Origin of the sequence: Microcoleus sp. FACHB-672 (genome assembly GCF_014695725.1) — a bacterium.
GTDB lineage: Bacteria > Cyanobacteriota > Cyanobacteriia > Cyanobacteriales > Oscillatoriaceae > FACHB-68.
Map to the genome: position 1 here is coordinate 57,672 of NZ_JACJOU010000031.1, position 57,671 is coordinate 115,342.

A 57,671-nucleotide genomic window follows, 5' to 3' on the forward strand; every position below is an offset into this window, starting at 1 on the left:
TCAATACCAGTGCCGGCAACGGTAGCATCCTCTTCAATAACACGGTAAATGGTGCAAATCCAGGCATTCAATCCCTGACTCTAGCAGCCGGCACCGGAAATATTACTTTCAATAATTCAGTCGGCAATATTAATCGCTTAAATGCTCTAACTATTAGTAGCGCGAATAATGTCCTAACACAGGCAATTACTGCCAACAGCATTACTCAAACTTCCGGCACCGGCACCACCACATTCAATGGAGTGTTAAATAATAACTCTGCCGCCGATATTAATCTGACAGGCACCAACTTTACCATTAACAGTCCTGTGACGACTGCTAATGGTAGCGGATTGAGCATTAACAATAGTGGCACATTGAATATTACCGACAATGCACCCCTGAACTTGGATGGAGCATTCAATCAAACCGGCACAGGCGGGGTTTCCATCGCAGGCAATATTACGACAACCAATGACGATATCAGATTTACCGGCCCAATCAACTTAACAGGCGATCTCTCCCTTAACACGGGTGCCGGTAATGGTGATATTACCTTCAACAACACAGTCAACGGTAATCAAAACCTGACTTTAGCAGCCGGCACTGGTAACATCTTCTTTAACAATTCACTAGGAGAAACAGCCTCATTAAATAGTCTAAATATCAATAGTGCTAGCAATATTTTTCTGAGCAGTAACGTCAGAACATTAGGCGATATCTTGTTTAACGCCCCCGTGACTCTTCAGAATAGTCTCACTATTGACAGCAGTGCCGGCAACGGGAATATTTTGTTCAATAATACTGTAAATGCCACGACTGCTGGGATTCAACACCTAACTTTAGCAGCCGGCAACGGAAATATTACTTTCAATAATTCAGTCGGTAATATTAATCGCTTAGGCGATTTAACCGTCAATAACGCCGGCAATGTCCTAACACAGGCAATTACTGCGGATAGCATTACTCAATCTTCAGGCATCGGCAGCACCACATTCAATGGAGCATTAGATACGAGTAGTGCCGCTGGCATTAACCTAACAGGTAACAACTTTACCATTAACAGTCCTGTGACGACTGCTAATAGTGGTGGATTGAGCATTAATAATAGTGGCACACTCAATATTGCCGGCAATGCACCCCTGAACTTGGATGGCGCATTCAATCAAACCGGCACAGGCGGGGTTTCCATCGCAGATAATATTAATACAACCAATGACGATATCAGATTTACTGGACCCGTCACATTAGATGGAAACGTAACATTTAATCTGGGAACAGCGACAATTGCCTTCGGTTCTAGCTTAGCAGCCGGCAGTAACCCGCTGACTTTAACAGCCGGTGAAATTGATTTTACTGGAGCCGTAACGGGTAATAGTACGCTATTTCTGAGACCTGCATCTTCCGATCAAAATATCACACTCGGCGGAGCCAGCAATTCAACTTCAGCGCTGGATCTGACAGCAAATGAGTTAACAGCCATAGCCAATGGTTTTAGCTCAATTACTATCGGACGAACGGATGGCACCGGGACAATTAACTTTGAAAGTGGTGCGCCAGCAGATTTATTTAAAGATCCGCTGACAATTCTCTCTCCTGCCGGCACGCTTAACGTAAATGGGTTCATTGGGGCAGTTGATAATGCTTCTGTCACCCTTAATGCCGCTAATATCAATCTAGGAAATAACATCAGTACCCAAAACCAAAATATTACTCTCAACGGCAATATTTCCCTGAATAATAATGTCGAGTTGAATACCGATTTGGGCGGAGGTGACATTATTCTCAACGGGTCAGTTAATGGCACCCGCGAGTTATTCTTGAATGCCGGCATTGGTAATGTCGAGTTTAACGGGACTGTCGGACAGCTAAGCCGGCTGGAAGTTAATGCACAGAATACGCTGCTGCCACAGGGTGATACCACCATTACTACCAGCAATGGCGATATTCTTTTTAACAGTGCGGTTACTCTCCGAGGCAATACGAGATTTGATGCCGGCACTGGCACAGTTGCATTTACAAATACTTTAACTGCGGGTAGTAACGATCTGACCCTAACCGCAGACGAGATTAACTTAACAGCAATCACCGGCAGCGGTAATCTTGTACTGCAACCGACAAGTTTCAATCTAGATATTGCAATCGGAGGGTCTGGCGATACGAATGGTTTAGACTTGACAGCAGCAGAAATTAACGGCCTGCAAGATGCGTTTAATTCTATTATTATCGGGCGAGAAGATGGCAGCGGCGCTGTCAGAATTCTAAATGATGTGACATTCAATAGCCCACTAACCGTTCAGTCTTCAATGGGGTCAGGTTCTATCACGGCAAATGGAGCAATTGCCGCCAGAGGAATTGAACTAGAAGCCGGCAATAATATCACCACGGGCAATATTACCTCGACTAGAAATATTTCTATCACAAGTAATCGTGGCGAAATTGATACCAGTGCCGGCACGCTTAATACCTCCTCTGGTGATGAAGTGCGCTTAAGTGCAGCAGGCAATATTAGATCGGGTGACATTATTTCTTCACCGGCAGTGGGTGCGGGCGGTAGTATCCGACTCAATAGCAACAATGGCAGCATCACCACAGGGCGTTTAAACGCTAGTTCCACAGATGGGGATGGGGGCAATGTTGAAGTAAGCGCAACTGGCGAGATTAAAACCGGCAATATCACCAATCATTCTGATGCTGCTGCCGGCGGTAATATTACCTTGCAAAGCCAGAGAGGAGCAATTGTGAGCGGCAACCTGGATGCGTCAGGAAACACGCGAGGTGGGGAAATCAAAGTCCTCTCGCCTATCCAAATCACTGCCGGAGAGATAAATTCCAGTGCTCGGTTAGGGAATGCCGGCAATGTCACCCTCGACCCCGAAGGCGATATCCAAGTTAGCTTTATTAACGCGCAAGGTGGAACCCAGGGTGTCGGCGGTGTGGTTGACGTTACCACCCAACGGTTTTTTGGGGCAAGTGGGACATTTACAGATCGAAATGGAATACTTTCCAGCATTTCCACTGCCGGTGGACTGGGAGGGGGCCGAATCACGATCCGGCACGGGGGTGGCCCAAATATTCCCTTTGTTGTGGGGGGTGGCGTTACAAATGGAACCGCCGGCAACATCACAACTGGCGCTCAGGTTGGAGAAACGCTTCAGCCTGGAGATTATTTCGGGCCATTCACCCAAGGAATTGTGGGAGTGATTACTGGGCCGGTTTCCCCCGAAACTCCAGAAGAAATCCCCGAAACACCTGAAATTCCCGAAATCCCAGAAACACCCGAACCACCTGAAACACCCGAACCACAGCAACCGCCGACATCGGTTCCCACTCCAACACTGACGCCGGTTCTATCTCAGGGATCAACTCCAATACCGACAGGTGGGATAGGTGTTCCATCTCAGGGATCGACTCCAACACTGACTTTCCTTCCGAACCAACCAGAGGCAGAATCAGACAAAATTGGTAACTCAAGAGACACTGAGAAAGTATTTTTTGACTCAACAAAAATTCGCACAAAGCTAGATACATCGGCAGGAAGAGCAACACTCGCTTTTGATACAACGCCGCAATTGCGTCAAAATTTGGAGCAGGTGCTAAAGAGTGGAAAATTAGACCTAGCAGTATCGCTGATTGAAGAACTTAGGGCTGAGGAATTTAAAAATTACTTTGGGGAAAACTATGCCGGCAACACAGCTTTAGCCGAGTCGGAGCAAGGCATAAACCCTGGAAACACCGCAGAAGCAGTGTCTATTGAAGAAATCCAAAAGACCCTCACAGAACTGACAGATCAAACCGGCAGAACGCCTGCGGTTGTTTATGTTTTTGCTCAGCCCGAACAACTCTATTTGATATTAGTTGGCCCTAAGAGCAAGCCGGTTCTCGTAACTTTACCGGAAGCTAATCGTGGGGCGCTACTCAAAATGGTACAAGCGTTTCGCTTGCAAGTTAGCAATCCGCAAAAAAGTAAAACAACCGAGTACCTGGCATCATCCCAAAAACTGTATCAGTGGCTAATCGCTCCCCTGGAAGCAGAACTGGGAGCGCAAGGGATAGACACTCTGGTTTTCTCTTTAGATACAGGGGTGCGTTCGCTGCCGGTTGCTGCCTTGCACGACGGACAAAAGTTTTTAGTAGAAAAGTACACAATTGGCTTAATTCCTAGCATCAATTTGGTTGATACTCGTTATCAAGATATCCGGAATTTTCACGTTTTGGCGATGGGAGCCTCACGCTTTAGTGATCAAAAAGCCTTGCCATCTGTGCCGGTGGAATTGTCTATGATTACCAAGGAATTATGGGAAGGAAAATCTTTTCTTAATGAGTCTTTTACCTTAGAAAATCTTAAATTAGAACGTGCGAAAGAACCGTTTGGAATTATTCACTTAGCAACACATGGACAATTCCAGCCGCGTTCACCGGCATATTCTTATATTCAATTATGGGATTCCCAGCTACGGTTAAATCAATTGCGTCAGATGGGATGGAACGATCCGCCAGTCGAGTTATTGGTACTGAGTGCCTGCCGTACCGCGTTAGGGGATGAACAAGCTGAGTTAGGGTTTGGAGGTTTAGCGGTGGCAGCCGGCGTCAAGTCGGCGCTGGCGAGTTTGTGGTATGTGTCAGACTTAGGAACTTTAGGGCTGATGAGTGAGTTTTACGTGCATTTGAAGAATGCGCCAATTAAGGCAGAGGCATTGCAACGAGCACAAATTGCTATGATTCAAGGTCGTGTGCGGGTTGAGGGAAATCAATTGCACTGGTCGGTTTCTGAGTCAAAAAGCGTGCCGGTGCCGGCAGAATTAGGCCGGCAGGAAGATCAAGATTTCTCACATCCCTACTATTGGGCAAGTTTTACTTTAATTGGCAGTCCTTGGTAATCAATTTTGCTCCTTATTGCAAAGATGCCAAAAGCCGAGTTTTACCTTTTTGACTGTTTGCAGTACGATAATCCTAGTTTGATACATTAAATATTTTCAGATTTCTCTCCATCTTTTAATCAATGAATTGGTTTTTCACAGCCCTCGCCGCCGGAGTAACAAGTTTTGTTGCTACCAACATAGATGACATCATTATTTTGATGTTGTTTTTTTCTCAAGTGAACGAGAAGTTCCGTCCCCGACATATCATTATCGGTCAGTATCTAGGTTTCACCGCACTTATTATTGCCACTTTGCCCGGTATTTTGGGGGGATTAGTTATCCCTAAAATGTGGACTGGGTTATTGGGATTACTTCCTATTATTATCGGTATTAAACAGTTACTGAGCCGGGAAAATGAATCTTTGGAAGTGCAAGCGGTTTCCGATGAGTTGAACCAAGTTCCAAATCGCAACCCGATAGTAGCTGCACTTACTAAGCTTATAAGCAGGCAAGTTGTCAATGTTGCTGCGGTTACGGTGGCGAATGGAGGAGATAATATCAGTATTTATATTCCGTTATTTGCCAGTAATAATCTGGTTAGTTTAGGAGTCATTCTCTGCGTTTTTTATATTCTCATTGGAGTTTGGTGCGCTGTTGCTTACTTGTTAACTCGCCAGCCGGCTGTTGCCAAAATTTTAATGCGTTACGGCCATGCTATTTCGCCCTTTGTGCTGATTGGCTTGGGTATTTTTATCTTGATTGAAAGCGGTAGTTACCGGCTAATCCCACTGTTTCAATAAATCTCTATGACAATTCTCTAGTTAACTGGACAAATTCTCTCAATTTTCCTTGTTTTTGGCAAAATTACTTAAGTTGAGCAATTTTGTCCCACCTTCGCCAATAATCAGGGGTGGCTCACCATTCCATTTGTCGATTGCTTGCTTAAGCAGGAGTTCTGAAGTCAAAGTCTCGCGCAGCAAACTTTGCGCTTCTGCCTCTCCTCTAGCTAAATTTACCTTAATCTCTGCGTCTTTTAATGCTTTCATCACGACAAATCCCGTCTTTTTAGCCTCCTGTTCGGCAATTTGCTTGGCTTCTACCGCATCGCTAAATCGCTGAGAAAAGTGGACGTGTACTAAAGAGATATCATCAACTCTAATGTGATAGCCGATTAGGCGCTCAGTTAAAGAATTATCTACCCCAGCTTTTACTTCACCTCGCTTGGTAATAATTTCTTCAGCCGTGTATTTTGCCATGACTGCCTTAAGCACTTCTTCAACGGCTGGGTTAATAATTCGCTCGACGATAGCGTTCTCGTCTCCAACTTGTTGAAAAACAGCATTAGCTTCCTCTGGGAAAATATGCCAATTCAGCGCTACATCAGTGAAAACCTCTTGAAGATCCTTGGAGGAAGCTTCAGCCGAACTTTCCTGCTTCTGCACTCGAACGCTCAACTTCTTGACAGTATTAACAAGCGGAATAACTGCGTGAATTCCTTCTCCGAGGATTGTTTCTTCCACTTTACCAAACTGCATCAGCACCCCTCTTTCTCCAGCATTGACGATTACAAAAGGGTTGAAAAGAATAACGAACAGAAATAAAAGTAAAGCCAGTGTGCCGGGATTATATAGAGTTTTCTTTTTTGTCATACCTGCGGTTAAAGCTTTTCAATACAATTGAGGCTGCAAAACCTAGGAAACGCCACCTCCCGCCGGCAACTCGCTACGTTGTCAGCAGAGGGATCGCGGTGCATAAGGTGAGTATGCCAGATTAGAGCGAGAATCTAGCCTACCATTCTATTTGCCTAGGTGTGCATAACCTCAAAACAGAGCTGCTAAAAGTTCGTTGAAGCAAGCGTGCAAGCGAATCGATCCAGAAGCTTTAGGCATAAGCGATCTCAACAGCCGGCTAGACTTTTACAGGAATTTTTGGTTAAAGTACGATAATCCTACCAAAATAGTGTACTTTAAAAAAAGTGCCGAAAACTTACGCCTAAAAGACAAGCGATCCCTGAGCAGTTGTAGCAGGCTGCTTAAGCGGGATTCAATTGGCGATTCTGCCCTGTTTTCCATTGGTAAAACAGGTTTTCAGAAACAAAGCCAGTCAAAAAATCTCAAGGAGTCGTTCAACTTGTTAGAAGATTGCGAAAGTTAGTGGGTGCGCCGACACCACGGGTTGCTGCTATTTTTTCCTTGAAAAGTAGCTTTCGAGTCAACGCTGTAAGTTTCAATCAACATCAACTGTCAATGAGCCTAAACGCTCACACGCTGGAAAATAGGAGATATGTTAAAAAAAATACGAGGTGGATTTTTTCTGGTGATTGGATATTTGCTGTCCCCCCTATGCTGGTGGAACGATATTTTTTTCAATTTGCCAATTGCCTATTTTTTTGGATATGTGTGTAGTTGGTTCTCTCCAAATTTATTACTACCCTGCTCGATTCTCGGGTACTGGATTTCTAATATTCTGGGGATTCTTTTGATGCAGTTTGGGACTGTAGATATTCTTCAAAAGCAACCTGAAGAGCGGAATTTAAAAAAAGATTTACTGACGGGTTTGGTGTCTTCAACGATTTATACTCTGGCAATTTTGGCATTGATTCAGTTAAAGATTCTTGACGCTCCTGTCCTATTTTCCTTTATTAACAAGAATGATTCAATGCCATTTTAGTCACCATGAGTCGGAGCGACGCTTAAGTAGACGCTCCTTCATCTGAGCTGGAATTATCGAGAAAAGGCAATATTAACAACTGTTCAAAAGCTTTTGAAAGGCGAGTTTGAAAGCGCTGCCGGTGCTTCAATTTTAGAAAGGGCCGGACTATTTCTGCTTTCAGATGAGAGCCATTTCTGTTATCGATGACTCGCATCGCTCGGAGAGTCGCAAGCTGTAATTCCTTTGTGACCATTAATTCAGAAATTGCAGCAGCACCAACACCGCGTTCAATAACCGCCTTGACCATCTCTCCGCTGTTCAAAATTATAATTGTATTGAGTTCCCTTGGCTCGATTCCCCAATTGTGTAAGACTTCCTCAAATCTTTGCTGTGTTCCCGATCCAGGCTCGCGCATTACCCAATCTACTGTAACCAATTCTGTTACAAGGATTTCCGTACGTTCAAACCAAGGATGAGATTTACCAACAACAATTACTAATTTATCTCTGGCGACAACTTCTTCTTCTAGACTAATCTTAAGGGAAGATTTTACCTCTCCTTCTACCAAACCCAAATCAAACAATCCTGTCGCCGTTCCCTCACAAATTGCTTCTGTATTGGCGAGAGTGCAGTTAACAAAAATGCCGGGATACCGACGCTTAAATTGGCTAATTTTTTCGGGTAACCAATAGTTACCAATGGTGAGACTTGAACCCAATTTCAACTCTCCCCGTTGCAGATCGTTCAATTCTTTTAACCCCCGCTCGGCTAAAGCGACTTGGTCAAGAATTTTCTGCGCTTCCAGATGTAACAATTGCCCAGCCTCAGCGATCTCTATGTGGCGACCAATTCGGTGAAACAATTTCACGCCGTATTCCTGCTCTAAATTTTGAATCGCCGCGCTGACAGCCGGCTGGGTGATGTAAAGCGCCTCCGCAGCACGGGTAAAGTGCAGGTGTTCCACTACAGCTAGAAAAATTCGCAACTGGTCTAGCGTCATGCCGGCCATCTGAGAGACTCCTAAAACCTTGATTCAATATTTAATCATTTTTATTTATCCTACCAACAAAAAAGAACATTTGATTCTATGCTTTTGTTTGCGTACAGTAAAGTCAAGCCTTTTTAAAAGGCTTGAGCTGAGGTAGTACCGACAAGTTCAATTCGAGTGCACAAGCAAGTGTCTCACCTCGTAACACTTTGCCAACGGCACTGAAGATAAACCTGTACGTTAAGAAAATTCTTTATGACCAGTGAAATCCGATTAAATCAGAGTGCTCATGGCTTAAGGTCACAATGTCTGCCTTACAAGGAAGTCCTCGCACAATCATTTGCCGTCATCGCACCCACCACAACACCGGCTGCGAATTTAGGTTTAATCTTCGCCATGTCAGGAAACGGGACTTGGTTGAGTTTCCTGCTGGGAATGATGGGTCTAGTCTTTGTCAGTGTCAACATTAACCAATTTGCCAGCCGTTCTGCTTCTCCTGGTTCGCTGTACTCCTACATCGCCAAAGGTTTGGGACCCACTGCCGGCGTCCTTTGCGGCTGGGGTTTAGTTCTGGCTTATCTATTTACAGGGATGGCCGTTTTGTGCGGTTTTGCTAACTTTGGCGAAGTGTTGATGGGTCATTTGGGAATCCATATCTCCAGCATCACGCTGTTGGCAATTGGCGCTGGACTCTCTTGGTATATGGCTTGTAAAGATATCCAGCTATCTGCCACAACCATGCTGATCATCGAGGGCGTTTCTGCCGGCTTAATCTTGGTGTTAGGCATGATTGTTTGGGCGCATAAAGGGTTCGCCCTCGATCCTGCTCAACTGAGTTTACAAGGCGCGACTCCAGGTGGAGTGGCGATGGGACTTGTGTTAGTTGTATTTGGTTTTTCTGGGTTTGAAAGCGCCACTTCATTAGGAGATGAAGCGAAAAAACCGCTTTCAACGATTCCTAAAGCTGTGATGTCCAGCACGATTCTGACGGGTCTGTTTTTCATCATGATGGCTTATGTGGAAGTGCTGGGATTTAGCGGCAGTTCCGCGTCTCTGGCTAACAGCGAAGAACCGCTAACTTTTTTAGCAAATGAAGCGGGAGTCGGTCTTTTAGGAGAGTTAATTGCCCTCAGCGCACTGCTGTCGTTCTTCGCTTGCGTTCTCGGCAGTATTAATCCGGCTGCCAGAGTTTTCTTTATGATGGCGCGTCACGGTTTGTTTCACACTTCTTTGGGTGAAGCGCATAAGTCAAATAAAACGCCTTACGTCGCGATCACAATGTCATCGCTCATTACATTTCTGGTGCCGGCAACGATGTCTCTGTTCGGCCTCAAGCTGTTTCAAAGTATGGGCTATCTGGGGACAATTTGCACCTACGGATTTTTGCTCGTGTACATTCTGATTTCCATCGCTGCACCTGTTTATCTCTACCGGCTAGGAAAACTGCGCCCCCTAGATGTGGTGTTCTCACTGTTAGGGGTTGGATTTATGATGATTCCCGTTTTGGGGACGGTGGGAATCCCTGGTAGCGAGCTTTTTCCAGTGCCAGAGTACCCTTACAACGTGTTTCCGTTTCTGTTCCTGATGTACTTACTTGCCGGTTGTGGGTGGTTTATTATGCAAAGATTGCGCTCTCCGGAAATGGTTGAAGAGATGGAAGAAGCGATTGATGCGATTCACGTCAGATTTAACGACCCAGAAAAATTTTAACAAAGTTGCTTCCCGGCTTTTTAAGCCGGGAAAACCCATAACCGAAACGCGTACACATTTGATTTTGAAAATCAGGGCAGGCAAAAATGAGCGAGTTAATCACTGCAATTCCCACAGGTTTAGCAGCCTTTACGGCGACCAATATTGATGACATTCTTATTTTGACGCTGTTTTTCGCCCAAGTGAATGCGACGTTTCGCCGGCGGCACATTGTAATCGGTCAATATTTAGGCTTCAGCGCACTGCTGGCGGCGAGTCTTCCCGGTTTTTTTGGTAGCTTTATTGTCCCGCACGCTTGGATTAAACTTCTTGGCTTAGTGCCGATTGCAATTGGTATCAGCAGCTTGCTTGCATCCGATGAAGAAGATTCAAAAGAAGCTGAAATAGAAATTGAGCAATCTAAACCCTCTTCACTTGCCGGATTTCTTTCTCCTCAGACTTACAGTGTAGCTGCGATTACAATTGCAAATGGCAGTGACAATATTGGCGTTTACGTTCCACTATTTGCGAGTAGTGAATGGGAAAGCCTTTTGATAATTTTGGGCGTATTTTTAACAATGGTTGGAGCGTGGTGTTATGCTGCTTATAAATTAACAACGCTGCCGGCAATCACTCAGCTCTTAACAGGTTACGGTAGTAGTTTGGTTCCTTGTGTCTTGATTGGATTAGGCGTTTTCATCGTCAAAGAAAGTCTTATTTTAACTTTACTCGCTCTCGCTGCTAGTTACATTTGGATAGTAACTGTGGGCAGAAATAATGAGGTTTCACCGGAAATGGAAAAAAATTAAAGCCGGTGAAAACAGAACCCTCATCAGCTTGCTCTTGGGAGCAATTTGCCCATTTAAAAATTTTGCCATCTGGGAAAAGAGAAAATTTATGAAGCTCTTCAAATCTCTTGTCATCGCTTTAGTAATTCTTGCGAATCTAGTGTTCGCTCAGCCCTCGTTTGCAGACAAGCCGAAATTTATCAAAAACCCTGAGTATATAGAGATTACCAAAGCCCTTGAGACTCTTAATGAGGCGAAGAACTCTCAAGCTCAATTAGAAACTGCTTTTCCTGAAGAAACTCAGAAAAAGATCGATGAATTAGAGTTTCAAAAATACGCTCTAGAAACTGGACGTACTTGGGGACAGTGCCGCAATGAAACCGGGAAAACCCTAGCTGTTTACGGGCCAAAACTGGACTTGGATGATGATGACGATTACCAGAACGCCTACAGCTCTACCCTGTATTTATTAGCAGATGGGCAGACGACTAAAAATAACTGGGACTGTGACGGAGTTTATTTAGCCAATGATGCCCAAGCTGTTGATTTGAGCGCTAATCAGCAGGAGCAAACATTGGAAGTGCCGGCTGCTATCAAAATTGCTAACGGCACTCAGTTAATAGTTAAGACGAATCCCGATACTGCCGCTATCGAATTTAATCTTCCCACTGCTAAAGTCGTGAAAGCCGATGAGGTTAACTGGTTTATTCCAAATGTGTCCCAAGCGCTGATAGACACGCGAGTTCCAGACGCACCTACCAATAAGTCTTGAACTTCACCGAGTTATTGACCCGTGAAAATGTCTTTCTAAACAGGGTTGCCGTCAAAATCATAGAAAACGCCGGCTCGGCTCTAAAACGATCTTTGATTTTGGCTGGTAGCCTTCCCCAGAAGACAAAGACGCCCGGAACTAAAGAGGAAGTTCTAATTGAAAAGAATTTTAAGATTCTAAGGCTTGCTTTATTAAAACATCTATACTGAGACTAAAGGGTGTTATCGATGCAATTAATGGTCAAATCCGTAGAAACCGAGATACAGAAGCCCCAGCAAAAGAATCCGTCGCGTGTGCAGGCTCATTTAGCGAATGAGCGCACCTACCTGGCATGGATGCGTACTGCGATTTCTCTGATGGGCTTTGGTGTTGTTATTGTCCGCCTTCGCACCTTTCATCCACCTATTTTGCCTCACCCTGGGAATGGTTGGAAGCTAGGTTTACTCTTTTCTCTGGTTGGCTTGGTAACTGTATTACTGTCCACCCATCACTACTTTTCCGTTTGCCAGCACATTGAGCAGGATACCTATCAACCAACAGATCGCTGGGTCATCCTGTTTAGCCTTGCTGTGACGCTTCTAGGAGCCGGCGTAATTTATTATGTTTTTACAGCACCCCTCAGCCCAATGAGTTTTATGGTGCCTGAGTAATTACGGTAAAGGGCGCGTCAATATCACTTCAATCAAAAAGTAGTAATGGGTTGCAAATGAGTTGACCTAAGGATTGCTTCAAGCAAGCTGAAGCTACTTTTAAATCAACAAACTTTTACATTATGAAAATTCTGCTGCTAAGCGTTCACCCACCAGAAGGGGGTGGTTCAGCCTACTCGAGCCAAGAACTTGCGAGTGGATTGCGCTGCCTTGGCCATGAAGTTCTTCATTTATCGCCTTATAAATCGGCAGCATCTAGAGCCGAATACCAGGGATTAAACTGGTTTCCCGCTGATTTTCCTGCGGATATTGGCATTAGTTTACAGGCTCAATCAGATATCGATAATTACGCTCAAGCTGCTTATCTAAAGCACGGCCCTTTCGATTATGTAATCCTAGGTCGTGAGTCATTTCTTTGGCATCTGCCGGCTCTCCGTCTTGTTCATTATGATAAGCCGGTTATTCTCATCTGTCGGGGAGCATATATCAACCGTCTGGTTGGCGGCGATCCGATAGAAGAAAAGCTAAGAGAACAACTGATCAAACTCTACCGAGGTTGCGATCTCATCGTTTGTATCGCTCGCCATCTCGCTAAATCTATAAATCGTGTAGTTGAAGCCAACAATACTTTTTTTCTCCCTAACCCAATTGTATTGCCTTCATTTAACCAGGCTGATATCAAAATACCGGCAGCCGGTGAGCCAATTCATTTATTGATGGCGGCTCAAATTAAGCCGAGAAAAAGACCTTTAGATGCCATTGAAATTATACGAATTTTGGTGGAGCGGCAAGTTGATGTCCACCTGACTATTTGTGGGGATGGATCGGACATGAAAGCAATGTTAAATCTAATCAATCACTACGGCTTAGAAAAACATATTCTTGTTAAAGGTCGTGTTGACCGGCAGGAAGTGCTTTCTTGTCTCAATCGTGTAGAAACCGTATTGTTGTGTTCAGAAAATGAAGGCCGGCCTCGCATTCTTCAAGAAGCGATTGCAGCCGGTAAGGGAGTTGTTGCCTACGATAATGCCGGTTCCCGCGAGGTTCTTACTGAATGGTCAACTCAATGGCCTTTAGGCCGTCTGATTCCGATTGGAAATACTCAGGCAGCGAGTCAGGCAATTTTAGATTTAGCCAACTATTTACGCTCAAAACCAGAACCTTTGCCACCGCTACAACTGCCCCAACCTCTTGAAGTTACTTATCAGTATGAAGCCATGTTAAAAGCTTTAAAAAGTCAGCCGGTTGCTCAAGCTGAACTCCATCCTGTTTAAAGGTAATTTTCTATATTTCCCTATTTAGTAATCGAGAAATATAAAGAATTCAGGTTAAGGCCGACTTTAGGTATAAAAATACTAATGTAAAAGGTTGAAAGAAGAAGCTTAACTCATGAAAAAAATATCTTTGGTTTTTAGAACCATTGGAGAAAGAACATCTAATATTGCTTTAGACTTAGCCATCCAAAATATCCAACCGGATCAAGTTCATATTATTGATCAGGTTAAACCCTTTTCCCTAGCTGTTCAACAAATGCTGAAGATTGACTATCATTGTGATTTTGTCGTCTTCATGGATGCTGACTGTTTAATTGTGGAGGATTTAACGCCTTTTCTTCAGAAAAATAATGCTCCTTATATAGACTGTTACGTTTTGGATAAATTCAGAGGTTATATTCATTGCGGCGTCCACATTGCGAGAATAGATGTTGTCAAAGCAATGCAAAATATCAAAGAGCCAAAGGATGACCCCAAATATGTGCTAAGACCTGAATCTAGAATTCGGGATTTAGCAATGAAACAATTAAACTTTAAAAAAGATTTCAAACGATTTAATATTTTTCATGACTTCTGTCAATATTATCGAGATATTTTTGCCAAATACGCTCTGAGGGAACTGAGAAGTCGTACAGATTATCAGCGAGCAAAACTAAATTTTATTCAAGAAGATTGGGAAATACAAGATGAAAACTTAGATTTTAAAGTGGCTAAGTTGGCAATTAACTATGCCAGAAAATACCTCAACACTCATGCCTCTGTTAAAGAAATTGCAAAATTTATTGAAGATTTACCCAATATCGCTATTGACCAATTAAATAAAAAAAATATTTCAGAAAAGCCTGATTTAACTTTGAAAGAATTAGAAAAAATATCCATACCATTCAAAATAAAAAGCAAAATACATCAAAAAAACTATAAAATATTTGGAATTGGACTTAGCCAAACTGGGACGAGATATCTAGCACAAGCATTGACAAGGCTAGGATTCAGTGCGATACACTCCCCCGATGACGATTTAACATTAAAAGAACTCCTCACAGGAAAGTATGATTTTTCAATATTAGATGACTTCGATGCAATAACTGATATAACAGTTGCACCTTTTTACCCTCAGTTAGATCGACTATTTCCAAACAGTAAGTTTATTTTAACTCTATTATCTGATAAAGAATCTTGGCTCAAGTCCCTAGAAGATCAGTGGACTATTCAGCCAGGGGAAGATTTACTCTCCGATCAAGACAAAAATACCCAGTACCGAAGATTAGTGCGGGTTGCAACCTACGGCACTTATGGTTTTAATAAAGAGCGTTTTTCTTATGTTTACGATCTGCATTGTAAAAATGTCATTGACTACTTTAAGAACCGCCCGGAATCTTTGTTAATACTTAACGCAGAGACTGGAGAAGGCTGGGAAAGGTTAAGTTCATTTTTAAATCAACCACTTTTGGAGAATCCGTTTAAGAGTAAAAGCTCTGCAAAGGGCAAAATGAAGCAGGAATTATATAATTAAAGATAGGTAAAATACGGAAATTTTTAGTGAAAGCAGATTTAATTCTCAAGGTTGCCACGAATGACCCCGGTGACTTACCGGACAGAGTATCGGTTAAAATACTGTGCCGGCGTCTGTTCACCTACATTTGGCAGAATAAGTCCCCATTACTAATTGGTTTAGGAACGATTGTTTGTCTTTCTCTGCTTCAGGTTCTCCTGCCTCAGATTACTCGCTATGTGATTGATATTGTCATTCCAGAAAAAAAATTTAATTACTTGCCTTGGGTAGCCGGTGCAATTTTATTCATTTCCTTCTTAATCGGAGTTCTTAACTTCTTTCGTAGTTACATGATGTCTCTGTTTGGACAGAGAACGATTGATCAGATTAGAAATGACTTATACAAGCACCTTCAGAAACTTTCAATTGGCTTCTTCAATAACCAGCGAACTGGGGATTTAATGACCCGTCTGTCTCAAAATGTCAATACTATTGGCAATTTAGTGACGGCTGACATTGCGGATATTTTGGCAGATAGTTTTACGTTTGTGGTGATTGTCAGTTATCTGATTACCGCTGATTGGCAACTGACTTTGCTATTGCTGATTACTTGGCCTCTGATAATTTATCTGACTCAAGTTTTTGGTAAATCTATGCGAGAGGCTTATTTCGACGTTCAAATACAAGCCGCAGCGGTTAATGATCATCTGCAAGATACTATTTCTAATATTAATATAATTAAGTCTTTTGGGAATGAGCAATATGAAATTAACCGTTTTTCGCAGCAAAGCCGCAATTATAGGGATGCCAATATTCGCGCTACGCGCCTTTGGTCAGTCTTCTTTCCATTAATTGACATTTTAAACAACCTTAGCACTGTTATTGTTCTCGTTTTTGGTTCTTGGGAAGTGATGGTTGGGCGCTTGACAATTGGTGAACTTGCGGCTTTTCTCGCCTATATTAATCAAATGAATCAACCTATCAGGCGGTTTAGCAAAGTTATAAACCTGATGCAAAGAGTGGTTGTTGCCTTAGATAGAATCTTTGAAATATTTGATACAAAACCAGAAGTGGTTGAAAAGGAAGAATCTGTTAGTTTAAAGTCTTTGAAGGGAAGTATAAAATTTGAAGATATTGAGTTTGCATATAACCGTGAAAAGCCAGTTCTCGATAACTTTAACCTAGAAATTAAGACAGGAATGACAGTCGCTTTGGTCGGTTCTTCGGGTGCGGGAAAAAGCACAGTGGCTAAATTAGCAGCTCGTTTTTATGACCCTCAAAAAGGCCGGATCTTGATTGATGACTACGATCTGCTAGATGTGAGTTTAGAGTCACTGCGAGAACAAATAGGGATTGTTTCTCAAGAAACTTTACTTCTCTATGGCACTGTGCGCGACAACATTGCTTATGGAAAGCTAGATGCTACAGACCAAGAGATTGAAGAAGCCGCTAAAGCCGCTAACGCTCACGACTTTATTGTAAGCTTTCCTGATGGTTACAACTCCCTTATTAGTGAGCGTGGGGTGAATTTATCAGGGGGACAGAAGCAGCGTTTAGCAATTGCGAGAGTTTTGCTCAAAAACCCTCAATTTATTGTACTAGATGAAGCAACTTCTGCTCTAGATACAGAGTCTGAGTCTCTCATTCAAGCGTCTTTAGAAAAACTATTTAAAGGTCGGACTAGCTTAGTCATTGCTCACCGGCTTTCAACTATCCAGCGGGCAGATTTGATTGTTGTGATGGAAGAAGGCCGCATTGTAGAAACTGGAACTCATGCAGAATTACTTTCTAAAGAAGGACGGTACGCCCATTTACACGCGCTCCAGTTTCCACAAAAATACAGCCGGTTAACCCCACCAGAGATTCAGGAAGAAAAACTTGAATCACTGATGGTTTGATCGCTCAGTGGGTTGGCTTTAGTTAAATGGGGTTTAATTAGCAGGCTGACTCCCACTGCCCAAGCCACTGAAACCAGCCAGCCGGCTAAGATATCGCTGGGAAAGTGAACGCCTAAATATAGGCGTGTCCAAGCAATTCCTAATACAAAAAAGCTGCCAAATATCCCCACGAACCAGCACCACCGGCTGCCCCAAGTCAGAATGACTAAAACTGCTATTAGCGCCATGCTGGACATTGCATGACCGCTCGGAAACGCATAGTCATGCGCGGGTGGAAAGGATGACTCCCACAGATGAGGACGTATGCGATGCATTAAACCTTTTGCTGTGCGGTTGATGATGGCGGTTCCCCCAAGCGTGGTTAGCAAATAGGCTAAAGATCGCCACCGGCGTCGAACCAATAGCACCAGTGAAAGTACAACCGAAATTAAAAAGACGCCGTGAAACCCCCCAAATTGAGTTAGGAAAAGCGCAAAAGCATCCAATTGCGCGTGTGTAGTTTCGTGAATTGCTAATAGGATCGATACATCCCACGCAAAGGCACCTTCATTGTTCCATATCTCGACGGCAAGCTCCTCAAAGATCAGCAAAGGTAAACACACTCCTACAAAGAGCGCCAGCAAAGGACGCCAGCGGGCAATAAATAGCTGCTTGAGGAAGCTGGAGAATGATTGAAGAAGCTGCTGAAAATTTGGTTGAGTCATCGCTCTACTGAAACAAAAGTATTTACGTTAGCAATTATGACCTGGCGGGTCGATTAAATTGAGTATGAGGGTGGAAAAGATTTGGCATATTTCGGTTTTACATAAACCTGTTGTTGTGGCACCAAATTTAACTCATTAAATCGTTCTCGGCTGAGAATCGCATTGACAACTTGACCGTCCTCTAAAGCTAATTCCGCTTGAACTTCCCAACCAAGATTAATCAGTCGTTTGATCTTTGCAGGAGCAGCGGCCTCTTTTGGCTGGGTTGCTACGACTACATCGTGAGGGCGCACAAAAACTTCTGGAGGGGCTTTATCAACCTTATCGTTAGAGAAAAAGCGCGAACTACTGGGCAGAACATTTACCGGCCCAATAAAACTCATCACAAATGGCGTAGCTGGCTGGTCATATATTTGAGCCGGCGTGCCGACTTGTTCAACTTTGCCCTTATTCATCACCACGATTTCATCAGAAACTTCCATTGCCTCTTCCTGATCGTGGGTGACAAAAACGGTTGTGACGTTAACTTCAGCATGGAGCCGGCGCAACCAAACCCGTAAATCTTTGCGGACTTTCGCATCTAACGCCCCGAACGGCTCATCAAGTAGCAGCACTTTCGGTTCAACGGCTAGCGCTCGCGCCAGCGCCACCCGTTGCCGTTGACCCCCAGAGAGTTGGGACGGATAGCGATCACCCATTCCCCTCAACTGTACTAACTCCAGCAGCTCTTCCACTCTTGCGTTTGTTCTAGCCTTGAGAGCGTTGCGGATCTCCAGACCAAACGCAATATTCTGACGAACGGTCAAGTGTTTGAACAAAGCGTAGTGCTGAAATACAAAGCCGATCTTGCGGTCTTGGACACTCTTATGAGTAGCCTCCTCGTCCGCGATCCAAATTCTGCCGCTATCGGGAGTTTCTAAGCCAGCAACCAGCCTCAGCAAAGTGGACTTACCAGAGCCTGAGGGTCCCAGTAACGCCACTAGAGAACCACTTTTAATTTTTAGCTGAACTTCGTCAACAGCCTTAAAACTTTCGTAATGCTTGGATACGTTATCAATGATGATGTCCACGATTAAGAGAGACTCCTAAGAATAAACTACGGTTTACCCATGAGTTTACCGTAGATTGCGCCCTCTCGCTTAGTAGACTGAGAAAAAATTTAATCTCGACAAGAGTCGAGAGACCTGACTGGGCGTTTGAATCAGGATGAAACGGTCAGTTTTTCTACTTTAGGTAATGCACAAATCCGTTTCAAGTGGCCTCAACAATGCCGCGTGGCAGTTGATTGAAGCGATTGTGCCGGCTAAATCTGCCATTGGGCATCCTAGAGAAGTCGTTGATGCGATCTTCTGTGTGCAACGAGAACGCTACATCTGGCCGGCACTTGCCGAAGATGTTCCCCCTGCAAACCGTCTACGGCTGCATCTATGGCAGAAACTTGGCACCTGGCAGAGTTTGCATGATTGTTTACGCACCCAACGAAGAGAGGCGATGGACAAGAAGCCGCAAGCGAGTGTAGGTATCCTCGATTCTCGACTTCGCCCTACCAAAGACCTACGGATGACCTAAAAAAGGGAGGTCTACAGCATTGTTGGTCTTTCTACCACGAAAGCTGTAGACCTGAGCCGGTATTAGTTTCAGGCCGGCTCTCTATTCATAACTTTTTAAATACTTATTCCTTCAGTTCCCTACGTCCCAGATAATCTGCTAAGTACGCTTTTCTGGGCATACTTTTTCTCGATTTATTTTTTATTTTGATAAGTAGTTTATTAGAAATAGATGTGCCAATACTTGCTTTTTCACTGTTGAAATTGCTGTAATAACCACGCACCAACTTGGGATTGATCTATCGTGCGAGAGCGTCGCAGTGCTTCTTCCAAAATCGGCATTCCTAACCCTGGCAACACCAGAGACTCAGAAATGCGCCGGCTTCCTCCATTCTCAATCGCAAAGGCAATCATTCGTACATTTGCCACGTCTACAATCCAGTATTCTTTTACCTGTAAATCTTCATACAGCAGCCGTTTTGCCCCCTGATCATCTGCGAGGGAAGTGTTGGCAACTTCAATGACTAATTCAGGAGGCGGATAGCGATCTAAATCAATAATTGATGTTCCCCAAGGAATTATTTGGGAATTATTGCCTATGTAATAGGAAATATCAGGCTGACACTCTTGAACCCCCATTTGCCGGTAAGTTGTGTTAGTTATCCCTTTTATCGGCATACCTTTAAGCGTGCAAAATAGATTTACAGCAACAGTAATAATCGTATTATCGCAGCCGTGGTCATGTCCCAGTGGTGTCATTTCAATTCTCAAATGTCCATTATGGTAGTAGCACTTGGCTTTTTCATAAGCTGGATTTTCGGTAATCTGGATGTATTCTTCCCAAGTAGCCGGCACCCAAATATCACTCTTAATTTTAGTTTGTAAGTCGCTCATGGCTTAATTTGATAGTGTGAGCATTCGCAAAATCTTCATCAAATTTTAACTTTCAAAAATTAGCTTGAGATGAAGCTAACCTTTGATGAGTTTATCTATTTATGATAGCGCTATCATAAAAGATAATAGTGCTATGTTCATGTTCCATTCATTTTTTTGCTTGAATGACTTGCAAACTGCCACCGGCATACAAAGCGTGCCGGCTCACTTCAAATCCCATCTCCGATAACAGAGCCGGCACATCACTTTCAATAAGCTGCCAAGAAGTTTCTGTTTCAAACAACCACAAAAACACAGCAAAACCCGGCCAAAATAAAAGATTTGTGGGGCGATGAAAATCCACCATTGTAAAGATGCCGCCCGGTTTTAGCACCCGGTATACTTGTTGAAAAATTTGCCGGCGCTGTTGGGGTTCCATCTCGTGCATCGCCACACTTGTATGCACAATCTCGAAATAATTGTCAGGAAACGGCATCTTTTCAGCAAATGCTTCTACATATTCAGCTTGGGGAACATTTTGCTGAGCTCGTCTCAGTGATAAAGGGGAAGCATCGAGGCCGGTAACAGATTGGGAGTATTTCACTAAAAATTGCGTTGCCTGACCGCTGCCGCAACAGAGATCGAGTATTTTTGTATCTTGATTTATTGACAAATCTTGCAAAGCCAGCCGGCGAAATCTGCTCTCTCCACCGACGCTAAGGGCAGCAATGCGGGAAATCCCATCGTATAGCCATTGATATCGATAACTCCAGTCTCTTAAAATTGTTGCCATTTCTCTAACCTTATTAAAAATATCTATCTATTAATCTTCACTCTTATTGCTAAAAAGGATATATTGTTAAAATCGGTAACAAAAATGAAAATACTGGGAAGCTGTAACTGCTATGGGCCGTGTAGGGGTTTTATTGCTAAATCTGGGAGGGCCAGATCAAATAGAGGATGTCCGTCCCTTCCTGTTTAACCTATTTTCCGATCCAGAGATTATCCGCCTACCGTTTCCCTGGTTGCAGAAACCCTTGGCATGGCTGATTTCCTCCATGAGAGCTAAGAAATCTCAGGCAAATTACCAGCAAATTGGTGGCGGCTCTCCCCTGCGTCGCATTACAGACGAGCAAGCCCAAGCCCTGCAAAAGAACCTGCAAGAAAAGGGGAAAGATGCCCATGTCTATGTGGGAATGCGTTACTGGCACCCGTTCACCGAAGAAGCCATTGCCAGAATTAAGCGTGACCAGATTGAACAGCTGGTGATCTTGCCCCTCTATCCTCAATTTTCAATTAGCACCAGCGGTTCCTCGTTCCGGCTGCTAGAAAAACTGTGGCTAGAAGATCCATCTCTCGAACGGCTGGAATATACAGCAATTCCTTCCTGGTACAACCGGCCCGGCTATCTGCAAGCAATGGCCCAACTGATTACCCAAGAATTAGACCAGTCTCCCAACCCTGATAACGTTCACATTTTCTTTAGCGCCCACGGTGTTCCTGTCAGCTACGTTGAGGAAGCCGGCGATCCCTACCAAGAAGAGATTCAACACTGCACCGAGTTGATTATGCAGACGCTCAACCGGCCTAACCCTCACACCTTAGCCTATCAAAGTCGTGTGGGTCCGGTGGAATGGCTCAAGCCCTATACAGAGGATGCTATTAAGGAACTGGCAGCCGAGGGCGTTGAGGATTTGCTGGTTGTGCCGATCAGTTTTGTCTCAGAACATATCGAGACGCTGCAAGAAATTGATATGGAGTATCGGGAATTGGCGGAGGAAGCCGGTATTCATAACTTCAAGCGCGTGCCGGCGCTCAATACGCACCCCGTATTTATTGACGATCTGGCTAATTTAGTCATTGAAGCCCTTGAGACTCCTGGCTTGCAGTTGGCTTCTGTGATGCACCCCAAGAAACAGGTGAAGATGTATCCTCAAGAACGCTGGGAGTGGGGCATGACCACCACCGCTGAAGTGTGGAACGGGCGTCTCGCCATGCTGGGCTTCCTGGGATTGATGGTGGAGTTAATCACCGGCCACGGCCCTTTGCACTTTATTGGGTTACTGTAACGCTTAAACATTAACCGGCAATTGAACCTCTGAATGCACCCTTTTAGCTCAGTTTTAATGGTTCAACCCTTTTTCTTTTAAGAGGCTCTATATTGCTCCCCCTCAAACCTTTTTTTATAGGTCAATCAGGGGGAATTTTTATTATTCCATCGGGAAAGACGATTATTTAGCAATTGCTTGGCCGGCTCCAATTGCATCATTGCTGTTAAGACCCATTTGACCCAGCAGGCTGTCTTCATCCCAGCTAGCGCCTTTGAGATTTACACCCGCTAAGTTAGCTTTCTCTAAAAGCACCCCATTCAGCTTGGCATCCATTAAATTAGCGCCACTCAGGTTAGCATGACTCAAATTAGCATTACTCAAATCTGCAACACCGAGATTGGCGTTCGTTAGATTCGCACCCTTTAAATTAGCTTGATTTAAATTAATATAACAAAGATTAGCATCTCCTAACTCAGCATTACTTAGGTTGCTATTAGTAAAATTTGCCTCAAATAAATTGGCATTAATAAGATTGATATTAATCAGATTCGTATTGGTTAAATTGGCTTGAAACAGATTAGCTTCACGCAAATTAGCCTGACTTAAGTTTGCACCGCTCAAATCAGCTTGAGCTAAATCGGCACCTTGAAGATTAGCACGACTAAGATCACATCCCTGACATTGTTTAGTTTTCAGTAATTGTTGAACGTGTGCGGGATTTTCTGCTTTCACCGGCACAGCTAAACAAAGTGTTGCCGGCAGCACGAAAGCAATTAAAAAGCTTAATTTCATATTCTCCTCATTTATAACGCTTGCACTTTAGTCTTCCCGCCGGCAGGCTAACCCTACCACAGCGTTATAAATTCAGCTTTTCCACCTAAGTTGCATGATTATCTACCGTTTAACTCCTTGGAATTTATAAACTTTTTTAACGGCAAATATCAAAAAAGCAAAAAAAAACTGGCTCATCGCCAGTTGTTACGTTCAGCTTATTGTTGCCATCACTATCACATTTAGTGAGAGTACAGTGTACTGCTAGCGCACCAACCCAATTCCATTGGTGAGATTAGCACCTTTAACCCCAAGTAGATTCGCGCCATACAAATTAGCCGCGTTAAGATTTGCCTTAAACAAATCAGCACCTCTCAAGTTAGCTCCATTAAGATTTGCCCTAAACAAATCAGCATTTCTTAAATTGGCACTAATTAAATCAGCACCTTGCAGGTTAGCCGCATTCAAGTTCGCATTGGTTAAAATTGCTTCATCAAATTTAGCATTCACTAAATTCGCGACCGATAAATCGGCTGTGTCTAAATTCGCTTTACTGAGGTTTGCACCACTCAAGTTGGCACCTTTTAAATTCGCACCACTTAAATTAGCGCCGGCCAGATTTGCATTCGAGAGATTGGCACCTCTAAGATCAACATTTGCCAAATCTACACCGCTCAGATTCGCACCACTTAAATTAGAACCCGGCCCGCGTCTCGTTTCTATTAACTGCTGCACCTGGACTGGATTTTCTGCCACCGCCGGCATCATTAAACCCAATGTCGTTGCAAGCACTGCTGTCGCCGCTAAAAGTTTGAGTTTCATCTTTCCTATCCTTCTATCACCCGTATTTTTGCGTAAGCTGCCGGCAAATCGTTTACAGCCGGCTTGTCATATTTGTCGTTTACTATAAGTCAGCCAAAAATTGTTTAAGCTTGACATTTCCGTGTATATACTTAAATTAACATAAAGTTTTAAAATCTGGCAACTTCACACTGAGTGATATTAAGAAACCCCTGTTTATAAAACTGACTAAAATTCTCAAAATTTAGCTAAAAATCAGCCAATTTTTAATTCTGCGTGAATTCTCAATTGGCTGCCATCCTCTCATAAATTTGACAAGTTTTTGGCCGGAGAGAGAGAGGGAGTTAGACTTGTTGAGAAAGGTGCAAGATGGGAGTTTTAAACGACTAAGATTCCTGCTGCCTCAGATTTTCAGATAATTTCGGCTCGCTGAGCCTGAATAAAACCCAAATTCTTAGGTTCTGTGGACATTTCAGCGCAGAGTTCAAGGTGCCGGCAAAGCAGAGACAACGTCAGTAATTCCGAGTTAATTTCTCAAAGCGAGAAAAAACTCAACAATGCTGCTTGAGTTTGCCACATAAACTCTCAATCAAGTTGCGCTCAAGTGCCTGGATGAGGGGATTCTCGTATCCGGTTATATAATCTTAATAAAAATATTGATAAGTTTGTAGTTGCGATGGGCGATAAAGCGCAACTACAAGTCTAATTATGGGTCATTAATCGGACATGATAGAAGCCCGTGATCGCTCCTAGATAAAGCCGAAACGATCACGGTTGAGGCGTTAGATGACGTTGATAAAGTCTGTTTGAGTAATCAGACTAGAATTGGTGTTCGCTAGGATTGCCAGCACCTCACCACCATTGTTGCTGATCAAGGTATTGCCGTTGCTAGAACTAATGCTCAGTTGCCCAAAAGTGAGTCCTCCGGCTAAACCGAGCTTGTCTTCACCATCAATGAAATCCTGAATGGTGTCTGTGCCACTTTGGGTCATCAGCACAAAGATGTCGCTCCCCAGTCCACCAGCTAGTAAATCGTTGCCGCGCCCACCATACAGCCGATCTTTGCCCTCGCCACCTTGCAAGTTATCGATTCCATTGCCACCCGACAAGATATCGTCTCCTGCTAAGCCGAGTAGGATATCCGCCCCATTACCACCATTGAGGATGTCATCCCCGACGGTGCCACTAACAGGATCTTTGCCATTACCACCATTTAGGGTTGTACCGACTAGCAGCGTCACGATTGCAGAGTCACCTCCTCCGTTACCATCGCTGAGCAGATACTCAAAGCTGGCACTGCTGGCATTTGCACTGGCGGTGAAGACGACATTGCCACTACTATCGAGGGCAACGGTACCATTTTGAGCGTTGCTAACATTGGTGAGGCTGAGCGTGTCACCTTCAATGTCAGTATCGTTAGCCAGCAGATCAGCCGCCAGGATAGTTTTGGGTGTGCTTTGTCGAGCCGTCACAATGTCAGAGACAGCATCTGGATTATCATTGACAGCATTGACTGTGAGGTTAATGGTAGCCGTGCTGGTTGCTCCAGCGTGATCGCTGAGGGTGTAAGTGAAGCTATCAGTCCCGTTGTAGTTGGCGTTGGGGGTGTAGGTGTAAGTGCCATCGCTATTGTTAACCAACCCACCTTTACTCGGTTGCGTGGCAGCCGAAATGCTGAGACTATCGCCTAAATCAACATCGGCATCGTTGCCTAAAAGACTTGCTGCACTGATGACCAAAGGCACATCTTCGGCAGTTGTGATGCTGTCGTTGCTGGCAATGGGAGTATCGTTAACCGCAGCCAGGGTGAAGGATTGGGTAGCTTCTGTGTTACCGCCGTTACCATCAGAGACGTTGTAGGTGAGGTTGACACTGCCGTTGTAGTTTGCAGTTGGGGTGAAGCTCCAAGTGCCATTGTTATTGTTCACCAAGCTGTCGTTGTTGGCAGTGAGGTTGGAGACGAAAAGGGTATCGCCGTCTACATCAGTGAAACCTGTGAGTAAGTCGGTTTGGCTGATGTTGTAAATGGTATCTTCCATGCCAGCAGCGAGGGTGGCTTTTGTCCCTGTCAGAGTGGCTGCATCGTTAACCGCCGCTAGATTGAAGCTATTGGAGGCATCAACCGAGAGGGAACCATCAGTGACTTTGTAGTTGACGGTCACTGCACCGTTGTAGTTGTTTGCCCCAGTGATGGTGAAGCTACCATCTTCGTTCTCCACAAAGCTGCCGTTGCTGGTGGCAAAGTTGGTGATAGACAGTGTATTTTCATCGACATCGCTGAAGCCAGCTAGCAGTTGTGCTTGGCTGATGGTGTAAGCCGTGTCTTCTGTTCCAGTAACTAGAGATGCTGTAGCAGCACCTGTGGGTGCATCGTTGACCGCAGCTAGGTTGAAGCTGTTGGAGGCATCGACTGAGAGGGAACCATCAGTGACTTTGTAGTTGACGGTCACTGCACCGTTGTAGTTGTTTGCCCCAGTGATGGTGAAGCTACCATCATTGTTCTCCACAAAGCTGCCGTTGGTGGTGACAAAGTCGGTGATAGACAGTGCATTCTCATCGACATCGCTGAAGCCAGCTAGCAGTTGTGCTTGGCTGATGGTGTAAGCCGTGTCTTCTTTTCCAGCAACTAGAGATGCTGTAGCAGCACCTGTGGGTGCATCGTTGACCGCAGCGAGGTTGAAGCTGTTGGAGGCATCAACCGAGAGGGAACCATCACTGACTTTGTAGTTGAGGGTCACTGCACCGTTGTAGTTGTTTGCCCCAGTGATGGTGAAGCTACCATCTTCGTTCTCCACAAAGCTGCCGTTGCTGGTGGTTAAGTTGGTGATAGACAGTGCATTCTCATCGACATCGCTAAAGCCAGCTAGCAGTTGTTCTTTGCTGATGGTGTAAGCCGTGTCTTCCGTGCCAGCAACCAGAGATACAGTAGCAGCACCTGTGGGCGCATCATTAACCGCCGCTAGGGTGAAGAATTGGGTAGCTGGTGTGCTACCGCCTTGACCATCAACAACTTTATAGCTAAGGTTGACTGTGCCGTTGAAGTTGGCAGCAGGAGTGAAGGTGTAGGTGCCATTGTTGTTCTTAACCAAGCTGCCGTTGCTGGCACTTAGGTCAGAAACAGAGAGACTATCTCCATCCACATCGCTGAAACCTTGCAGCAAGTCAGCAGCGTTAATCGTGTAAGCCGTATCTTCTGTACCTGCAACCAGTGCTGCTGGTGTACCAGTTAGACTCGGTGCGTCGTTCGTATTGGCGATCACTAGGGAAAACACATCACTGACAGAGGCTTGTCCATCAAATGCAGTAACGCGAACGCTGATTGTCCCCACATCACCATTTTCCGGTGTTCCAGTAAAGGTTTTAGTGGTTGCGTTGAAGCTTAGCCAACTGGGTAGTGGATTGCCATTTTCTAGCGAAGCTGTGTAAGTTAGGCTGTCAGCATCTACATCAGCAAAAGTGCCATCAGGAATTGTGAAGTTGAAGGGTGCGTCTTCGCTTGGCGTTTGGTTAGTAATCGCATCACTCACAACAGGTGCATCGTTAACCGGGGCAACATTGACTGTAATGGTATTGGGTGTTGGGTCAAGATTGGCTCCTCCACTTGCTGTGCCTCCGTTATCTTCTACCTGGAAGGTAAAAGACATGTAGCTGTTACTATTTGAGTTAGGAGCGGGCGTGAACTTCAGGTTTCCAGCAATAATGTCGCTGACATTCACAAAGGTACCTGCACTTACAGCCAAATTATTGAGGGTCAGGCTACCAGCTGTAGGAATTGTGGTGAGACGAACTCGGTTGAACGCATTACCATCAATGTCACTAAACCCAAAGTCAGGCACAACGAAGGTATAGGTTGTGTCTTCATTGGTTGTGAGGGTTTTGTTGCTACCAGACGGTGCTTCGTCTCCGAAATTGACGTTAACAACAAAAGTCTCACCGGCAGTGAAGGATGCTCCTTTCCAGTTGATATAGATGTTATTGGCATCAAACGTTGTAGTAACTTTGGAGCTATTGTCCGTTACCCCTGTGATTGGGCTTACCACTCCACTAAAATCGGTAATGCGAAAGCCATTAAAATCTACGGACCCATTCCAACCTACATTATTAGTTAGAGTAACCGTTATTTGGTTCGCATCAACATCTACCACAAAATAGTTATAAATTCCTGTAAACTCTGGAGGCTCAATCACGGTAGATCTGGCATTGTCTCCCAAATAAGAGTTAAAGCTTGGAAAGACATACTGATACTCAACTTGCTTTCCCAGAAACCCGTAATTTCCACTAGCACTTTCTATATCAACATTTGCGTCATTGACAGTAATTGTGCGTTGATCATTTTCAGCATGAATGCGTTCCAGAGCGGTATCAGTCAGCGGCTGACCAGTGACAAAGGCTGAGAAAAGTTCCCCTTCATCTCCTGGTGTGTCACTGGTGTTGATCTGATTGTCTAGTGAGTGACCGATTTCTTCTAGTAGTACCGCTGCGATCTGATCTGCTGTTGCATTTACCAGAAAATCGGCATTGATATAGATTTTGCCTGTCTCTGCTGAGAAGCCTCCTTGTATCCCAGACATGGAGGTACTATCTAATACTTGAATTTCTGGGAGTTGGGAGAAATCATTAGCTTGCCATGCTTGCTGAATTACTTCCGCTTGAGCGAGATCGTATTCCGTACCAAAAACACTGTCGAAAACTGTCTTGAAGTTTTCGCTTTGGGCAAAGCCTTGAAGTTGCTGCTGAGCTAGACGCAGAGAATCGGTCAAAATACCTTCGTTTAGGCTAGTCATGGGTTAATCTCAACTTGATAAATAAGGGAACGGCAGCAAAAATTAGAGCGGCAAGGTCAATTACCGCGCCTTCTTAACGGGAGCAAGAATCTTTTAGTTCACGGGGAACTGGTTAAAGCAAATGCTTGGTCTAGTAGAGGCTGTAACCACAGCCGGGACGAGCGGTAGACGAAATCCTGATTTCAGTAATCTTACGAGCTAATAACTTTCACCCTAATTTCTCACAAGTTCGCGATTACATTCCTCGAAACCTTTACCTAGAATGGGTTTCGGATATTCTTGACAGACCTGGAATTTTGACGGAGTGTTGAACGCCTGATTTGACCGTCAATCTAGGTTTTAAAAGCCTTTGGAAATCGTGGTGAGAAATTTGGGTCTCACGCTCAGTCTGTTTAGCTGAACCAGGAATTTTTACTCCGTGAATATACCTCTTAAGATAGATGACGCAAAATCTAATATCTACGGCTTTACACGATCTTCTCATATCTCTTTACAAGAAATTTATATTTCTGTAGGCATTTCAGCGCAGCCAGATCAAGGCACCGGCACTGTTGGGATGCCGGCAAGTGCCAAAAATCTCGGATGAGTCGTTCAACCTGATATCAGGTGTTGCTACAGCGCCAAGAAGTCAGTTAGAAGGAAAATTGTGTTTGTACAGTCCCCACATAGATATTTGGGTTGTCGTCAAAATTATTGGCGTTGCCGACAAAGTAAAAAGCAGGAAGAATCGCAATGTTATCCGTCATCGGCAAATAATAAGTCAGCTCAACCTCATACTCGACCCCACGATCACCGGCTCCTGAAACCAAAAATTGCCGGCCATCCAAAACACTAAATGGCACTACATAAGATAGTGTCGCCAGCGCCCCCCGTTTACCGAGATCGGGGAAAGCAACACCTAATTGCACCGACTGCGCCTTAATCTCGCCACTTTCCACACCCCTCGTTGCCGGTTCTAAATGGGTGTTTGCGTAAGTATACCGGCCAAAAAAGCCCAACCGGGGTGTCGCTAACCAATCAAAATTAAATCCAAAAACGTCGGCGGTGGCATCTTCAAGCGCCCCACCAAAACCGTCATCTGCCACCCCCATAATCGGTCGAGTTCTAATTTGTCCGTCAACCGGCTGAATGGTTGAGCGATCATAGAGGAACCTGAGATTAATCGTTCGGATAGGAGAGTAAGTCACTTGAGCCGTAAAAGCACGGGTGCCATTAAATAACCCTGTGCTTGGACTGCCGGCAGCAGGACTTGCGACATACCCTAAATTCAGATTCAACTGTTCATTTAAACGCCAAAGCACGAAGGCACCGGCACCCCTTGCGGGATCTTGGACAAGGGGGCTGCCAAACGTATTGTTGCCGGTTGCGCCTTTGCCAACGCCAGAGGTAAAGGCGTTTGTGTCAAAATAGCGGAGCCATAAGACTCGCGGAGCCACCACGACTTGCAAAGAATCGTTCACGGGAAACGAGTAGGCCGCTTCTGACAAAACCACATCATTGGCAGTTGCACTGGGCGTTAAGTCTAAAACGGGTGAGCCAAACGTGTTGTAAAAACCGGCAGACGTATAGTAATTTGCAGAAGTATTGCCATTGCCGGCTTGCAAAGTCATAAACAAACTATCCTTGCCGGTGAAGGATGTAGTCAGAAACAAGGCAATGCTCTGACTGACGGTAAGGTTGGCATCGTCCTCAACTCTCGTCACAATCGGCTTGCCATCCGCCCCCCGCGCCGCCGTACTAAAAATGTCATTGGGGTCAGTTCTTTCAACTCTGACATCTCCGCCGGCATTTGCTTTCGCCACATTGAAACTGATCAAGCCGTTGAGCTTGGTTGTTGTGGAAAACTGATTCGCCTCTAGTTCATCCCCCCGTGCTTGTAACGTATCAATTCGCGCCCGTACTTGCGCCAATTCTGTACTAAAATCTGCGCTCAAACGTTGCAGTGTCGTTAAATCTTCCTGACGCACCCTCTCTGGCTCACTTGTGGCGAGTAGTTGATTTATGGTTTCTAGGGCTGCATTCAAACCGGCAGCGAATTCGTAGCGCGTCATCGCCCGGTTGCCGCGAAAGGTTCCATCTGGATAGCCGGATATCGCACCGTAGCGCTCAACTAAGTTTTGCAGCGCTTGGAATGCCCAATCTGTAGGCTGCACATCCGACAATTGAGAAACAGAAGTCAACTGAGCGAGTGGATCGCTCAATTCCTCTGCGCCAGCATTTATCTGGGAAGCGTCTATTGTCATCAGCGCTTTTTTCGGCGTAATGCGAGGCGCTGCCAGCACACTGAGGGAATTCAAATTCAATGGTTGTGAGACAGCCGGTGTGGAAGGGAGGGAAGAAGCCGGCAGACTGTGAGTTTTTGGCTTAGTTTGCGTAATTTGTGCAACTAATTTCTTCTCAATGCCCTCGCGCTCCTGTCCTTGTGTCGCCAAGATCCCTGCGCTCTGAAGATTTTGTGTGCCTGTGCCGCAACTGGTTTCACCGGCACAGTGTTGTATCTCTTCTACTGAGCTTGCAGAGCTACAGCAAACTGGCAGTATTGGCTCAGCAGCAAAAACGCCAGTGGTAGCAAGCAAAGTACATCCCACAATTGGAGGACAAAGTTTCAAAGCCACCCAAAAAATATTAGTCATAATATCTGTGTTCTTCTAGTTGTCTGTGGTGAGCGTTTTGACAGCTAGTAGTGCACCAAGGGCGACCGTAACGAAGCGCTTCTTTAAGGTAGATAGCGAAAACCGCTCACTTCACGGATAAAATTGTAGTAATTTTGCGCCTATTCGGTCTTTTTTTTAATAATTTGGTTGCAAATCTTATTTGTCGCACACGGTGAGGGGAGAGCCGGTGAATGCGAGATGGAGTAAATTTTGCTTAATCTTTAGACTCAATCGGGATTTCTTTTATAGCGGCGGGGATTTTTAGCCGGCCCTTGTTTGACATACCAGTTATACCACTCCTTAGAACTGCGAATGGCCAGCCAGAGGAGGATTAAAGCAATTAAGCCTCCCTGTGTGGGAGCATCAAAAGCGAACAGAACTAGGGAAATGCAGAGGATATCCTGCGCTAGAATCACCGACAAGGGTAATCCGCGCAGCCGGTAAAACCAGCCGGCTTGAACCAGTTGCAACACCAGTGCCAGCAAACCCCCGACTAGCCCAATAATCCACACAAATACAGGCGGTGGGGCATTTGGTTGGGCGAAGGTTGCCTCAGCAATTGCCATGCCCATAATCGCACCCACAATTGGGCTAAATAAAAGTTGGACAATTTGCAGGACGCGCTGCCCCAAAAACTTTTTAGAAGCAAATAGCTCAAACAGCGACCAACTAACCAACACTCCCAGAACCACCGGCGGCGAGATCCGAGATAACAACGGCACACGAGACCACAGCTTATCACTTTCTAATAAGCCAATTAACAGGAGGGGCAGGGCGATCCTCATTCCCCCTGCCGCAGACGCAGAGAGCGCGGCTAGGAGTTCTATCATAACGGGACTTCAATTTACACTAAACATTGCTTGACGCTCAGCGACCTTCGATCACCCTGCCAGCTTGGGTTGAGTGGACAATTGCCTTTGAAAACAAAGCTGGGATTGATGCCAAACCCATACTTTTAGTCTATAGCTTCGATCTCTGTTGTGCAGCAACAATATTATTGTTCGCAGACAGGATTTCCTCACCCGCAAGGATATTCTAGTGCTGGATGCTCGTTCGTTCTGGGGTTTCCTCCCATTCTTTTTGCCATTTTCTCAATATCAGCAGTCCTTGGGGATTGACACGCCGGCGAGGGCAGGGAGGAGAATGCCGAATTATTCCCGGCTCCCTGAAGTCGTCATAAATCGTAAATAAACAAACGAATCAGCATAGCCTGATATTATTTGACATTTTGTGTAAATCGATACAATAATTGAAATAGAGAGATTTAAAAACCTTTTCTCTCTAATTAGGTTTTGTTATAAGTATCAATTCAACAAGCCCCAGTGTTGGATGTTTGGATGGGGAAATTTGCGAATCACCGGCTCTCCTGTTTGTTCGGTTTAGATTAACCGGAATCAGCGAAAGCCTCTGAATTGTGGTGCAAATATAACTGCAAAACTGTAGGGTCATCATCGCACAAAGTCCCTGCAAAAATGCAATGTGCGGATTGCCACTGGTAAAAGGAGCAAATACTTAAATGTCAGAATCACTATTTGCAGATGCTAGTAAGAGACTAGAAAAAGCTTTAAAATATGCGTCAGTTTCTGAAGATGCGATCGAACGCTTAAAATATCCGAAAACCAGTTTAAGCGTCTCTATACCTGTACGGATGGATAATGGCTCTTTGCGAATTTTCCAAGGCTATCGGGTTCGCTATGACGATACGCGAGGGCCGGGGAAAGGCGGGGTGCGATATCATCCGAATGTTTGCATGGATGAAGTGCAATCTTTAGCCTTTTGGATGACATTTAAATGTGCAGTCTTAAACTTACCGTTTGGCGGTGCAAAAGGCGGGGTGACGGTTAATCCCAAAGAACTTTCCAGACTGGAATTGGAACGTTTGAGCCGGGGTTACATTGATGCGATCGCAGACTTTATCGGCCCGGATGTCGATATTCCTGCCCCAGATGTTTATACGAACCCGATGATTATGGGTTGGTATATGGATCAGTACAGTATTATTCGGCGTCAACTGTCTCCAGCCGTTGTCACCGGCAAGCCACTTGCCATTGGGGGAAGTTTGGGGCGCGATACCGCAACCGCAGCCGGCGCATTTTATGCCATCGAAGCGCTGATGCCCAAATTTGAGCAGCCACCGGAAGCCACAACTGTTGCCGTGCAAGGTTTTGGCAATGCAGGCGCACATTTGGCACAAATGCTTTCAAAAGCCGGTTATAAAGTCGTGGCAGTGAGTGATTCCCAAGGGGGAGTTTATGCCAAAAAGGGCTTAGATATTCCCAGCATCCGCCGGTTCAAAGATTCTCATAAAGGTATCCAAGCGATTTACTGCGAAGATACTGTTTGCAATGTTATTGAACATGAAGTGATTACCAATGAGGAACTTTTAGGCTTAGACGTAGATATTTTGATTCCCGCTGCCTTAGAAAATCAAATTACTGAGGCGAATGTCAATAGCATCAAGGCTAAGTATATTTTTGAAGTTGCGAACGGCCCAACTACTTCTGGTGCAGATAAAATTCTAGAAGAAAAGGGCGTTTATGTATTTCCAGATATTTTGGTGAATGCCGGCGGCGTCACAGTTAGCTATTTTGAGTGGGTGCAAAATCGCAGCGGATTTTACTGGACACTCGACGAAGTTAATCACCGCTTGAAAGTGAAAATGGTTGAGGAAACTCAGCAAATTTGGAAAATCGCGCAGGAACTGTCTATCTCAATGAGAACAGCCGCTTATGTCCATGCTTTAAACCGGCTGGGTGAAGCATTAAGCGCTAAAGGAACTAGAGATTATTACATCAATAGCTAATCTCCAAACCCTCGCGTCTAAAATAAACCTCTTGCAAAAATCTTAAAAGTCCGCAAACAAACGCATCAACCCGTTTTTTGCAAGAAATCTAAGTTGACGAAAGGCAAAAGAAAGAAATTTTTCTTTTGCCTTTTTTCTATTGAATTTAGTCACAATTTCTTGGTTGCCAGAAGACTAAAAACTCGCCGGCTTAGAAATCCGTATCAGAGGCGGGTTGCCGGCGTTTCCGCTAAAATCCAGAAAACGCCTTATCTGGGTTCTCATGAATAACATCCTCCTGAACCGGCGCAACTGCCTGACTAAACTTTCAGTTGCCAGTCAATTAATCGTATCCAGTCTGTTTTTGGGTCTTGCCGGCAACTTGGGTATGTCAGTCAGCGCACAGCCATCCATCGCGCCGGTGGTGGCCCAATCTCAACCGGCCCCCGCAACGAACCCTGTTGCCCAGAAAATACTGGGGCAATGGCAAGCAAAAGATCCATCAGGACAGGATCTGCTGATGTTCGTCTTTGCGCCAGAAAACAAACTCTATATCGTCCTTCCCTCTCCTGAAAAGCCGGCCCCTGCGGTTGAGATGCGCTATCGCATTGATGCCGCCCAGAACCCCATGCACCTAGATGTGCAAATTAATAGTGATGATACGGTGATGACCGTGTTTGAGGTCAGCCCCGATGGCAAGATGCGCTTGCAACTCGACGGCACCAATCCCGGAGTACCCAGACCAACAGCACTAACGGACGCAGCAACAGTATTCGAGAAGGTTTCTGACGCCACGACGGTGCCGGCAGATTCTGAAGTGGTGGGGTTTGAAGAGCAAAAAGGGATGGCCCAGCAAAGCGAAGCCAGACTGTTTATGAGTGCGCTGAATAGAGCACAGCAGGCTTATTTTTTGGAAAATAATAAATTCGCAGCAGCGATTGAGGAACTAGGTCTGGGGATTAAGCCAGAGACGGAGTTTTATCGCTACCAAATTGTGCCTCAAGGCGATGCGACCAAAAGTGTGCTGATGACCGCGCAAGCAAAAAGTGAGGAATTGAAAAGCTACAGCGGCGCAGTCTTTATGATGACAGTTAATCCTGGTGAGGCAGTGGCTGAGGACCTTACTATTCCCGTTCTGTGTGAAACCGAGCAACCCTCCACCTCACCTCCCCCGATGCCAACCGCCCCTAGCACTGCAACTGGGCAAGGTCAGTGTCCGGCTGGGTCTGTAGCTGTAACATTGCGTTAGGTATATAGCGGCGCAACGTACTCACCGTAACCGTTATAAGGCAGGGTCGGGCGTTTTTCCCAAGTTAATGCCGGCCCTGGCCCAACCATTCGTTCACTTGCCTGCGACCAGCGGGGGTGGGGTTTGGTGGGGTTGACGTTGGCCTCGAAGTCATACTCGCTGGGGATTAGGCTGTTCCAAAAGGTGGCCGGTTGCTGGTCAAGGAATTCGATTTTGACGATGGATTTAGCTCCTTTAAAGCCATATTTCCAGGGCGTAACCATGCGGATAGGAGCACCGTGTTGTTTGGGGAGGGTGTGGCCATAGATGCCGGTGGCAAAGAATGCCAGATCATTTGCCATCTCCTCGATCCGCAGTCCTTCGGTATAAGGCCAAGGCAACTCGCCAAAATGTAAGGGTCCAGGGGTAATTTTCGGGTCGTAGAAAGAGGTGAAGCGAACAAATTTAGCAGCGGAGGAGGGTTCTACATCTGCAATCAGCTGTTTCATGGGGAATCCAATCCACGGCACCACCATTGCCCAAGCTTCTACACAGCGGAATCGGTAGATACGTTCTTCAACGGGAAATTTTTTCTGGAGATCGTCTAAGTCATAGGTGCGGGGATTTTTGACCAAACCTTTGACTTCAACTTTCCAATCTTCGCTTGGCAAAGCTTGGGCGTTTTCCCAAATGGCTTTGGTGCCGCCAAATTCGTAAAAGTTATTGTAAGTAGAGGCGAGAGATTCGTCAGTGAGAGTCCTGTCAACTTTGTCAAATTTGGGATTGCGTTGAACGGAACTCAAATCCTTAGTGCCGGCAGCCGGATTGATTTTCGTTTTGGTTTTGCTCTCGCAGCCAAGTACCGGCAGAATCGTGGCACCTAAGCCGGCACCGATCAGGGTTTTGACGAAGCGACGCCGGTTGAAAAATACATCTTCAGAGGTCACTTCTCGCTCTGGAATTTCCCAAATTTTAGGAATGCGGATCAGTACCATCGAAAAGTAACTCCATCTTTAATCCAGCACAATATTAATGATATCAAATAATTTTAATAATTTTTAATTCTAGAATTTGAATTCTTCAGGAACTCGTGAGTGTCCCCAAATTTAGCTCTTTGCTAAGGATTTTAATGCCTTTATAAGGCTGTCGTAAAATTTTTTATACTAATTTTTGGAACAGAAAACGTGTTGAGCATTATAACCATGCCGGCAGATGCTAAAGCTATCAGTACGGGAATTGCTCATCCAATTTCACAAAAACTCGACTCGTCCAATCATATCTGCCGGCATATACACTTCATAAATCAAAACCAGACTTTCGATAATCTGTCCAATTGTACGGCTTCCTTGCCGGCAATAAGCAATCCCCGGATGCTTGCTAGTTTGACTAGCAATGATTAAGAAATCCTCATCTTGCGTGAAAATTACACGCCCCTCAGCCCGGATATATGCCAACTGCGCCTCATCACGTTGAGTTCGCGATCCTGCCTCAACTGTTGTTGTTACATCAATGCCCCGGCGGCGCAGCTCACCGGCAATAACAGATGTAACCTGCTCATCAAGATGAAAGCAAATTTTCTTACTCACCCCGGATTGCCTTCAGCTTTTCCTGCAAAGGAGAGGGTGGAGTATTGCGCCTCATTTCTTCAACAAATGCCTCGCCTTCTGCCCTGTGGCGATCAATCTCTTCTTGATGCTCGTAATAGTATGCCATCGCCCCATGAACGGATGCTGGAGATAAATTGTAGTTAGTTGCAATTTCTTCTATAGATTGTTCCATCTCCAGATACATGACTGCGATATGTTCAACCGCTATTCGATGGCCGGCTATACGTGGTTTTCCCCCCAGCACTCCTGGAGTCATTTCGATATGTTCGTGACTAATTTGTTCCACAAAATACCTCATTAACGTCTAATATTTTTTTGAAATTTTATACTACTGAACTTCAATCTGACTTCTTATCCACTCCCGAAATAACCGCAGCAAAGCCTTTTCTTTCGTTGTTTTCCTCAGTTCCAAAAATCGCTCGATTTCAGCTTGTGGAAGAAAAGGAAAAGTCGGGGAATAATTGCATTCTGCATATTCATTTCCCTGTAATTGGTAAATGATTAAACGAGTTCCGTCATAACGCCAAACTTCCGCTACACTTAAACTTGCGTATAATGCGAGCCGATTAATTGAACTGCTGGCAATGTCAATCTCAATGACTAAATCTGGTGGAGGATCTGTATTGAGGTCAATTTGTTCTTTGTTCCAAACTAAATCCTCGTTCTGGATGTAGTAGCACTGATCAGGTTCTAATCCGCGCTCCAAATCTTCACGCTTACAGGTTCTTGAACCTAGGCTGTAAATATCAGTATCCAATTCTTCACTTAGGGTTTCTACAAAACGCCCTAAGATTTTTTTATACTTTTTATGTGGATCTAAAGGCGTCATGATTTCTAAAGTTCCTCGATCATAAGTCAAGCGAATTCCTGGCTGTTCTGCTAAATCTTGCACGAGGAATTCATAAGTCTGCCAGCTAATATTTTTTAGCAGAACTCCAGAAGTGGGATTTTGAATCAGGGTGGTTGTCATTGCTTATCGATACCTGCCTGATAATTTTTCTAAAACCGGCTTGTGGTTTGTTCTCTATTTCAACAATAATCTCGACCCACTCACCGCAGTTGATACAGAAATTATATCAAATGTCAAAGCTCACCGGCATTCAGTGTCAAAAATGTAGCCGGCTATCCTCTTTGAGACAACCAGCCTCTTAATTTCTAATTTTCTTGCTTAATCACAACTGATTAACTATTCCCTGGTAAATTATTGAGTTTTTGCACAAATTTATACCGCTTTCTCGTAGGCTTTGTTAAATAATTCAGTCGCATCCTCATGCCGGTTTAACTTCGACATCATTTATTTATCAGATGCTTGTCTTGTGTTCCCTCAATGGCAGTGAATAAATCTTAAAATAAGCTTATGAATCAGGCTTAATTTATATTTTTGTGTTTTTATGCCGGCAAAAATTAGAAAATTTAGCTCGATGTTTAGCTCAGGGCAGACATCAAAGATTAAAATAAGAAAAAATAACACCAGCACCAGCGAACTCTTCTGAATTAGGGAAATTAGACACAATGAGTATGGGGAATTGGGATTTTACTTGACGCAATGTCGGCAATGTGAATGACCGCAAGCAAACGTAGCGAAATGTAAAATCATATTGCAAGGATTTTAAAAATCTTTAAAAATCCTCTACAACTGAATCAGAGCTTTACACTAGAAATTTAAACGAACGTTGCGAGGGACAATATGAATAATCCGAATGGATATCGTTTAGTCTGCACCCTGACCTTTGGTGATATTTACGGTCAAATCATCGTTTGGTTAATCGTCATCTTCATCAGCCTAGCCACCGCACTCGCCCTGTGGAGTAGCACTCGCCAAATCTACGCACTGGCAACCGTTGGACTCATCCTTGTCCTCTCTCTCCCCTTCCTGCTATTTGCCTTCGTCACCACCCTGCTGAATCATATCGAGTTCGCGCCGGTAGAAACCTCACCACAACCAGAGCCGGTGGGCAATGTACCCACTCAGAAAACCGTCCAAGCCACAAGCTGAATAGCGGCGCAAATAAGAGGGGAAGACTGGAAGGCGTCCTCGATGCCGTATTCCCCATGCCCTATTCCCCATTCCCCATGCCCTATATAAAAACTTCCCTGCCTTTTGGCGGGGAGTTTTTTTCAGTGGGTGAGCGTAAATAGAGAAAGAAGCAGATATTAAGCAAAATATGTTAGAGCATGATGTGATTATTGTTGGCGGTGGATTAGCCGGCTGTCGCGCCGCCGTCGAAATTGCCCGCACCGATCCGAATTTAAAAGTTGCTGTGGTGGCGAAAACCCACCCGATTCGCTCTCACTCGGTTGCCGCCCAAGGTGGCATGGCTGCCTCACTCAAAAATGTTGATTCCGAGGACGATTGGAAAGCCCACGCCTTTGATACCGTCAAGGGTTCAGACTATCTTGCCGATCAAGATGCTGTAGAAATTCTTGCCAAAGAAGCGCCCGACGTGGTGATTGATTTGGAACACATGGGCGTTTTGTTCTCCCGGTTGCCCGATGGACGTATTGCCCAGCGTGCCTTTGGGGGGCATTCTCACAACCGCACCTGCTATGCGGCTGACAAAACCGGCCACGCAATTTTACACGAATTGGTCAACAACCTGCGCCGGTATGGCGTCCACATCTATGATGAGTGGTACGTCTTGCAGATGATCCTGGAAGACGGGCAAGCTAAAGGCGTTGTCATGTACCGCATTGAAGATGGCAAGCTAGCTGTACTCCGCGCAAAGGCGGTGATGTTTGCCACCGGCGGTTATGGTCGTGCTTACAATACCACCTCGAATGATTATGCCTCCACCGGCGACGGGTTGGCGATGTCTGCCCTCGCCGGCATTCCTTTGCAGGATATGGAGTTTGTGCAATTCCATCCCACCGGCTTGTATCCTGTGGGGGTGTTGATTTCTGAAGCCGTGCGCGGTGAAGGTGCCTATTTAATCAATAGCGAGGGCGATCGCTTCATGGCAACTTACGCCCCCAGTCGCATGGAACTCGCGCCGCGTGATATTACTTCTCGCGCCATTACTAAAGAAATTCGCGCAGGACGTGGTATTCATCCGGATGGCAGCGCCGGCGGCCCTTTTGTGTATCTGGATTTGCGTCACATGGGGCGTGAGAAAATTATGCTTCGGGTTCCCTTTGCCTGGGAGGAAGCACACCGGCTGCTGGGAATTGATGCGGTTGAGAAACCAATGCCGATCCGTCCGACTGTTCACTACTCGATGGGCGGAATTCCCGTCAATATTGAGGGCAAGGTGCGAAGTGGGGTTGATGGGTTTGTCGAAGGCTTATTTGCTGCCGGTGAGGCGGCTTGCGTATCCGTTCACGGCGCAAACCGGCTGGGAAGTAATTCCCTGCTGGAATGTGTGGTGTATGGCAAGCTGACAGGCGCTGCGATCGCTCAATATGTGCAAACTCGCAAGTTGCCGCAAGTGGATGAGCAACGCTATCTGACTGCTGCGGTTAAACAAATTCAATCCCTGTTAAATCAAGCCGGTAAACTTCGCATCGGGCAGTTGCGTCAATCTTTCCAAGATTGCATGACGGATCATTGCGGGGTGTTTCGTACTGAAGAAACAATGCGCGAAGGTTTAAATCAACTGGAAGCGTTAGAGCAACAATACCAAAAAATCTATTTAGATGATAAGGGAAGTTGCTGGAATACTGAAATTCTTGAGGCGATTGAACTTCGGAATTTAATGATTGTGGGTAAGGTGATTCTTACTTCTGCACTAAGCCGGCAAGAAAGTCGCGGCGCTCATTGTCGAGAAGATTTCACCAAACGCGATGATGAGAATTTCTTGAAACATACCCTCGCTTTTTATTCGCCGGCTGGCATTGATTTGCAATACCGACCTGTTGCTATTACCATGTTCCAACCCCAGGAACGGAAATATTAAGCTGCCGGCATTACATTTGCGTTCTTGTACTCAGAGAAAACGGGGAGAAAGATAGATAAACGTTAGGGTGCCGGCATCTCCTAAAATAAGATGCCGGTGCTTGCAATCTTTAATAATGCTGCCACTGACTGAACTCGCCCTAGGATTCGCCTCGTTCTCTTTAAAGGAATTTAAATATTAGCGCGAAAATTTATTTTTTGGCTGGATTGCTAGACGCTTTAGAAATTGTGGCAAGATTAACTAGGAAAAATCCTAAATTTATCTAACTAACCATGAATAGCTACCGAATTGTTTCAGAACTGAATGAGCAGCAAGTTTCAGAACTGACAGAATTGTATGCACATGAAGTTTGGAGTCAAAACAGAAGCCGAGAAGATGTGGTGAAGATGTTAGCGGCTTCAGATGTTGTAATCGGATTGATAGATGATTCTGATCATCTCATCGCGTTCATTCGCGTCTTAACAGATTTTGTCTACAGAGCATTTATTTACGATGTGATTGTGAAGTCTAGCCATAGAAATCAAGGTGTGGGGAAAAAGTTAATGGATTCTGTTGTCGAGCATCCTCAATTGCAAACGGTGGAACGTTTAGGTTTGTCCTGTCTGCCAGAGATGATACCGTTTTACGAGCGCTGGGGTTTTACATCTGAAGTGGGTGGAGTTCAGTTGATGGCTCGCATTAATCAGAATCCCGCCCGATAACATATTTTATCTCGTTATAAAATTGAATAGCATTAGGAGCGATCTACCCCAAAATACAAACTGTTTTCATTGGCGGCTAAAAGTAACATCAATAAAAAGTAAGGTAAGGGTTTATTGTGGAAGATTTTGCTACAATTTTTCGAGGTAATTGGCAAGATTGGCTGACTGTGTTGGGCTATATAGGCTTCGCCGGCTTCATTATGTGGCGCGTCTTTACAACCGACAAAAAGTAAAGAACGATGCTTCACCGGCATCCCGCTTGCTAAAAGTGAATCTATATCGCTAATCTAACCAAAGAAAAACTATTGTGGAGAAGTTGCAATTGTGAGAGAGGCTAGTAACGTTCTGGGTGGAAAACTGGAAACTTGCTGCACATCCCCGATCACCGGATTTTATCGGGATGGCAAATGCAACACGGGTGGGGGTGACATGGGTGCTCACGTTGTTTGTGCTCAAATGACGGAAGAATTTTTAAACTACACGAAGTCGAGGGGAAATGATTTGAGTACCCCTGTGCCGGGGTTTAATTTTCCGGGTTTGAAACCGGGAGATCGCTGGTGTTTGTGCGCCTCTCGCTGGAAAGAAGCGCTGGATGCAGGAGTCGCACCTCCTGTCGTTCTGCCAGCAACTCATGCCTCAGCGTTAGAATACGCTTCTTTAAGCGAACTGAAGCAAAACGCTTTAGAACTGTAGGTTACAATTTACCCTCGTTTACCTTATAATATCCTGCCAATTTTGTCAGTTACCTTCTTTATCCTTGAATTGTTTTGGACTGCTTAACCGCAACGTTCAACCCAATCAATTTCAGGTAACTGGCCGGCTCGGATATAGATAACACGATTGCCATCTGTCTCAAAAATTAAGCGAGAGTTACTATCCTCTACATCTTTAGGAATCACCGTCATAAAGTGTCCTCCGGGGATGTATTTATGGTCGGTAATTTCCAACTTTCCGGCATATAAACTTTTAATTTGGGCTTCTGTATCACCAATTCGAGCACCGCTAAGAGTCGAAATTGTGCGAATCTCTTGAGTCACATCAACCAACTGAGGTCGGTTGTTAATCTCTTTGGTAATTTGAGAAGTTAAATCGACTCGGACAATGCGATTGGAATTAAGCATAAATTCCAATCCGTCTGGAGCATCTGGCAACTTCACATAGCTGCAACTTTGACTCACATCGGGTGCCTTGCCATCTAAGGCAACCAGTTGAGTTCCTGCCGCTTGAGAGGCTTCCTCAACCGTCATCCCGACTCGAATAGCCCCAAACCCCTGCGTTGTAACTTTCGCAGAATAGAACCGCTGCGCTTGGTTGCTAGTGGGTGCCGGTGACTCGGAAGCAATCGGTGTGGTGGTTAATGGTTGAGCATTGATCGCTTGATCTGAGGTTTGCGATTGACAACCAACCGTATTCAGCAGCAGAATTGAAGCGATTCCTATAAACTTTAACTTTGCAACTTTCATAGAATTTTCTCGACTTAAACTTTCAATTGTTCAGATTATTGCCGTCTGCATCTATAGACACAGCATGAAAGCTCCTATTTCCGTAATCTGACAAAAAAAAGTTGAAGCCGGCGATCCTGCTTTCTCCGCAATTTATCGTGCCGATGAAATTGCTTCTTCTAAAAAGTTCCCTAATTCAGCCTCGCTCATCTCACTTTGGACAACCTGGATCACCAAGTCATACGCCTGATCATTCGTCAAATTAAGAGAATAGCGATTCAATCGTAAAAAAGTATCCAGCACCGCAAACGCTGTCCGTTTGTTCTCATCAATAAATGGGTGATTCATTGCCAAGTGATAAAGATATGCGGCAGCTTGTTTATGAATTGTAGCGTGTAGAAGGTTGCCGACAAATGTCGCTTGGGGTTGAGCGAGAGCAGACTCTAGCAAACCGCTATCTCTAATTCCCTGACTGCCTCCAAATATCTCAATTTGTCTGGCATGAATCTGTAGAACCGCAGTTTTGTTAATAAACTCAGGAGTTAGCAAGACGACGGTAAACCTCCTTTCTCTCCCGTTCAGATTCCAGGTATGCCTGCCATACCCGATCATCTATGTTAGATTGTTTCTCAGCTTTGAGAGAGCGTACAAACTCAAGCACCTCGTGCAGATCAGATTCCGGTACTTGGTCAAGTTCCTGCAGAAGTTGTTCTTTAATGGTCATTATCCTAAATTGTTAGATAAAGCATTATTTAATTTTACACTAATTGGGGTGTCGGCATCCACTATAATAAGATAACATCTGTCTGATTCCGCTGATGGAGGCAGCATCAAATGGTACAAATATCTCCTCAATATCTGAACTTAGAGGAGTTTCTCAAACTCCCAGAGACGAAGCCGGCTAGTGAGTATAGCAACGGTGAAATTATTCAGAAATCTATGCCAAAAACTCGCCATTCCCGCCTTCAGGGGAAGTTGATCAGCACAATCAATGAAGTGGTCGAGGATCGCCGGATCGCTTATGCTTTCCCTGAACTTCGATGTACATTTGGCGGGCAGTCAATCGTTCCAGATGTTACTGTTTTTCACTGGGTTAAAATTAAATTCAATGAATATGGAGAACCTGTGGATGATGTTTTGATAGCCCCCGACTGGACGATAGAAATTCTTTCTCCAGAACAGAGTTCAAACCGAGTGACAGGTAAAATTTTGCACTGTCTGAGTCATGGCTCTCAATTAGGATGGTTAATTGACCCGGATGATCGCTCAGTCTTGATTTTTTTACCGAATCAACAACCCCAATTATGCCGGGGAAGCGAGCAGTTAGTTGTGCTAGATGGAATCGATCTTTTGTTAACGGCAGAGCAAGTTTTTGGGTGGTTGAGAATGGCCGTTTCAGCAGGCTAAATCTTGCCGATAGTGCCAATAAGGTCAACCAAGATAAAGCTAATTTAGTAAGGTTTATTCTAACAGCCATCTGAATAAATCTCCTACACTCAACCGCAGCTCACCTGCAAACGAAGGAACAGGGATTTCCTCTTCAGATTCATCAAAAACTTCCGTCTGCTGCTGGGGACGATAAACAAAAACTGTTTTCTCCTCCGGATCGATTAACCAGCCCATTTGAGTCTCAAATTTCAGGCATTGGATAATTTTTTTTGTGACTTTTGTTTGACTTTGTTCTGGTGATAAAATTTCGATAATCCAATTAGGAGCTATCGTAAATACATTCGCTATACTGCCATTGTATTCGCGGGGAATTCTGTTCCAAACAAACACAGATACATCAGGCACGATTGCTCGGCCACCAAACGTGCATCGTAACTCTGGAAATGCCCTTGCTATTTTCTGCGGTTTTAAAGTTGCATTAATTGCCGTTATCAATTCACCCTGAATGACGCTGTGTTGACCCTGTGGCATAGGCTTCTGAATAATTTCTCCATCGATATATTCACTAGCCGGCTGGGTTTCTGGCAGTTTCAGAAACTCTTCTAAGGGTAAAAGTTTAGATGATGTTTGTACCATTTGAGGCGGCCTCCAAATTTATTAAAGTAGGCAGCAACAGCTATCAATTATAACACCGGCACCAAAAACTGCTCGCTACTTTCTTGCTCATTAAAAATAAAAAACCTCGGCAATCGCTCAGTCAGAATTCGGATTGAAAGAGCGATTGCCAATGAATTAGCGGTCACGCGACAGCAAATTTGATACGGCTGCGTGCATGAACGCAATATCGGGGTCGCGCTGAATTGCTTGATAGTAACGCTGCTCTCGCGGCGTCCCCTCTTCTGAAGGGTGAAGCAAGCTACGAGCTTCGTTTAATAGCTCATTCGCTCTATCTAATGTAATTGGTTCTTTCGCGCTGACAGCTTCATCAATTTGGACAATAAACTGAGACAATGGCCGTAGCCAGCTAAACCATTCATCACCGACAACAAGCTGGAAAAATTCGCCTTTTGACTTGATGGGGCCATGAGACTGCTCATAAACCCCTCGTTCTGAGTGCAGCAGTGCTTTGTGCAAGTGGAGCACTGCATCGCGCACTTCACGCAGGCGGTGAAAGGGAAGATCGAGACCGGGATTAGTTGGAGACATTGACAAGCATGATAATCGCTACTTCTTCGATCTTGTCATATTGATTTGATTCTCTGCGAGATCACACGTGAATCTCTGAAAACCGGCAGGGTGGACAAAAGCCCACCGCTACCTGCAAACCGAGCGATCTATGCCTTAAACTTCTCAGTAATTCGCCGCATTGCCTCCTCTACATTTTCTCGGCTGTTAAATGCCGAAATGCGGAAGTAACCTTCGCCGGCAGCACCGAAACCCGAACCCGGTGTTCCCACCACATTGCAAGTTTGCAACAACTTATCAAAGAAATCCCAGCTTGAAAGGTTATTTGGTGTTTTCACCCAAACATAAGGTGCATTCACGCCACCATAAACAGCGATACCGGCTTCACTCAGTTTTTCGCGGATAATTTTGGCATTTTCTAGATAGAAACTGACCAATGCTTTAACTTGCGCCTTGCCTTCCTCAGAATAAACCGCCTCAGCCGCACGTTGTACAATGTAAGAAACGCCATTAAATTTAGTCGTTTGCCGGCGGTTCCACAGCTTCCACAGTTCCACATCGGAACCATCAGACGCTTTTGCCGTGAGTGTTTTTGGCACGACTGTAAACGCACAGCGAGTGCCGGTAAATCCTGCCGTTTTGGAGAAGGAACGAAACTCGATTGCACAATCTCGTGCGCCTTCTATTTCGTAGATAGAATGGGGAAGGTTTGGATCGGTAATATAGGCTTCGTAAGCTGCATCAAAAAAGATGATGGAGCCATTCGCCTTGGCATAATCCACCCACGCTTTTAAGTGTTCCTTGGTGGCAACTGCGCCGGTGGGATTATTGGGAAAACAAAGATAAATTAAATCGACTTTTTGAGTAGGGATTTGAGCGGTAAAATTATTTTCTGCGGTGATAGGCAGATAAACTAAACCCTCAAATTCGCTCTTATCGTTAGCAGCGCCGGTGTGTCCTGCCATCACGTTTGTGTCTACATAAACGGGATAGACGGGGTCAGTGACGGCAATGGTGTTGTTATCGCCAAAGATGTCGAGAATGTTGCCGGTGTCGCATTTAGAGCCATCAGAGATGAAGATTTCCGACGCATCAACATTGCATCCCCGCGCCTGGAAGTCATCGCCGGCAATCTTTTCGCGCAACCAAGCATAACCCTGCTCTGGGCCATATCCTTTGAATGTGGCGCGATCACCCATTTCTTCGACTGCTTTAATCATCGCTGCACGGCACGCTTCCGGTAATGGTTCGGTGACATCACCAATGCCTAGCCGGATAATCTTAGCGTCAGGATTTGCCTCAGCGAAGGCATTCACTCGTCGCCCAATTTCAGGAAACAGGTAGCCGGCTTTAAGTTTGAGGTAGTTATCGTTAATCGTTGCCATGTTTAATCATCACAAATGCCCTAAAACAGCTTACTGCTAATCGTCGCGTTATGGCGAGCATCTGAGGTTTGCCAAAATAATTAGGCAGTTAGTTAAGCATGAAGATAATCTGAGGCAAGTTTTCCAATTTTCACTGTACGCCAGAAATTTTTAAACGTTTTGCGAGCTATTCCACAGCAGATTTAACGCTCACAGATGCGATAATGCCTGATGGAGAAACCTGCAAACCAGCACACTCTCCGGAAAACTCAGAATCAGAGATATCAATGACGAAAAAAATTATCCGTACCGACCAAGCACCGGCACCCGTTGGCCCTTACAATCAAGCAGTCGCGGCAACCGGCACGATGATCTTTGTTGCTGGTCAAATTGCGATTGATCCCAAAATTAATGATATTGTCTTTCCCGACGATGTCGCTAAGCAGACCGAACAAGTGATGAAAAATCTTGAAGCAATTCTAACGGCGGCTGGAGCGACTTTTAATGATGTTGTGAAAACCAGTGTATTTCTCTTAGATATGAATGATTTCGCGGCGATGAATGCCGTTTATGCGAAATATTTTGATGAGGAAACAGCGCCGGCACGCGCAACTGTTCAGGTTTCCCGTTTACCCAAAGATGTGCGGGTAGAAATTGAGTGTATTGCCGTGATTGGCAGTTAAATTTATTCCGTTTCGTAGGGTGCAGGATGCAGACACCCTACGAAATTGCAATCAAATTTTCGGTTTAAATTGTAATGATCACTCCTAGGCTTTCGTTAGACATTCTATCAACGGCGGATAAAGCATAAGTTCCCGGTTCAACTGCTGTAGATGTTCTAGAAGCCGCCATCACTCGCACCAGCGTCCAAGTCTGACCATCCTGCCGATAAAGCGTCCAAGAACGAATATCATTGTTCGCTACAGCATTCCACACGATCTGATTGTCTACACGCTTCACTCCCTTTGGCAAAGTTGGAGGAGTAGAATCTAAAGCCGGCATGGTGGGTGCGAGTGCCGGCTTTGCATAAATTTCCTGCTTAAATTTGTCAGCAATTCCGTGCCGGTTTTCATTTAAAACCTTCATGCTGTAGAAAATACTTCCTAAAGCCATCTGACTATTCAAGCTGCGAGTAATTTCAATCTGCCTTTGCGTTTCCCGAAGTGGCCAGCTTGTCCCATCAATCCGTTCAATCGTATTGCCAACGTAAAAATGCTTGCGCTTGGGATTATTTTGCAGCCACCAATTGAGCAACACAGGATAACTTTGTGCCGGCCTGTCAATCACCCAATAAAGTTGGGGTGCAAAGTAATCTACCCAACCTTCAACCAACCATTTTTTAGAGTCGGTATAAAGTTGATCGTAAGAATCTAACCCCTGAATTTGTGCCGGCTGTCCGGGACGAAAAATACCAAAGGGACTAACCCCAAATTTAACGTGGGATTTGATAGCGCGAATACCTTGGCTGAGGCGGAAAACTAATTTATTAACGTTTTCCCGTCGCCAGTCGCCGAGGCTCATTTTTCCGCCGGCAGCTTGATAGGTAGCGTAAGTTTTGTTATCTGGAAAAGGGACATTGAGTTTTGGATACGGATAAAAGTAGTCATCAACGTGAACGCCATCGATATCATAGCGGCGCACCACATCCATCACTACGTTATAAGTTAAATCCTGAACAACAGCCGCGCCTGGGTCCATCCACAGCTCGTTACCATATTTGTAAACATATTCGGGATGCGTAACGGAAATGTGAGGGGCGACCGTTTTGGCATCATTAATTACACCTTTGGCGCGGTAGGGATTGAACCAAGCATGAAGTTCAAGATTGCGTTTGTGACTTTCTTCAATTGCAAATTCTAGGGGATCGTAATAAGGGTTTGGTGCTTTGCCTTGAGTGCCGGTGAGCCAATAACTCCAAGGCTCTAATTGTGAAGGATAAATTGCATCACCTTCTGGACGGATTTGTAAAATAACCGCATTAAAATTCAGCGATTTAAGCCGATCAAGAATGGCAATTAATTCTGCTTTTTGCTGTTCCACCGGCAGCCCCGGTTGTGAAGGCCAATCTCGGCTCCAAACCGTTGTTACCCATGCACCCCGGAACTCTCGCGTATGTCCAACTGCAGCCAGTGGAGCCGTTGGAACAATGTAGTTTGATTCAATGAGCGGAGCTTGGCCGGTTTTAACTAATGCTTGATAGATAAAAGCAACAACATCCGCACGCGTTGCTGGATAAAATGGCTGTAAAGATTTTAAGTTGGGATAGTTAACAACCATTCCCGCGCCGGTTGCGATTGCAACTTTGTCCGTTGCATAGTCAGGAATGCCGGATGCATCTTGATAAAATTGCGGTAATTTTGCCTTCAAGCCGGCTGCATTTTCAACAGTAATTCCTAAGCCACTGACAAGGGAAATTAAAACTTGCGCTCTTGTGATTTGATCTCCCGGACGAAAGCGCTGTTCGGGATAGCCTGACAGAAACTCGCTTTCGTAGGCTTGTTGAATCGCTGGTGCTGCCCAAAAGCTGGGAGGAACATCTACAAATGGAACGTATTGCCGCTTTAAAGGTTGCTTAAAAGCTCTTTGCAGGACGGCAGCATACTCAGCCCGACTTATGGGTTTATCCGGTCGGAACGTGCCATCAGGGAATCCACTAATAATATTACGCGCGCGTAAGCCTTCAATGAAAGGACGCGCCCAGTGAGTTTGAATATCAGAAAATTGTGAGCCGGTCGTTACCATATTTAAGTCTCTCTAGATTGGTTTGATTTTACCACCGGCATTGTGGTCTGCAGGTAGGGGTCTAGACCGATTTTTCAGTCGGTTGGTTGCTCATTCAGTTTTGTCTGTATTGTGGTTAGTTAAATAGCATACGTGCCGATTGCCGACTGTCACCGTTTTTCTTGACACATCGTAACTTGACTTAATTAAGTTAATATGATAATTGAAGAATTTGCTGTTTAGTAAAAAATAAAGTCTTGATCACGCTTTTGTTAGTATAAACAAAAAGACATACCAAAAGGTTGTTTTATGATTCCCACAACTGCCGAACGTCTCTACACTTTTGCAGAATATCTTGTTTATGATGATGGCACAGATAACCGTTATGAACTGGTTGAGGGGAAGTTAACTCAAATGAATCCCCCGACTGTTAAGCATCTTTTGATCGCTAAGTTCATTGAGCGGGTATTAGATGCAGAAATTAACCGTCTTGGTTTGCCTTGGCTATGCTTAAGAGAAGCAGGAGTCAGAACGGGTTACAAAAAATCCAGGTTGATGGATGTTTGTGTTGTGCCGGCAGAATTGGCGATGGAATCGAGCGATCATTCTGCGGTTTTTCAGTTACCTCCGTTATTAGCAGTGGAAATCGTCAGTCCTGAATCAATTAAACGTGACTATCGATATAAGCGTTCTGAGTATGCGGCCTTAGAAATTCCTGAATATTGGATTGCCGACCCGATTGAGTCTAAAATTTCAGTGCTGATACTGGAAGAGGGATTGTATGAAGAAACAGTGTTTACCGGCCATGAGCAAATTGTTTCTCAAATTTTCCCAGAAGTATCTTTAAAACTAGAACTGATGTTAAAATATGGAAATATTGGTGAGTGAATAAACTTTTTGGAAAAAGGCCGGCAGAAAAGGCAAAAAGTAGGGCAATGAATCGCCCCATCCACTCATCCAAAACATAATTATAAGTCATAAACAAACCCAATTTAGAGAGCTGGTGCGATGTCAGTTGATGCGACAACAGAAACAATAGCCCAAACTGAATTAACCGCAGAGTGGCAACCCCCAATGCCACCCACAGACTTGATATTTGATGATGGAGTCCCCTTGGAAACGAATCGTCACCGCACGGCAATGAATGTTCTGATTCGCTCCTTGCAACAAGCTTGGGCGGGCCGGCAAGACTTCTTCACCGGCGGCAATATGTTCGTTTACTACAGCAGTACCCAAGCCCGAAACCGCGACTTTAGAGGGCCAGATTTCTTTGCCGTGCTGGACATTGATGGATCTTACTCTAGGGAAGGTTGGGTGGTGTGGAATGAAGAGGGGCGTTACCCGAATGTAATCGTCGAGTTGATGTCAGAAAGTACGGCAGAGATAGACACCGGCATCAAAAAAGACATTTACGAACGGACTTTCCGCACACCCGATTACTTTGTATTTCATCCGTTTGATCCGAATTCCTTGCAAGGATGGCATTTGGATACAACCCAACGTTATCAGCCTCTGGCACCGAATGAGCGAGGTTGGCTGTGGTGCGAGGCGTTGGGTTTTTGGTTGGGAACTTGGGAGGGAATAGTAGAGCGACAACCGGCAATTTGGTTACGGTTTTATGATCAAGCCGGCAATCTGGTTTTATTACCGGAAGAAGCGGCAGCGCAACAAGCTGAAACTGCTCAGCAACAAGCTGAAGTACAACGCCAACGGGCTGAGCGTTTAGCAGCTCGATTGCGAGAATTGGGAGAAGATCCAGAGAATTTATAGAAGTTTATCGCTACCGGCATCTGATTCCCCTAACAGGTGCCGGTAGAAATAGACTGGATTACCGCGATAGAGGACTTAGCGAGATCGTGCTGCACATCCTTCCTTTTTTATCAACTCTGCTGTTCGCCCAAACAACGCCCCCAAGCGGGATGCCTGTTCCCCCACCGGCACCGGAAACTCAACAGGAAATCGTCAAACCCCAGGAAGTGCTCCCCTTACCGGGCCAACTTAACAGCGTGCCGGTTTTCAATAGCAACAGCCCGGAAGTTGTGCAAACCGAGGGAATTTTACTCTCCACCTTTCCCCCCACCGGCAAGCAAGCGCCGGCAGCACACCTCAACTTCCCTTTCCAAGGACGCTTTGACATCTTTGCCCACCACATCGCCAAAGCCGCATCACCCGAAGATTTACGCACTCTCTACTTGGGCGTCATCCTGCACAACCCCGGTACAAAACCTGTAACCATCAATGTGTTGCAAGCTGCCAGCTATCTAAGTCAGCCGGATGCCCCATTTATCGAGTTGCCCTCATTTGTGGAAAATCCTGCCGGCACTGTCTACGCCGGCCCTGGAAGTCGGGTGATGAATGAAGTGCTGCGAGGGCAACGACAAGCCGAGTGGCCGGCTCGAATCGTGATTCCGCCTGGGGAAAGCCAGATGTTACTCAATCATCCCATCCCGGTTCGCACTCTAGAACCGCCGATTAATGGCCGATCAACGTTGATGCGCTTGCAAAGTTCTGGTCAAGTCTATGCCGCTAGCTTGGGGATGTTTGCCAAACAAAACCCTGATGGCAGCGAACGTCCACCCAGCCTGGAAGAATGGCAACAGCTACTTGAAACCGGCGATCTTGCAGGACCGCGCGATAAAGTCCCCACACCTCCAGAACAAACCACCGGCCAAATTATCTATGGGCGCGTTGCCGGTGTTGCGCGAGGTTCCGCATGGAAAGCCCAACTCAGTGATGGTGCCGGCAGCCCCAATCTCACCATTCCTCAAGCCGGTGAAGCCTTTTCCTACGCCCTGAGTACGCTTCCTCGCGGTCAGATGGGCACAGGTCAAGTGCAAAGCGCCCCGATGATCGTGCGTTACCCAGATACCGCTTACCACGCCCACGGCAATTACGGGATTGAATACAGCCTCACTTTGCCTTTATACAATGCCTCTGCTACCTCACAGACCGTCACTGTTGCCTTGGAAACCCCTATCAAGGAAGAACAACTAGCGAGAGGCGGGTTGCGCTTTCTGGAACCGCCGGCCCGCCAAATCTTCTTCCGAGGCACCGTCCGCCTCCGCTACAACGATGATGCCGGTTTACCTCAAACTCGCTATGTCCATCTCGTGCAGCGACGGGGGCAGCAAGGTGAACCCTTAGTGCAGCTAACTCTGCCGGCGGGGAGTAGCCGGTTAGTCCGAGTCGATTTTCTCTATCCTCCTGATGCCACTCCACCCCAAGTGCTGACTGTTAAAACTTTTGATAATTGATAAGTAGTTAGACACAAAGATAGTCAGCAGAAGTTGGATAAATTTGCATAAAGGATTTAGATAAATATGGGTTACGAAAGATAGGTCTGCTTAAGTAAAGCGTGATACAGGGATTTACTTTGATGAATAAAGAAAGAGCATACGCCAGAAATCTTGCTAAGCAATACAACGATAGGGGAGAACCTACTAAATGGTTTGAGGTACTTTATTTTGAAGCAAAAAGTGGGAAAGCAGCCATCCCTTGGGCCGATTTGAAAGCGAACCCAAACCTAGTTCAATGGTTAAATGTGAATGAGATTCAAGGGGAAGGAAAAACAGCATTAAAGGTTGGCTGCGGCCTGGGGGATGATGTTGAAGAGTTGTGCCGGCGAGGATTCAACGTCATCGGTTTTGACATCTCGCCTTCAGCAATTGAATGGTGTAGGAATAGATTTCCGAATTCTACGGCTAAGTATATAGTTACTGATTTACTAAATGCGCCCTCCAAATGGAATCAGTCATTTGATTTTGTTTTAGAATCGTATACGCTTCAGGTATTACCCTCATCGCTTCGCCAAAAAGCTATTTCTCAGATTGCCAGCTTTGTTGCTTCTGGAGGGCAATTGCTTGTAGTTAGCCGAGGAAGAGATAATACAGACGACCCTGGACAAATGCCTTATCCACTCACAAAGAATGAGATTATGCAGTTTGTAGAGACAGGTTTGATACTGATAAATTTTGAAGACTATTTTGATGAAGAATCTCCTCCCGTAAGAAGATTCAGAGCGGAATTTAAAAGAGGCAGTGCCGCATAACAGCCCAAATGCACCTGACTGCCAAGAGTTTGTATGTTGGAAGTTTGATATTTAATTCCCTCAACTTCAGTCGCGCAACCCACACCCTTCGCCTATCGAAGCTACCTTGCATTTCTGGGCCGGCTTGTGTGATCGCCCAAGTCGCATTTTTTTCTAAAATTGGGATGAATTAAATCTGATTGTATTTGAAAACTGAACCCAACTTGTTACCTAAGTAAATCTGTGGGTGAAAATTGCGATCGCATAAATAACTGCGTCATGTAATAAGTATTGCCTTCGCGCCAAACTCCTACACCTGTTTCAGTGTATTCGGGGCGCAAAAGATTCTCCCGATGCCCCGGACTTTCCATCCAGCCTTTTATAGCATAGGGCACAGGTTTAGACGCATTGGTAATTTTGAAGAGATTTTCGCCCACTACCCAATAAAAAATACCGGCAGAATTAACACGGTTAGCCGGCGTTGTGCCATCAGGACTGACGTGAGCGAAAAAGTTTTCCTTCGCCATTTTCCGGCTATATTGGCGAGCGACTTCTGCCAGTTTTTCCTGGTTTTCTAAGGGCTTTAAACCTTGTTTTTCGCGGACTGCATTAATTTCCTGGCGCACTTGCGTTTCCATTTCATCACTGCTGGCAGACTGAGGCGCGAGAGGAGGTGTTTGCGGTTTGCTCGCCGGCACCCCCCATTCTTCTGGTAATGCCGGCAACAATTCTGTAACCGACTCGCACCCCACCAAGGTGAGAGCGAGCAATGCCAGGATCACCGGCAGCTTTTGTCTTTTCACAGTTGCAAGTTGCTGGTATGTTCGAGCCGGTAGAATTTGCATTCTTACTTTTCTAGCTTAACGAGAGAACCTGTGTTGTCGGTGCGGTAAACAAAGCTTTTCTCTTTTCCTTGTACTGTGACTTTCCATCCGGAAACCACTATCTGAGGACAGAAAGTTTCCGGTTCTGCAAGTCCCAAACATCCATCAGGCCAGCTCTGCTGTTGTGTGCCGGCAATTTGAAGCTGCTCACGAGGTAACTTTGACCGACTGGAGGCATCTTGTAAAACGGCCTCAGCAACAGGATTCGGTAAAGTGAGATCGCTGGGTGTTTGTGGCGCGGCAGTGGGAACGGTTGCGCGATCTGCTAAATTGCCCGGTTCCGGCGTTACTGTGGCACAGGCGGCGACAAAAAACAGTAAAATGCCGGTTAACACTAGGCGGGTTAAAATCGTTAGCCGACGAGTTTTTGGGAGGTGTTTCATAGTTGTGTCTCTACACGCTTAAAATCTAAATTAACAAAGCCAGCCATATCCAAAATTCCTTTCTCCTCTCTCATTCAATGATGCAAGCATAATCTGTATCGCGGGGAATTGGTTTGAGATTGCTGAGATCGTTTAATAATTTTGCCTCCATAGAAGCCGCTGTTGAAGAAGGGCGCAATATTTACCGAAATCTGCTCAAAGCGATTGCGTCTATCCTGCCGCTTAACGGTGGAGAATCTATGACTATTTTGATTAGTGTTTTCCAATATTCCAAGTGATATCACTTTTTATTCACTTTTATGCGTCACACTGAATACAGGACAAACAGTATTGGATAAAGCCTGCTCAAAAAGGCCAATTTTTAAAGGTTGCAAGACAGAATTTTTTCTTCAAAAAAGTTGAAAGATTGTCACTTATTTTTTCAAGGTTCTAATCAACTATGAGCTTTTTAACAAGAAAATTTTCATTCAGTAAACAAGGAGGGACTTTCGTCGGGCTGTTACTCGGAGTTGTGGCTGCCGGCGTGCTGCTACTGTTGTGGAATGATCGCAGCGCTTGATTTAGCAGAGAGTGCGATTCAACAACCAAATGTCAACGATTCAAACGGAGAAAATTCTAATGCAGATTAAACCCTTCACAAAATTGCTCGTTGCCTGTGTGAGTCTGGGAGGTTTAATACTGGTAGGATGCGACCAGCAAAGCCAGTCCGATCCGCAAGCTACAGAAACCACGCCTCAAGTTCAAACTTCAACCACGGTAACGACAACGCAAACACCGGCAACAGCAACGACACCGGCAACGCAAACTCAAGCTCAAAATCGCACCCCTGATGTGCCTTATGTGCCAACCCCCCAGAATGTAGTAGACGAAATGCTGGAACTGGCTCAGGTAAAAGGGGATGATGTGCTTTACGATCTCGGCAGTGGTGATGGGCGCATTGTGATTACCGCCGCACAAAAATTCGGCACTCGCGGCACCGGCTTTGATATTAACCCCAAACTGGTGCAGGAAAGTCAAGCAAACGCCAAGACAGCCGGTGTCAGTGATAAGGTGCAATTTGTAGAAAAGGATCTATTTACTACCGATCTCAGCAAGGCAACCGTCGTCACCCTCTACCTACTCCCGGATGTCAATTTAAGGCTGCGCCCCAAGTTGCTTAAAGAACTCAAACCAGGAACTCGCATCGTTTCACACAACTATGATATGGGTGAGTGGAAACCGGAGCGTGTGGTACAAGTAAAAAGTCCGACAGGGCAACACACTCTTTACACCTGGGTTGTGCCGGAAACTATACCGGAAAACTTGCGATAAGGTACGTTAGTTGCTTGGGGGTGCCTTGGTTTGCGCCCCCTAAGTGTGATCAGAACGGCTGAATGCTGGATAAAAATTTTGCGTTTACTTGTTAATTATTAAACGCAGGTTCTCGAATTTTGCCTTAGAGGATATTGGAAAAGTTGGCAACCCTATAACCTTCATCCGCAAGCGAAAGGGAGAGAGTTGCTGGTTCCCTTTTCTGTGGGAGAGGGTTAGGGCGAGGGCGCTTCAAAGTTAGATTCTACACTTTTCAAATATTTTTAACACTTGCCGATGTTTGGAGCCGCGACAGTTTCTTTAAAATAAAAAAATTATGTCAATTTAAGAATTTACGCCTCTAAAATGGTAAAAAATGAAGCCGATAGGAGCAATCACTTCAGATCCACCGACATTCATCTGAGTTAGTTTAAAAAATACCGATAGCCTGAAAACTTCTGTTGAATTTTATTTCTAAATAGGTTGGCTTTAAAAGCTGAAACTCATGACTTAAAGCCAATTGGAAGTTTTTATGTACAATAAGTAATCCAGCGGATTCAAGAAAATATTTTTGAATTGCGTATTTTTACAGAGCAAAGTTTCTGTAGTTACACGTAGAGCGATTTCTTCAAAAATACGGATGTTAACGGATTCTACAGCAAGATAGAATCAAGCTGAGAAAACTAAAAACTTTATAAATGCAATCTCTGGCAATTTTAATGGAGTGCGCCGGCTCCAGATATCACCACCAAAACACTACTCCGTTTCCGGAAATTAACGGTTTTAGCTGAACGGCACCCTCAGAAAATTTACCATTTCAAATGTTTTAAACAATACATCTTTAAAAAAAAGATTACAGTATATTAAGAACTAAATATTTTTATAAATTGACCTCGCTAGGAGTGGCAAAATATGTTAAGTCCTAAACTTGACAGGGGTGTAGATCGAATCGGCAGCTGGCAAAATCATCCACAACAATCGGCACCCCCAGCCGGCTCAGCCTCAGACAATCTAGCGACCAATCCCCCAGAAAACAACCCCTTAGCCCTAACGCTGTGTCATGTCATAGAGCAGCATCAGAAGCGAGGAGAAGTGGAAAAGCTGAAGCGGGAATTGCAAGCAAGTGAAGCGCGTTTCCACAATCTCATCGTCAACAATGCTGATGGCATGGTGATTATAGACCGGCAGGGAAATGTCTGCTTTGCCAACCGGGCTGCACAAGCGCTGTTTAACCGCCCAAGCGCCGAACTTGTGGGAGAACAATTTTTTAACCGGCTCGTTGCTGTGCCCAACAACAGTGAGATCGCCACAGAAATTCTCACCTCCCCAGCCGCAAACAGCGCCGCAGAAATCCAGATGGTGCAAACACAACTGGTAGAAATTCGCCGCAAGGGAGAAACACCCCCGCACAAAGTTTGTATTGCTCAACTGCGCGTTGTAGAAACCGAGTGGGAAGGGCAAATCGCCCACTTGGCAACCCTGCGGGACACCACAGAACATCAGCAAACGCAACAAGCACTGCAAGAAAGCAACGCATTGCTCAAAG

At 45.1% G+C, this 57,671-nt stretch carries 52 protein-coding genes (2 of these 52 cut by a window edge); 29 read left to right on the plus strand and 23 right to left on the minus strand.

Annotated elements, in window-relative coordinates; translation table 11 throughout:
- Together H6F56_RS22210 and H6F56_RS22215 are read left to right on the plus strand one after the other, a co-directional pair.
- A protein-coding gene (locus tag H6F56_RS22210) for a CHAT domain-containing protein (RefSeq protein ID WP_190672968.1) crosses the window boundary here: on the plus strand, positions 1 to 4,859 show its final stretch. The gene continues 5,836 nt to the left of window position 1, outside the view; 4,859 of the gene's 10,695 nt are visible here — the last part of the coding sequence; its start codon lies off the left edge, out of view; it ends in the stop codon at positions 4,857 to 4,859.
- Positions 4,860 to 4,981: 122 nt separating this feature from the next.
- Positions 4,982 to 5,641: a cadmium resistance transporter gene (locus H6F56_RS22215; protein ID WP_190672971.1), complete on the plus strand. Its 660-nt coding sequence runs from the start codon at positions 4,982 to 4,984 to the stop codon at positions 5,639 to 5,641.
- 39 nt (positions 5,642 to 5,680) lie between these two features.
- Here H6F56_RS22215 and H6F56_RS22220 read toward each other — a convergent pair whose 3' ends face one another.
- On the minus strand, positions 5,681 to 6,490 hold the full coding sequence (locus H6F56_RS22220) for a prohibitin family protein (RefSeq protein ID WP_190672974.1): 810 nt from the start codon (positions 6,488 to 6,490) through the stop codon (positions 5,681 to 5,683).
- Positions 6,491 to 7,124: 634 nt separating this feature from the next.
- On the opposite strand from H6F56_RS22220, the gene H6F56_RS22225 reads away from it, so the two are divergent.
- Positions 7,125 to 7,511 (plus strand): hypothetical protein, encoded by a 387-nt coding sequence (locus H6F56_RS22225; RefSeq protein WP_199313183.1) that lies wholly within the window; start codon positions 7,125 to 7,127, stop codon positions 7,509 to 7,511.
- A gap of 22 nt (positions 7,512 to 7,533) precedes the next feature.
- Here the strand turns inward: H6F56_RS22225 and H6F56_RS22230 are convergent, their stop codons facing one another.
- The gene (locus H6F56_RS22230; RefSeq protein WP_190672978.1) at positions 7,534 to 8,502 is read right to left on the minus strand and encodes a LysR substrate-binding domain-containing protein; all 969 of its coding nucleotides are present in this window, start codon (positions 8,500 to 8,502) and stop codon (positions 7,534 to 7,536) included.
- A 234-nt stretch (positions 8,503 to 8,736) separates the two neighbouring features.
- On the opposite strand from H6F56_RS22230, the gene H6F56_RS22235 reads away from it, so the two are divergent.
- From H6F56_RS22235 to H6F56_RS22265, 7 genes are all read left to right on the plus strand, one after another.
- The gene (locus H6F56_RS22235) at positions 8,737 to 10,191 is read left to right on the plus strand and encodes an APC family permease (protein WP_190672981.1); all 1,455 of its coding nucleotides are present in this window, start codon (positions 8,737 to 8,739) and stop codon (positions 10,189 to 10,191) included.
- Between the two features lie 86 nt (positions 10,192 to 10,277).
- Positions 10,278 to 10,979 carry a cadmium resistance transporter gene (locus H6F56_RS22240; protein ID WP_190672984.1) on the plus strand — a complete coding sequence of 234 codons (702 nt, stop codon included), beginning with the start codon at positions 10,278 to 10,280 and terminating at the stop codon, positions 10,977 to 10,979.
- Positions 10,980 to 11,067: 88 nt separating this feature from the next.
- On the plus strand, positions 11,068 to 11,730 hold the full coding sequence (locus tag H6F56_RS22245; RefSeq protein WP_190672988.1) for a hypothetical protein: 663 nt from the start codon (positions 11,068 to 11,070) through the stop codon (positions 11,728 to 11,730).
- Positions 11,731 to 11,957: 227 nt separating this feature from the next.
- Entirely contained in the window at positions 11,958 to 12,380 is a 423-nt protein-coding gene (locus tag H6F56_RS22250) for a YidH family protein (RefSeq protein WP_190672991.1), read from the plus strand.
- Between the two features lie 122 nt (positions 12,381 to 12,502).
- A complete protein-coding gene (locus H6F56_RS22255) occupies positions 12,503 to 13,654 on the plus strand; it encodes a glycosyltransferase family 4 protein (RefSeq protein WP_190672994.1) in 1,152 nt (383 codons plus the stop codon).
- 115 nt (positions 13,655 to 13,769) lie between these two features.
- A complete protein-coding gene (locus H6F56_RS22260) occupies positions 13,770 to 15,167 on the plus strand; it encodes a sulfotransferase family protein (protein ID WP_190672997.1) in 1,398 nt (465 codons plus the stop codon).
- 26 nt (positions 15,168 to 15,193) lie between these two features.
- Positions 15,194 to 17,044 carry an ABC transporter ATP-binding protein gene (locus H6F56_RS22265; protein ID WP_190673000.1) on the plus strand — a complete coding sequence of 617 codons (1,851 nt, stop codon included), beginning with the start codon at positions 15,194 to 15,196 and terminating at the stop codon, positions 17,042 to 17,044.
- Here H6F56_RS22265 and H6F56_RS22270 read toward each other — a convergent pair.
- Both H6F56_RS22270 and H6F56_RS22275 read right to left on the minus strand, forming a co-directional pair.
- A complete protein-coding gene (locus H6F56_RS22270; protein WP_190673003.1) occupies positions 17,011 to 17,748 on the minus strand; it encodes a phosphatase PAP2 family protein in 738 nt (245 codons plus the stop codon). The genes H6F56_RS22265 and H6F56_RS22270 overlap by 34 nt on opposite strands.
- A 53-nt stretch (positions 17,749 to 17,801) precedes the next feature.
- Entirely contained in the window at positions 17,802 to 18,818 is a 1,017-nt protein-coding gene (locus tag H6F56_RS22275) for a sulfate/molybdate ABC transporter ATP-binding protein (RefSeq protein WP_190673006.1), read from the minus strand.
- 166 nt (positions 18,819 to 18,984) lie between these two features.
- Here H6F56_RS22275 and H6F56_RS22280 point away from each other — a divergent pair, with 166 nt between their 5' ends.
- On the plus strand, positions 18,985 to 19,317 hold the full coding sequence (locus tag H6F56_RS22280; protein ID WP_190673009.1) for a transposase: 333 nt from the start codon (positions 18,985 to 18,987) through the stop codon (positions 19,315 to 19,317).
- Between the two features lie 230 nt (positions 19,318 to 19,547).
- On the opposite strand, the gene H6F56_RS22285 is transcribed toward H6F56_RS22280, so the two are convergent.
- Together H6F56_RS22285 and H6F56_RS22290 are read right to left on the minus strand one after the other, a co-directional pair.
- Positions 19,548 to 20,189, minus strand: a complete 642-nt coding sequence (locus H6F56_RS22285) for a Uma2 family endonuclease (RefSeq protein WP_190673012.1) — start codon at positions 20,187 to 20,189, stop codon at positions 19,548 to 19,550.
- 148 nt (positions 20,190 to 20,337) lie between these two features.
- Positions 20,338 to 20,961, minus strand: a complete 624-nt coding sequence (locus H6F56_RS22290) for a class I SAM-dependent methyltransferase (protein ID WP_190673015.1) — start codon at positions 20,959 to 20,961, stop codon at positions 20,338 to 20,340.
- 112 nt (positions 20,962 to 21,073) lie between these two features.
- On the opposite strand from H6F56_RS22290, the gene hemH reads away from it, so the two are divergent.
- Positions 21,074 to 22,237 (plus strand): ferrochelatase, encoded by a 1,164-nt coding sequence (gene hemH, locus H6F56_RS22295; RefSeq protein ID WP_190673018.1) that lies wholly within the window; start codon positions 21,074 to 21,076, stop codon positions 22,235 to 22,237.
- Positions 22,238 to 22,399: 162 nt separating this feature from the next.
- Here the strand turns inward: hemH and H6F56_RS22300 are convergent, their stop codons facing one another.
- From H6F56_RS22300 to H6F56_RS22310, 3 genes are all read right to left on the minus strand, one after another.
- A complete protein-coding gene (locus H6F56_RS22300) occupies positions 22,400 to 23,011 on the minus strand; it encodes a pentapeptide repeat-containing protein (protein WP_190673022.1) in 612 nt (203 codons plus the stop codon).
- Positions 23,012 to 23,254: 243 nt separating this feature from the next.
- On the minus strand, positions 23,255 to 23,812 hold the full coding sequence (locus H6F56_RS22305) for a pentapeptide repeat-containing protein (protein WP_190673025.1): 558 nt from the start codon (positions 23,810 to 23,812) through the stop codon (positions 23,255 to 23,257).
- 761 nt (positions 23,813 to 24,573) lie between these two features.
- Positions 24,574 to 28,575: a cadherin-like domain-containing protein gene (locus tag H6F56_RS22310; protein WP_190673028.1), complete on the minus strand. Its 4,002-nt coding sequence runs from the start codon at positions 28,573 to 28,575 to the stop codon at positions 24,574 to 24,576.
- A gap of 418 nt (positions 28,576 to 28,993) precedes the next feature.
- Between H6F56_RS22310 and H6F56_RS22315 the strand changes: the two genes are divergently transcribed.
- Complete coding sequence (locus H6F56_RS22315) at positions 28,994 to 29,161, plus strand: hypothetical protein (protein WP_190673031.1); 168 nt, start codon at positions 28,994 to 28,996, stop codon at positions 29,159 to 29,161.
- Between the two features lie 46 nt (positions 29,162 to 29,207).
- Here the strand turns inward: H6F56_RS22315 and H6F56_RS22320 are convergent, their stop codons facing one another.
- Complete coding sequence (locus H6F56_RS22320; protein ID WP_190673034.1) at positions 29,208 to 31,208, minus strand: iron uptake porin; 2,001 nt, start codon at positions 31,206 to 31,208, stop codon at positions 29,208 to 29,210.
- 248 nt (positions 31,209 to 31,456) lie between these two features.
- Positions 31,457 to 32,059 (minus strand): DUF4126 domain-containing protein, encoded by a 603-nt coding sequence (locus tag H6F56_RS22325; protein WP_190673037.1) that lies wholly within the window; start codon positions 32,057 to 32,059, stop codon positions 31,457 to 31,459.
- A gap of 686 nt (positions 32,060 to 32,745) precedes the next feature.
- Between H6F56_RS22325 and H6F56_RS22330 the strand changes: the two genes are divergently transcribed.
- The gene (locus H6F56_RS22330; protein ID WP_190673039.1) at positions 32,746 to 34,032 is read left to right on the plus strand and encodes a Glu/Leu/Phe/Val family dehydrogenase; all 1,287 of its coding nucleotides are present in this window, start codon (positions 32,746 to 32,748) and stop codon (positions 34,030 to 34,032) included.
- Positions 34,033 to 34,294: 262 nt separating this feature from the next.
- Positions 34,295 to 35,260: a type IV pilin-like G/H family protein gene (locus tag H6F56_RS22335; protein WP_190673041.1), complete on the plus strand. Its 966-nt coding sequence runs from the start codon at positions 34,295 to 34,297 to the stop codon at positions 35,258 to 35,260.
- Here H6F56_RS22335 and msrP read toward each other — a convergent pair.
- From msrP to H6F56_RS22355, 4 genes are all read right to left on the minus strand, one after another.
- Positions 35,257 to 36,234, minus strand: a complete 978-nt coding sequence (gene msrP / locus H6F56_RS22340; RefSeq protein ID WP_190673043.1) for a protein-methionine-sulfoxide reductase catalytic subunit MsrP — start codon at positions 36,232 to 36,234, stop codon at positions 35,257 to 35,259. The two genes, H6F56_RS22335 and msrP, sit on opposite strands and share 4 nt — an antisense overlap.
- Before the next feature lie 255 nt (positions 36,235 to 36,489).
- Positions 36,490 to 36,825, minus strand: a complete 336-nt coding sequence (locus H6F56_RS22345) for a DUF5615 family PIN-like protein (protein WP_190673046.1) — start codon at positions 36,823 to 36,825, stop codon at positions 36,490 to 36,492.
- Positions 36,818 to 37,132 carry a DUF433 domain-containing protein gene (locus H6F56_RS22350; protein WP_309236613.1) on the minus strand — a complete coding sequence of 105 codons (315 nt, stop codon included), beginning with the start codon at positions 37,130 to 37,132 and terminating at the stop codon, positions 36,818 to 36,820. Before H6F56_RS22350 ends, H6F56_RS22345 begins: the two co-directional genes overlap by 8 nt.
- Before the next feature lie 42 nt (positions 37,133 to 37,174).
- Positions 37,175 to 37,816, minus strand: coding sequence for a Uma2 family endonuclease (locus H6F56_RS22355; protein WP_190673052.1), 642 nt, complete (start codon positions 37,814 to 37,816; stop codon positions 37,175 to 37,177).
- Here H6F56_RS22355 and H6F56_RS26015 point away from each other — a divergent pair.
- The 5 genes from H6F56_RS26015 to H6F56_RS22375 all read left to right on the plus strand — a co-directional run bounded on the left by H6F56_RS26015 (position 37,806) and on the right by H6F56_RS22375 (position 42,133).
- Positions 37,806 to 37,964: a hypothetical protein gene (locus H6F56_RS26015; RefSeq protein WP_206753422.1), complete on the plus strand. Its 159-nt coding sequence runs from the start codon at positions 37,806 to 37,808 to the stop codon at positions 37,962 to 37,964. The two genes, H6F56_RS22355 and H6F56_RS26015, sit on opposite strands and share 11 nt — an antisense overlap.
- 569 nt (positions 37,965 to 38,533) lie before the next feature.
- Positions 38,534 to 38,842 (plus strand): hypothetical protein, encoded by a 309-nt coding sequence (locus H6F56_RS22360; protein ID WP_190673055.1) that lies wholly within the window; start codon positions 38,534 to 38,536, stop codon positions 38,840 to 38,842.
- 169 nt (positions 38,843 to 39,011) lie between these two features.
- On the plus strand, positions 39,012 to 40,739 hold the full coding sequence (locus H6F56_RS22365) for a succinate dehydrogenase/fumarate reductase flavoprotein subunit (RefSeq protein WP_190673058.1): 1,728 nt from the start codon (positions 39,012 to 39,014) through the stop codon (positions 40,737 to 40,739).
- 272 nt (positions 40,740 to 41,011) lie between these two features.
- On the plus strand, positions 41,012 to 41,440 hold the full coding sequence (locus H6F56_RS22370) for a GNAT family N-acetyltransferase (RefSeq protein WP_190673061.1): 429 nt from the start codon (positions 41,012 to 41,014) through the stop codon (positions 41,438 to 41,440).
- Positions 41,441 to 41,761: 321 nt separating this feature from the next.
- Positions 41,762 to 42,133 (plus strand): DUF2237 domain-containing protein, encoded by a 372-nt coding sequence (locus H6F56_RS22375; protein ID WP_323799480.1) that lies wholly within the window; start codon positions 41,762 to 41,764, stop codon positions 42,131 to 42,133.
- 83 nt (positions 42,134 to 42,216) lie between these two features.
- Here H6F56_RS22375 and H6F56_RS22380 read toward each other — a convergent pair whose 3' ends face one another.
- Positions 42,217 to 42,903 (minus strand): hypothetical protein, encoded by a 687-nt coding sequence (locus tag H6F56_RS22380; RefSeq protein WP_190673068.1) that lies wholly within the window; start codon positions 42,901 to 42,903, stop codon positions 42,217 to 42,219.
- 132 nt (positions 42,904 to 43,035) lie between these two features.
- Entirely contained in the window at positions 43,036 to 43,431 is a 396-nt protein-coding gene (locus H6F56_RS22385; protein ID WP_190673071.1) for a type II toxin-antitoxin system death-on-curing family toxin, read from the minus strand.
- A gap of 285 nt (positions 43,432 to 43,716) precedes the next feature.
- On the opposite strand from H6F56_RS22385, the gene H6F56_RS22390 reads away from it, so the two are divergent.
- Positions 43,717 to 44,289 carry a Uma2 family endonuclease gene (locus H6F56_RS22390; RefSeq protein ID WP_190673074.1) on the plus strand — a complete coding sequence of 191 codons (573 nt, stop codon included), beginning with the start codon at positions 43,717 to 43,719 and terminating at the stop codon, positions 44,287 to 44,289.
- Positions 44,290 to 44,343: 54 nt separating this feature from the next.
- On the opposite strand, the gene H6F56_RS22395 is transcribed toward H6F56_RS22390, so the two are convergent.
- The 3 genes from H6F56_RS22395 to H6F56_RS22405 form a co-directional block, all read right to left on the minus strand.
- On the minus strand, positions 44,344 to 44,907 hold the full coding sequence (locus H6F56_RS22395) for a Uma2 family endonuclease (protein WP_190673076.1): 564 nt from the start codon (positions 44,905 to 44,907) through the stop codon (positions 44,344 to 44,346).
- Positions 44,908 to 45,063: 156 nt separating this feature from the next.
- Positions 45,064 to 45,477 (minus strand): hypothetical protein, encoded by a 414-nt coding sequence (locus H6F56_RS22400; protein ID WP_190673079.1) that lies wholly within the window; start codon positions 45,475 to 45,477, stop codon positions 45,064 to 45,066.
- A 128-nt stretch (positions 45,478 to 45,605) separates the two neighbouring features.
- Entirely contained in the window at positions 45,606 to 46,841 is a 1,236-nt protein-coding gene (locus H6F56_RS22405; RefSeq protein WP_190673082.1) for an LL-diaminopimelate aminotransferase, read from the minus strand.
- A gap of 266 nt (positions 46,842 to 47,107) precedes the next feature.
- Between H6F56_RS22405 and H6F56_RS22410 the strand changes: the two genes are divergently transcribed.
- Entirely contained in the window at positions 47,108 to 47,503 is a 396-nt protein-coding gene (locus H6F56_RS22410) for a RidA family protein (RefSeq protein WP_199313185.1), read from the plus strand.
- Positions 47,504 to 47,567: 64 nt separating this feature from the next.
- Here H6F56_RS22410 and H6F56_RS22415 read toward each other — a convergent pair whose 3' ends face one another.
- Positions 47,568 to 49,562: a glycoside hydrolase family 10 protein gene (locus H6F56_RS22415; RefSeq protein WP_190673088.1), complete on the minus strand. Its 1,995-nt coding sequence runs from the start codon at positions 49,560 to 49,562 to the stop codon at positions 47,568 to 47,570.
- 288 nt (positions 49,563 to 49,850) lie between these two features.
- Between H6F56_RS22415 and H6F56_RS22420 the strand changes: the two genes are divergently transcribed.
- The 5 genes from H6F56_RS22420 (at position 49,851) to H6F56_RS22440 (ending at position 53,762) form a co-directional block, all read left to right on the plus strand.
- Positions 49,851 to 50,429, plus strand: a complete 579-nt coding sequence (locus tag H6F56_RS22420; protein ID WP_190673091.1) for a Uma2 family endonuclease — start codon at positions 49,851 to 49,853, stop codon at positions 50,427 to 50,429.
- A 120-nt stretch (positions 50,430 to 50,549) separates the two neighbouring features.
- Complete coding sequence (locus H6F56_RS22425; protein ID WP_190673095.1) at positions 50,550 to 51,311, plus strand: Uma2 family endonuclease; 762 nt, start codon at positions 50,550 to 50,552, stop codon at positions 51,309 to 51,311.
- Between the two features lie 95 nt (positions 51,312 to 51,406).
- Entirely contained in the window at positions 51,407 to 52,795 is a 1,389-nt protein-coding gene (locus H6F56_RS22430; RefSeq protein WP_416361006.1) for a DUF3370 domain-containing protein, read from the plus strand.
- Between the two features lie 122 nt (positions 52,796 to 52,917).
- Positions 52,918 to 53,589, plus strand: a complete 672-nt coding sequence (locus tag H6F56_RS22435; protein WP_190673272.1) for a class I SAM-dependent methyltransferase — start codon at positions 52,918 to 52,920, stop codon at positions 53,587 to 53,589.
- 8 nt (positions 53,590 to 53,597) lie between these two features.
- Positions 53,598 to 53,762, plus strand: coding sequence for a hypothetical protein (locus tag H6F56_RS22440; protein WP_190673098.1), 165 nt, complete (start codon positions 53,598 to 53,600; stop codon positions 53,760 to 53,762).
- A gap of 33 nt (positions 53,763 to 53,795) precedes the next feature.
- On the opposite strand, the gene H6F56_RS22445 is transcribed toward H6F56_RS22440, so the two are convergent.
- Both H6F56_RS22445 and H6F56_RS22450 read right to left on the minus strand, forming a co-directional pair.
- Positions 53,796 to 54,371 carry a CAP domain-containing protein gene (locus tag H6F56_RS22445; protein WP_309236614.1) on the minus strand — a complete coding sequence of 192 codons (576 nt, stop codon included), beginning with the start codon at positions 54,369 to 54,371 and terminating at the stop codon, positions 53,796 to 53,798.
- A gap of 44 nt (positions 54,372 to 54,415) precedes the next feature.
- The gene (locus tag H6F56_RS22450) at positions 54,416 to 54,835 is read right to left on the minus strand and encodes a hypothetical protein (RefSeq protein ID WP_190673103.1); all 420 of its coding nucleotides are present in this window, start codon (positions 54,833 to 54,835) and stop codon (positions 54,416 to 54,418) included.
- Between the two features lie 588 nt (positions 54,836 to 55,423).
- Between H6F56_RS22450 and H6F56_RS22455 the strand changes: the two genes are divergently transcribed.
- Both H6F56_RS22455 and H6F56_RS22460 read left to right on the plus strand, forming a co-directional pair.
- The gene (locus H6F56_RS22455) at positions 55,424 to 56,146 is read left to right on the plus strand and encodes an SAM-dependent methyltransferase (protein ID WP_242032124.1); all 723 of its coding nucleotides are present in this window, start codon (positions 55,424 to 55,426) and stop codon (positions 56,144 to 56,146) included.
- A gap of 891 nt (positions 56,147 to 57,037) precedes the next feature.
- On the plus strand, positions 57,038 to 57,671 hold the 5' portion of the coding sequence (locus H6F56_RS22460; protein WP_190673106.1) for a PAS domain-containing sensor histidine kinase. 2,489 nt of this gene lie beyond the right edge of the window; only the first 634 of its 3,123 coding nucleotides appear in the window; its start codon is at positions 57,038 to 57,040; the stop codon falls past the right edge of the window.

What these genes read in the sequence shown, in the direction of transcription:
- H6F56_RS22215 (WP_190672971.1), top strand. Translation starts at nt 4,982, where the DNA reads ATGAATTGGTTTTTCACAGCCCTCGCCGCCGGAGTAACAAGTTTTGTT.
- H6F56_RS22220 (WP_190672974.1), bottom strand. Translation starts at nt 6,490, where the DNA reads ATGACAAAAAAGAAAACTCTATATAATCCCGGCACACTGGCTTTACTT.
- H6F56_RS22225 (WP_199313183.1), top strand. Translation starts at nt 7,125, where the DNA reads ATGTTAAAAAAAATACGAGGTGGATTTTTTCTGGTGATTGGATATTTG.
- H6F56_RS22230 (WP_190672978.1), bottom strand. Translation starts at nt 8,502, where the DNA reads ATGGCCGGCATGACGCTAGACCAGTTGCGAATTTTTCTAGCTGTAGTG.
- H6F56_RS22235 (WP_190672981.1), top strand. Translation starts at nt 8,737, where the DNA reads ATGACCAGTGAAATCCGATTAAATCAGAGTGCTCATGGCTTAAGGTCA.
- H6F56_RS22240 (WP_190672984.1), top strand. Translation starts at nt 10,278, where the DNA reads ATGAGCGAGTTAATCACTGCAATTCCCACAGGTTTAGCAGCCTTTACG.
- H6F56_RS22245 (WP_190672988.1), top strand. Translation starts at nt 11,068, where the DNA reads ATGAAGCTCTTCAAATCTCTTGTCATCGCTTTAGTAATTCTTGCGAAT.
- H6F56_RS22250 (WP_190672991.1), top strand. Translation starts at nt 11,958, where the DNA reads ATGCAATTAATGGTCAAATCCGTAGAAACCGAGATACAGAAGCCCCAG.
- H6F56_RS22255 (WP_190672994.1), top strand. Translation starts at nt 12,503, where the DNA reads ATGAAAATTCTGCTGCTAAGCGTTCACCCACCAGAAGGGGGTGGTTCA.
- H6F56_RS22260 (WP_190672997.1), top strand. Translation starts at nt 13,770, where the DNA reads ATGAAAAAAATATCTTTGGTTTTTAGAACCATTGGAGAAAGAACATCT.
- H6F56_RS22270 (WP_190673003.1), bottom strand. Translation starts at nt 17,748, where the DNA reads ATGACTCAACCAAATTTTCAGCAGCTTCTTCAATCATTCTCCAGCTTC.
- H6F56_RS22280 (WP_190673009.1), top strand. Translation starts at nt 18,985, where the DNA reads ATGCACAAATCCGTTTCAAGTGGCCTCAACAATGCCGCGTGGCAGTTG.
- H6F56_RS22285 (WP_190673012.1), bottom strand. Translation starts at nt 20,189, where the DNA reads ATGAGCGACTTACAAACTAAAATTAAGAGTGATATTTGGGTGCCGGCT.
- H6F56_RS22290 (WP_190673015.1), bottom strand. Translation starts at nt 20,961, where the DNA reads ATGGCAACAATTTTAAGAGACTGGAGTTATCGATATCAATGGCTATAC.
- hemH (WP_190673018.1), top strand. Translation starts at nt 21,074, where the DNA reads ATGGGCCGTGTAGGGGTTTTATTGCTAAATCTGGGAGGGCCAGATCAA.
- H6F56_RS22300 (WP_190673022.1), bottom strand. Translation starts at nt 23,011, where the DNA reads ATGAAATTAAGCTTTTTAATTGCTTTCGTGCTGCCGGCAACACTTTGT.
- H6F56_RS22305 (WP_190673025.1), bottom strand. Translation starts at nt 23,812, where the DNA reads ATGAAACTCAAACTTTTAGCGGCGACAGCAGTGCTTGCAACGACATTG.
- H6F56_RS22310 (WP_190673028.1), bottom strand. Translation starts at nt 28,575, where the DNA reads ATGACTAGCCTAAACGAAGGTATTTTGACCGATTCTCTGCGTCTAGCT.
- H6F56_RS22320 (WP_190673034.1), bottom strand. Translation starts at nt 31,208, where the DNA reads ATGACTAATATTTTTTGGGTGGCTTTGAAACTTTGTCCTCCAATTGTG.
- H6F56_RS22325 (WP_190673037.1), bottom strand. Translation starts at nt 32,059, where the DNA reads ATGATAGAACTCCTAGCCGCGCTCTCTGCGTCTGCGGCAGGGGGAATG.
- H6F56_RS22330 (WP_190673039.1), top strand. Translation starts at nt 32,746, where the DNA reads ATGTCAGAATCACTATTTGCAGATGCTAGTAAGAGACTAGAAAAAGCT.
- H6F56_RS22335 (WP_190673041.1), top strand. Translation starts at nt 34,295, where the DNA reads ATGAATAACATCCTCCTGAACCGGCGCAACTGCCTGACTAAACTTTCA.
- msrP (WP_190673043.1), bottom strand. Translation starts at nt 36,234, where the DNA reads ATGGTACTGATCCGCATTCCTAAAATTTGGGAAATTCCAGAGCGAGAA.
- H6F56_RS22355 (WP_190673052.1), bottom strand. Translation starts at nt 37,816, where the DNA reads ATGACAACCACCCTGATTCAAAATCCCACTTCTGGAGTTCTGCTAAAA.
- H6F56_RS22360 (WP_190673055.1), top strand. Translation starts at nt 38,534, where the DNA reads ATGAATAATCCGAATGGATATCGTTTAGTCTGCACCCTGACCTTTGGT.
- H6F56_RS22365 (WP_190673058.1), top strand. Translation starts at nt 39,012, where the DNA reads ATGTTAGAGCATGATGTGATTATTGTTGGCGGTGGATTAGCCGGCTGT.
- H6F56_RS22370 (WP_190673061.1), top strand. Translation starts at nt 41,012, where the DNA reads ATGAATAGCTACCGAATTGTTTCAGAACTGAATGAGCAGCAAGTTTCA.
- H6F56_RS22380 (WP_190673068.1), bottom strand. Translation starts at nt 42,903, where the DNA reads ATGAAAGTTGCAAAGTTAAAGTTTATAGGAATCGCTTCAATTCTGCTG.
- H6F56_RS22390 (WP_190673074.1), top strand. Translation starts at nt 43,717, where the DNA reads ATGGTACAAATATCTCCTCAATATCTGAACTTAGAGGAGTTTCTCAAA.
- H6F56_RS22395 (WP_190673076.1), bottom strand. Translation starts at nt 44,907, where the DNA reads ATGGTACAAACATCATCTAAACTTTTACCCTTAGAAGAGTTTCTGAAA.
- H6F56_RS22400 (WP_190673079.1), bottom strand. Translation starts at nt 45,477, where the DNA reads ATGTCTCCAACTAATCCCGGTCTCGATCTTCCCTTTCACCGCCTGCGT.
- H6F56_RS22405 (WP_190673082.1), bottom strand. Translation starts at nt 46,841, where the DNA reads ATGGCAACGATTAACGATAACTACCTCAAACTTAAAGCCGGCTACCTG.
- H6F56_RS22410 (WP_199313185.1), top strand. Translation starts at nt 47,108, where the DNA reads ATGACGAAAAAAATTATCCGTACCGACCAAGCACCGGCACCCGTTGGC.
- H6F56_RS22415 (WP_190673088.1), bottom strand. Translation starts at nt 49,562, where the DNA reads ATGGTAACGACCGGCTCACAATTTTCTGATATTCAAACTCACTGGGCG.
- H6F56_RS22420 (WP_190673091.1), top strand. Translation starts at nt 49,851, where the DNA reads ATGATTCCCACAACTGCCGAACGTCTCTACACTTTTGCAGAATATCTT.
- H6F56_RS22425 (WP_190673095.1), top strand. Translation starts at nt 50,550, where the DNA reads ATGTCAGTTGATGCGACAACAGAAACAATAGCCCAAACTGAATTAACC.
- H6F56_RS22435 (WP_190673272.1), top strand. Translation starts at nt 52,918, where the DNA reads ATGAATAAAGAAAGAGCATACGCCAGAAATCTTGCTAAGCAATACAAC.
- H6F56_RS22440 (WP_190673098.1), top strand. Translation starts at nt 53,598, where the DNA reads ATGCACCTGACTGCCAAGAGTTTGTATGTTGGAAGTTTGATATTTAAT.
- H6F56_RS22450 (WP_190673103.1), bottom strand. Translation starts at nt 54,835, where the DNA reads ATGAAACACCTCCCAAAAACTCGTCGGCTAACGATTTTAACCCGCCTA.
- H6F56_RS22455 (WP_242032124.1), top strand. Translation starts at nt 55,424, where the DNA reads ATGTCAACGATTCAAACGGAGAAAATTCTAATGCAGATTAAACCCTTC.